The organism is Pseudomonas sp. GM55, assembly GCF_000282395.1.
GTDB classification, from domain to species: domain Bacteria; phylum Pseudomonadota; class Gammaproteobacteria; order Pseudomonadales; family Pseudomonadaceae; genus Aquipseudomonas; species Aquipseudomonas fluorescens_CC.
In genome coordinates this window covers 1-42834 of record NZ_AKJJ01000033.1, presented here as the reverse complement: position 1 = coordinate 42834, position 42834 = coordinate 1, and the positions used below count along the sequence as shown (strand labels likewise).

The 42834-nt window shown below is 61.6% G+C and carries 33 protein-coding genes; 15 read left to right on the top strand and 18 right to left on the bottom strand.

The annotated features are described in order from the left end of the window. Window positions 1–87 precede the first annotated feature (87 nt). Window positions 88–1548 (bottom strand): membrane-bound lytic murein transglycosylase MltF, encoded by a 1461-nt coding sequence (gene mltF / locus PMI31_RS05570; RefSeq protein WP_081500281.1) that lies wholly within the window; start codon window positions 1546–1548, stop codon window positions 88–90. A 285-nt stretch (window positions 1549–1833) separates the two neighbouring features. Here mltF and purL point away from each other — a divergent pair, with 285 nt between their 5' ends. Next, window positions 1834–5730 carry a phosphoribosylformylglycinamidine synthase gene (gene purL / locus PMI31_RS05565; protein WP_008016757.1) on the top strand — a complete coding sequence of 1299 codons (3897 nt, stop codon included), beginning with the start codon at window positions 1834–1836 and terminating at the stop codon, window positions 5728–5730. Between the two features lie 5 nt (window positions 5731–5735). Next, entirely contained in the window at window positions 5736–6047 is a 312-nt protein-coding gene (locus PMI31_RS05560; RefSeq protein WP_008016756.1) for a Nif3-like dinuclear metal center hexameric protein, read from the top strand. A 203-nt stretch (window positions 6048–6250) separates the two neighbouring features. Here PMI31_RS05560 and nagE read toward each other — a convergent pair whose 3' ends face one another. The 7 genes from nagE to PMI31_RS05525 form a co-directional block, all read right to left on the bottom strand. After that, window positions 6251–7966 (bottom strand): N-acetylglucosamine-specific PTS transporter subunit IIBC, encoded by a 1716-nt coding sequence (nagE, locus tag PMI31_RS05555; protein WP_008016755.1) that lies wholly within the window; start codon window positions 7964–7966, stop codon window positions 6251–6253. A 30-nt stretch (window positions 7967–7996) separates the two neighbouring features. Further along, entirely contained in the window at window positions 7997–10513 is a 2517-nt protein-coding gene (ptsP, locus tag PMI31_RS05550; RefSeq protein WP_008016754.1) for a phosphoenolpyruvate--protein phosphotransferase, read from the bottom strand. A gap of 142 nt (window positions 10514–10655) precedes the next feature. Next, entirely contained in the window at window positions 10656–11678 is a 1023-nt protein-coding gene (locus tag PMI31_RS05545; RefSeq protein WP_008016753.1) for an SIS domain-containing protein, read from the bottom strand. Beyond that, window positions 11659–12765, bottom strand: a complete 1107-nt coding sequence (nagA, locus tag PMI31_RS05540) for an N-acetylglucosamine-6-phosphate deacetylase (RefSeq protein WP_008016752.1) — start codon at window positions 12763–12765, stop codon at window positions 11659–11661. Before nagA ends, PMI31_RS05545 begins: the two co-directional genes overlap by 20 nt. A 39-nt stretch (window positions 12766–12804) precedes the next feature. Next, the gene (locus PMI31_RS05535; RefSeq protein WP_008016751.1) at window positions 12805–13536 is read right to left on the bottom strand and encodes a GntR family transcriptional regulator; all 732 of its coding nucleotides are present in this window, start codon (window positions 13534–13536) and stop codon (window positions 12805–12807) included. 295 nt (window positions 13537–13831) lie between these two features. Beyond that, the gene (locus tag PMI31_RS05530) at window positions 13832–14335 is read right to left on the bottom strand and encodes a L,D-transpeptidase family protein (protein ID WP_008016749.1); all 504 of its coding nucleotides are present in this window, start codon (window positions 14333–14335) and stop codon (window positions 13832–13834) included. A 107-nt stretch (window positions 14336–14442) separates the two neighbouring features. Then, complete coding sequence (locus PMI31_RS05525) at window positions 14443–14994, bottom strand: NUDIX hydrolase (RefSeq protein ID WP_008016748.1); 552 nt, start codon at window positions 14992–14994, stop codon at window positions 14443–14445. Window positions 14995–15141: 147 nt separating this feature from the next. Here PMI31_RS05525 and PMI31_RS05520 point away from each other — a divergent pair, with 147 nt between their 5' ends. The 10 genes from PMI31_RS05520 (at window position 15142) to tadA (ending at window position 24596) form a co-directional block, all read left to right on the top strand. Continuing rightward, window positions 15142–15741, top strand: coding sequence for a CoA pyrophosphatase (locus PMI31_RS05520; RefSeq protein ID WP_008016747.1), 600 nt, complete (start codon window positions 15142–15144; stop codon window positions 15739–15741). 71 nt (window positions 15742–15812) lie between these two features. Next, entirely contained in the window at window positions 15813–16337 is a 525-nt protein-coding gene (locus PMI31_RS05515; protein WP_008016746.1) for a gamma carbonic anhydrase family protein, read from the top strand. Beyond that, window positions 16334–16549 carry a DUF1289 domain-containing protein gene (locus tag PMI31_RS05510; RefSeq protein WP_008016745.1) on the top strand — a complete coding sequence of 72 codons (216 nt, stop codon included), beginning with the start codon at window positions 16334–16336 and terminating at the stop codon, window positions 16547–16549. Before PMI31_RS05515 ends, PMI31_RS05510 begins: the two co-directional genes overlap by 4 nt. A 153-nt stretch (window positions 16550–16702) precedes the next feature. Next, window positions 16703–17170: a VUT family protein gene (locus tag PMI31_RS05505; protein WP_008016744.1), complete on the top strand. Its 468-nt coding sequence runs from the start codon at window positions 16703–16705 to the stop codon at window positions 17168–17170. Between the two features lie 86 nt (window positions 17171–17256). Continuing rightward, entirely contained in the window at window positions 17257–18438 is a 1182-nt protein-coding gene (purT, locus tag PMI31_RS05500; RefSeq protein WP_008016742.1) for a formate-dependent phosphoribosylglycinamide formyltransferase, read from the top strand. A gap of 181 nt (window positions 18439–18619) precedes the next feature. Continuing rightward, a complete protein-coding gene (locus PMI31_RS05495; protein WP_008016741.1) occupies window positions 18620–19168 on the top strand; it encodes a hypothetical protein in 549 nt (182 codons plus the stop codon). Window positions 19169–19375: 207 nt separating this feature from the next. Continuing rightward, window positions 19376–20845 carry an IMP dehydrogenase gene (gene guaB / locus PMI31_RS05490; protein WP_008016740.1) on the top strand — a complete coding sequence of 490 codons (1470 nt, stop codon included), beginning with the start codon at window positions 19376–19378 and terminating at the stop codon, window positions 20843–20845. 99 nt (window positions 20846–20944) lie between these two features. Beyond that, the gene (guaA, locus tag PMI31_RS05485; RefSeq protein ID WP_008016739.1) at window positions 20945–22522 is read left to right on the top strand and encodes a glutamine-hydrolyzing GMP synthase; all 1578 of its coding nucleotides are present in this window, start codon (window positions 20945–20947) and stop codon (window positions 22520–22522) included. A gap of 200 nt (window positions 22523–22722) precedes the next feature. Continuing rightward, a complete protein-coding gene (locus tag PMI31_RS05480; protein WP_043302227.1) occupies window positions 22723–24099 on the top strand; it encodes a multicopper oxidase family protein in 1377 nt (458 codons plus the stop codon). Continuing rightward, on the top strand, window positions 24099–24596 hold the full coding sequence (tadA, locus tag PMI31_RS05475) for a tRNA adenosine(34) deaminase TadA (RefSeq protein WP_008016737.1): 498 nt from the start codon (window positions 24099–24101) through the stop codon (window positions 24594–24596). The genes PMI31_RS05480 and tadA overlap by 1 nt, the downstream gene beginning before the upstream one ends. Window positions 24597–24701: 105 nt before the next feature. Here tadA and cmoB read toward each other — a convergent pair whose 3' ends face one another. From cmoB to PMI31_RS05440, 7 genes are all read right to left on the bottom strand, one after another. After that, complete coding sequence (gene cmoB, locus PMI31_RS05470) at window positions 24702–25658, bottom strand: tRNA 5-methoxyuridine(34)/uridine 5-oxyacetic acid(34) synthase CmoB (RefSeq protein WP_008016735.1); 957 nt, start codon at window positions 25656–25658, stop codon at window positions 24702–24704. After that, entirely contained in the window at window positions 25655–26434 is a 780-nt protein-coding gene (gene cmoA, locus PMI31_RS05465; RefSeq protein ID WP_008016734.1) for a carboxy-S-adenosyl-L-methionine synthase CmoA, read from the bottom strand. Before cmoA ends, cmoB begins: the two co-directional genes overlap by 4 nt. Window positions 26435–26586: 152 nt before the next feature. Then, window positions 26587–27222, bottom strand: a complete 636-nt coding sequence (locus PMI31_RS05460) for a lysoplasmalogenase (protein WP_008016733.1) — start codon at window positions 27220–27222, stop codon at window positions 26587–26589. A gap of 2 nt (window positions 27223–27224) precedes the next feature. Then, window positions 27225–27617: a protease inhibitor I42 family protein gene (locus PMI31_RS05455; RefSeq protein ID WP_008016732.1), complete on the bottom strand. Its 393-nt coding sequence runs from the start codon at window positions 27615–27617 to the stop codon at window positions 27225–27227. A gap of 217 nt (window positions 27618–27834) precedes the next feature. Beyond that, on the bottom strand, window positions 27835–30252 hold the full coding sequence (gene lon / locus PMI31_RS05450) for an endopeptidase La (protein ID WP_008016731.1): 2418 nt from the start codon (window positions 30250–30252) through the stop codon (window positions 27835–27837). A gap of 316 nt (window positions 30253–30568) precedes the next feature. Further along, window positions 30569–32980: a glucose/quinate/shikimate family membrane-bound PQQ-dependent dehydrogenase gene (locus tag PMI31_RS05445; RefSeq protein ID WP_008016729.1), complete on the bottom strand. Its 2412-nt coding sequence runs from the start codon at window positions 32978–32980 to the stop codon at window positions 30569–30571. 212 nt (window positions 32981–33192) lie between these two features. Further along, window positions 33193–34575, bottom strand: coding sequence for a carbohydrate porin (locus PMI31_RS05440; protein WP_043302224.1), 1383 nt, complete (start codon window positions 34573–34575; stop codon window positions 33193–33195). A gap of 381 nt (window positions 34576–34956) precedes the next feature. On the opposite strand from PMI31_RS05440, the gene PMI31_RS05435 reads away from it, so the two are divergent. After that, on the top strand, window positions 34957–35187 hold the full coding sequence (locus PMI31_RS05435; RefSeq protein ID WP_008016727.1) for a VF530 family DNA-binding protein: 231 nt from the start codon (window positions 34957–34959) through the stop codon (window positions 35185–35187). A 1-nt stretch (window position 35188) separates the two neighbouring features. Continuing rightward, complete coding sequence (locus PMI31_RS05430) at window positions 35189–35836, top strand: Pr6Pr family membrane protein (RefSeq protein WP_008016726.1); 648 nt, start codon at window positions 35189–35191, stop codon at window positions 35834–35836. 19 nt (window positions 35837–35855) lie between these two features. On the opposite strand, the gene PMI31_RS05425 is transcribed toward PMI31_RS05430, so the two are convergent. The 3 genes from PMI31_RS05425 to PMI31_RS05415 form a co-directional block, all read right to left on the bottom strand. Continuing rightward, window positions 35856–36641 carry a siderophore-interacting protein gene (locus PMI31_RS05425; RefSeq protein WP_008016725.1) on the bottom strand — a complete coding sequence of 262 codons (786 nt, stop codon included), beginning with the start codon at window positions 36639–36641 and terminating at the stop codon, window positions 35856–35858. Next, window positions 36638–37213 carry a PadR family transcriptional regulator gene (locus PMI31_RS05420; protein WP_008016724.1) on the bottom strand — a complete coding sequence of 192 codons (576 nt, stop codon included), beginning with the start codon at window positions 37211–37213 and terminating at the stop codon, window positions 36638–36640. Before PMI31_RS05420 ends, PMI31_RS05425 begins: the two co-directional genes overlap by 4 nt. 483 nt (window positions 37214–37696) lie before the next feature. Next, entirely contained in the window at window positions 37697–40810 is a 3114-nt protein-coding gene (locus tag PMI31_RS05415; RefSeq protein WP_008016722.1) for a transglycosylase domain-containing protein, read from the bottom strand. 470 nt (window positions 40811–41280) lie between these two features. On the opposite strand from PMI31_RS05415, the gene PMI31_RS05410 reads away from it, so the two are divergent. Next, entirely contained in the window at window positions 41281–42702 is a 1422-nt protein-coding gene (locus PMI31_RS05410) for an amino acid permease (protein WP_008016720.1), read from the top strand. The last annotated feature ends 132 nt before the right edge of the window (window positions 42703–42834 follow it).

The following is a 42834-nucleotide window of genomic DNA, read 5'->3' as shown; positions in this document are numbered from 1 at the left end:
CGAGCTTGCTCGCGAAAAACCTGAGGGCGCCGCGGGGCATCAGGTTTTTCGCGTTATCGTTGACGACCATCGCGAGCAAGCTCGCTCCTACAACGGCGCCGGTTCCTGCGCCGGTTTGGTCTTGTCGATCCCCGGAACCAGCAGTTTGCCCTCGGCGACCTGGTCGCCTTCAAGCTGCGGCTGCGTGACCCAGGTCAGGATGTCGTAGTAGCGACGGATGTTCGCCACGAAATGCACCGGTTCGCCGCCACGGGCGTAGCCGTAACGGGTCTTGCTGTACCACTTCTTTTCCGACAGGCGCGGCAGGATCTTCTTCACGTCCAGCCATTTGTCCGGGTTCAACCCTTCCTTGGCCGCCAGTTTGCGGGCGTCATCCAGGTGACCGCTGCCGACGTTGTAGGCCGCCAGGGCAAACCAGGTACGGTCCGGCTCCTGGATCGACTCGTCGAGCTGGTCTTTCATGTAGGCCAGGTACTTGGCGCCGCCCATGATGCTTTGTTTCGGATCGAGGCGGTTGGACACGCCCATGGCCTGCGCGGTGTTCTGGGTCAGCATCATCAGGCCGCGCACGCCGGTCTTGGAGGTGACGGCCGATTGCCACAACGACTCCTGGTACCCGATGGCCGCCAGCAGGCGCCAGTCGACTTTCTCTTTCTTGGCGTACGACTTGAAGTGCTGTTCGTACTTGGGCAAGCGTTGCTGCAAGTGTTGGGCAAACGTGGTGGCGCCCATGTAGCCGAGAACGTCGACATGCCCGTAGTAGCGGTCCTTGAGGCGTTGCAGGGTGCCGTTTTTCTTGACCTTGTCGAGGTACTCGTTGACTTCGTTGAGCAGGCTGTTGTCGTCGCCCGGTGCGACGGCCCAGCTCTGGTTGCTGGCATCACCGAGGTCGAAGGCGACCCGGATGTTGGTGAAGTACACCTGGTTCATCGCGACTTCGTTGGAGTCGACCAGCGTCAGGTCGATCTGGCCTTCGTCGACCATGCGCAGGAGATCGACGACCTCGACCGCGTCAGACTCTTCGTATTCGATGCCGGGAAACTTCTGTTTCAACTGCGCCAATTGTTCGGCGTGGGTGCTGCCCTTGAGCACCATGATCTTCTTGCCCACCAGATCCTTCGCGTCGGTCGGTCGTGACTGGCCGTTGCGGTAGATGATCTGCGGGGTGACTTCCAGGTAGGAGTGCGAGAAGCGCACCTGCTTCTTGCGCTCTTCGCTGCTGACCAGGCCGGCAGCCGCCAGCACCGGACCGTTGGGCTTGCCTACCTGATTGAACAGGTCGTCGAGGTTGTCGGCGGTCTCGATCTTGAGCTCGACCCCCAGATCGTCGGCGAAGCGCTTCACCAGCTCGTATTCGAAGCCGGTTTCACCGTTGCGATCCTGAAAGTAGGTGGCGGGACTGTTTCGGGTAACCACCCGCAGCACACCATCCTCCTTTACGCGCTCGAGCGTGTTGGGTTTATCAACACAGCCACCGAGCATCAGGAAGAGTCCGGTTGCGATCAGCCATTTGGCGTACCGCGGACGTAAAGCCGTTGGGGAAAACATCTGCGCAGTATACGCAAAGGACCACGGGCGCCATATCTCGACAGCGAAGGGCTTGTCTGCTAGCGATCACAAAACCGGCCGAAACCCCGCAGGAATGGGCCTGGTCTGCATTTTGTTACAGTAAAAATAAGCTGTCGTCACACGCCGCGTTAACCTGACTTTCGAGGCAGAAACACAAATCGACGCCCGGGTGCAACCGTGTGTAGCGTTTCGGGTGATGTCGCGGGCTGTTTAGGCTAGAATGCACGGCCTCAAAGCACACCCCTTCCCGAGGCTGTCCCGAAGATGTTGATCCTGCGCGGCGCTCCTGCCCTTTCTGCCTTTCGCCACAGCAAGCTCCTTGAGCAACTGAGCCAGAAGGTTCCGGCTGTCAGTGGCCTGTATGCTGAATTCGCTCACTTCGCCGAAGTTACCGGCGTCCTGACCGGCGACGAACAGCAGGTGCTTGCGCGCCTTCTGAAGTACGGTCCAAGCGTTCCGGTACAAGAACCGACCGGTCGTCTGTTCCTGGTGTTGCCGCGTTTTGGCACCATCTCGCCTTGGTCGAGCAAGGCCAGTGACATCGCCCGCAATTGTGGCCTGGCGAAAATCCAGCGCCTGGAGCGCGGCATTGCGTTCTACGTGGCCGGCCAGTTCAGCGACGCTGAAGCTCAGCTGATCGCTGACGGTCTGCACGATCGCATGACCCAGATCGTCCTGGGCAACCTCGAACAGGCCGCCGGCCTGTTCAGCCACGCCGAACCGAAACCCCTGACCGCGATCGACGTGCTGGGTGGCGGCCGTGCCGCGCTGGAAAAAGCCAACACCGAGCTGGGCCTGGCCCTGGCCGAAGACGAGATCGACTACCTGGTCAACGCCTTCGTCGGCTTGAAGCGCAACCCGCATGACATCGAACTGATGATGTTCGCCCAGGCGAACTCCGAGCACTGCCGTCACAAGATCTTCAACGCCAGTTGGGACATCGACGGCCAGAGCCAGGAAAAAAGCCTGTTCGGCATGATCAAGAACACCTATCAGATGCACAACGAAGGTGTCCTGTCGGCTTACAAGGACAACGCCTCGGTGATCGTCGGCTCCGTGGCCGGTCGCTTCTTCCCGGACCCTGAAACCCGCCAGTACGGCGCGGTGCAGGAGCCGGTGCACATCCTGATGAAGGTTGAAACCCACAACCACCCGACCGCGATTGCTCCGTTCCCGGGCGCGTCCACCGGTTCCGGTGGCGAAATCCGCGACGAAGGCGCTACCGGCCGTGGTGCCAAGCCGAAAGCCGGCCTGACCGGTTTCACCGTGTCCAACCTGCAGATCCCGGGCTTCGAACAGCCGTGGGAAGTGCCGTACGGCAAGCCCGAGCGCATCGTCACCGCGCTGGACATCATGATCGAAGGCCCATTGGGCGGCGCTGCATTCAACAACGAATTCGGCCGTCCGGCGCTGACCGGTTACTTCCGTACCTTCGAACAATCGATCACCACCCCGCACGGTGACGAAGTTCGTGGCTACCACAAGCCGATCATGCTGGCTGGCGGCATGGGCAACATCCGTGAAGAACACGTCAAGAAAGGCGAGATCGTCGTCGGCTCCAAGCTGATCGTGCTCGGCGGCCCGGCGATGCTGATCGGCCTGGGCGGCGGTGCAGCTTCCTCCATGGCCACCGGCACCAGCTCGGCAGACCTGGACTTCGCTTCGGTACAGCGTGAAAACCCGGAGATGGAACGTCGCTGCCAGGAAGTCATCGACCGTTGCTGGCAACTGGGCGACAAGAACCCGATCAGCTTCATCCACGACGTGGGTGCGGGCGGTCTGTCCAACGCCTTCCCGGAACTGGTCAACGACGGCGACCGCGGTGGCCGTTTCGAACTGCGCAACATTCCAAACGACGAGCCGGGCATGGCCCCGCACGAAATCTGGTCCAACGAATCCCAGGAACGTTATGTTCTGGCCGTCGGCCCGGCGGATTTCGAGCGCTTCAAGGCGATCTGCGAACGCGAGCGCTGCCCGTTTGCCGTTGTTGGCGAAGCCACTGCCGAACCACAGCTGACCGTCACCGACAGCCATTTCGGCAACAGCCCGGTGGACATGCCACTGGAAGTATTGCTGGGCAAGGCCCCGCGCATGCACCGTTCGGTGGTGCGTGAAGCCGAACTGGGCGATGACTTCGATCCGTCGACCCTGAACATTGCCGACTGCGTGGAGCGCGTTCTGCATCACCCGGCCGTGGCCAGCAAGAGCTTCCTGATCACCATCGGCGACCGCACCATCACCGGCCTCGTGGCCCGTGACCAGATGGTCGGCCCGTGGCAGGTGCCGGTGGCCGACGTTGCCGTCACCGCCACCAGCTTCGACGTCTACACCGGTGAAGCCATGGCCATGGGCGAGCGTACTCCGCTGGCACTGCTGGACGCTCCGGCATCGGGCCGCATGGCCATCGGCGAAACCCTGACCAACATCGCCGCTTCGCGCATCGGCAAGATCTCCGACATCAAACTGTCGGCGAACTGGATGTCCGCTGCCGGTCACCCGGGTGAAGATGCACGCCTGTACGACACCGTGAAAGCGGTCGGCATGGAACTGTGCCCTGAGCTGGGCATCACCATTCCGGTGGGCAAGGACTCGATGTCCATGGCCACCCGCTGGAGCGATGAAGGCGTGGACAAGGCTGTCACGTCGCCAATGTCCCTGATCGTGACCGGTTTCGCGCCAGTGACTGACATCCGTCAGACCCTGACCCCGCAACTGCGCATGGACAAGGGCACCACCGACCTGATCCTGATCGACCTGGGCCGCGGCCAGAACCGCATGGGCGCCTCGATCCTGGCACAGGTTCACGGCAAGCTCGGCAAGCAGGCTCCGGACGTCGACGACGCCGAAGACCTGAAAGCCTTCTTCGCCGTGATCCAGGGCCTCAACGCCGACGGTCACCTGTTGGCTTACCACGACCGTTCCGACGGCGGTCTGTTGACCAGCGTGGTGGAAATGGCGTTCGCCGGTCACTGCGGCCTGAGCCTGAACCTCGACAGCCTGGCGGACTCTTCCAGCGACATCGCCGCGATCCTGTTCAACGAAGAACTGGGTGCCGTGATTCAGGTTCGCCAGGACGCCACCCCGGACATTCTTGCGCAGTTCAGCGCAGCCGGCCTGGGCGATTGCGTGTCGGTGATCGGTCAGCCAATCAACAATGGCGAGATCAGCATCACCTTCAACGGTGACACCGTGTTCGAAGGCCAGCGCCGTCTGCTGCAACGCCAGTGGGCCGAGACCAGCTACCAGATCCAGCGTCTGCGTGACAACGCCGACTGCGCCGAACAAGAGTTCGACGTGCTGCTGGAAGAAGACAACCCGGGCCTGAGCGTCAAGCTGAGCTACGACATCAACCAGGACATCGCCGCGCCTTACATCAAGAAGGGCATCCGCCCACAGGTTGCCGTACTGCGTGAGCAGGGCGTCAACGGTCAGGTGGAAATGGCGGCTGCGTTCGACCGCGCCGGTTTCAACGCGATCGACGTGCACATGAGCGACATTCTGGCCGGCCGTGTCGACCTGAACGAGTTCAAGGGCATGGTCGCTTGCGGCGGTTTCTCTTACGGCGACGTATTGGGTGCCGGTGAAGGCTGGGCCAAGTCGGCGCTGTTCAACAGCCGTGCCCGCGATGCGTTCCAGGGCTTCTTCGAACGCAGCGACAGCTTCACCCTCGGCGTGTGCAACGGTTGCCAGATGATGTCCAACCTGCACGAGCTGATCCCGGGCAGCGAGTTCTGGCCGCACTTTGTGCGTAACCGTTCCGAGCAGTTCGAAGCCCGTGTGGCCATGGTGCAGATCCAGGAGTCGAACTCGATCTTCCTGCAGGGCATGGCCGGTTCGCGTATGCCGATCGCCATCGCCCACGGTGAAGGCCATGCCGAGTTCGCCAGCGAAGAAGCACTGCTGGAAGCCGATCTGTCGGGTTGCGTGGCGATGCGTTTTGTCGACAACCACGGCAAGGTCACCGAAAGCTACCCGGCCAACCCGAACGGTTCGCCGCGCGGGATCACCGGCCTGACCAGTCGCGACGGTCGCGTCACCATCATGATGCCGCACCCGGAGCGTGTATTCCGCGCCGTGCAGAACTCGTGGCGTTCGGATGACTGGAACGAAGATGCACCGCTGATGCGCATGTTCCGTAATGCTCGCGTCTGGGTGAACTAAACACCGTGTACAAGCTCAGCTTTTTTGTTCCAGCCAGTCACGTCGAAGACGTGAAGAGCGCCGTATTCGCCGCCGGTGGCGGACGGATCGGCGCTTACGATCACTGCGCGTGGCAAGTGTTGGGCCTGGGCCAGTTTCGTCCGTTGGACGGCAGTCAGCCGTTCATTGGCGAAGCGGGGCAGGTCGAGCAGGTCGAGGAATGGAAGGTTGAGCTGGTGGTGGCCGATGAGTTGATTCGCTCGGTGGTGACGGCTTTGAAACAGAGCCATCCCTATGAGACGCCGGCTTATGAGGTGTGGCGGTTGGAGGATTTTTGATCCTGCGCCGCTAAAGTGAAAAACCCGCTGAAAGTGATTTCAGCGGGTTTTTTGTTGCCCGGGATTTTGTGGTGATAATCAGGGCCTCATCGCTGGCAAGCCAGCTCCCACAGTGTTTTATGTCGTACGCGAATGCTGTGTACATCCGAGAACCTTGTGGGAGCTGGCTTGCCAGCGATGGCGGCCTGCCAGACAACTCAGAACTAAACCTTGGCACTCACCTCACTGCGATTGACCAACCCCTCCAGCGCATCATTCAAACTCGCCGCCTTGTCACCCACCAACAGATGCCAGATCCCGCCTTCAAGCTGACTCACACCCTGACAACCCAGTGCCTTCAAATCGCACTCCGAGATGGCCTTGCCATCCGCCAATTGCAGACGAATCCGGGTCATGGCCACGCAGTCCAGTTGCAACACATTGTCGCCGCCGCCGAGTGCGCTCAGCCATTGTTGGGCCTCAGTTTTTGCCACAGTGACGGCTGGCGGCAGGTCGACGATGACGGGAGGAGTGGAGATCAATGCGCGTCCCAATGCCGGCATCGCCAGGCGAATTTCATCGGCAATCGCGTCGGCCATCGGCCCCACCACCACTTGCAAACTCCCGCCCTTGCCCGGACGCACCACCGCCATGGCACCTAGTGCTTTCAAGTCCGCATCCGAGGCTTTGTTGCGATCCACCATGTCCAGTCGCAACCGAGTGGTGCAGGCGCCGACGGTGATCAGGTTTTCGGCGCCGCCCAAGGCCTTGATGTAGGCCCCGGCACGGTCGCTGTCCGCCACGGCGGTTTTTTCAGTGGCAGCAGTGTCTTCCCGTCCCGGCGTCTTGAGATTGAAACGACGGATACAGAAGTCGAACACCAGGTAATAGATCAGCGCATAGACCAGGCCGACCGGGACCACGCGCCAGCCATTGGTGGATTTTCCCCAGCCGAGGATCATGTCGATGAAGCCGCCGGAAAAGGTAAAACCGAGGTGGATGTTCAACAGGTTGGTGACCGCCATGGACAGGCCGGTCAGCAGCGCATGCAGCAAGAACAGCAGCGGCGCGAGGAACATGAAGGCGAATTCGATGGGTTCGGTGACGCCGGTCAGGAATGAAGTCAGGGCCATCGACAGGAATATCCCGCCCATGATTTTGCGCCGTTCCGGCAGGGCGTTGCGGTACATCGCCAGGCAGGCGGCGGGCAGGCCGAAGAGCATCACCGGGAACATGCCGGTCATGAATTGGCCGCCTTTCGGGTCGCCGGCAAAGTAGCGCGATATGTCGCCGGTTACCAAGGCACCTGTGGTCGGGTCGGTGAAGTTGCCGAACACGAACCAGGCCATGTTGTTGATGATGTGGTGCAGGCCGGTGACGATCAGCAGGCGGTTGAACACACCGAAAATGAATGCCCCGACACTGCCGCTCTCCAGCAGCAACGCGCCGAAGCTGTTGATGCCGTGCTGGACCGGCGGCCAGATCAGTCCGAACGCCACGCCCAGGCCGACCGCGCTGAAACCGGTCGCGATCGGCACAAAGCGCCGGCCGCCAAAGAACGCCAGGTACTCCGGCAGCTTGATGTCCTTGAAACGGTTGTACAGCGCGCCGGCCATCAAGCCGCTGATGATCCCGGCGAGCATGCCCATGTTGATGCTCGCATCCAGCACCTTGAGCGTGGACACCATCACCAGATAACCGATGGCCCCGGCCAGACCGGCCGTGCCGTTGTTGTCCCTGGCGAACCCGACCGCGATGCCGATGGCGAAAATCAGCGCCAGATTGGCGAAAATCACCTGGCCGGCGTCGTGGATGATCGCGATGTTCAAAAGGTCCGTGTCGCCCAGGCGCAGCAGCAGGCCGGCAATCGGCAGGATCGCGATCGGCAGCATCAGCGCGCGGCCGAGGCGCTGCAGGCCTTCGATAAAATATTGGTACATGGCGGTACTCCCTGGATTTTTTGTTGTTCTTTAGCTCAGAGGCCAATGCTGGTGACAGGCGTGACGCACCGCACCGGCGCTGCTCAGCTTGAGCAGGTCCAGGCTGATGCGACGGCATTGGCTGGCATCGAGATGGCGCACGCGATCCTTGATTTCACCGATCTGCACCGGGCTCACGGACAGTTCGCTCACGCCCAGCCCGATCAGCACCGGAGTGGCCAGCGGATCGGAGGCCAGCGCCCCACAAACCCCGACCCAACGTTTGTGCTGTGCGGCACCGGCGCAGGTCTGGGCGATCAAGCGCAGCAGCGCCGGGTGCAGGGCATCGACCCGCGAGGCGAGACCGGCGTGGTCGCGATCCATGGCCAGGGTGTATTGCGACAGGTCGTTGGTGCCGATGGACAGGAAGTCCGCGTGTTCCGCCAGCTGTTCAGCCAGCAGTGCGGCGGCCGGAACTTCAATCATCACCCCCAGCTCCGGGCGCTCGCTCAGGCCCAGTTCGGTGCACAAGGCGTCGAGGCGCTGGCGGATGTGCAGCAACTCCTCGACCTCGGTGACCATCGGCAACAGGATCCGGCAACGGGACAACGGCGTGACGTGCAGCAGGGCGCGCAGTTGCTGGTCGAGCAATTCCGGGCGGGCCTGGGCCAGACGAATGCCGCGCAGGCCGAGCACCGGATTGGCCTCGGCGGGCAGTGGCAGGTAGTCGAGTTGCTTGTCACCGCCAACGTCGATGGTGCGAATGATCACCGACTTGTCGCCCATGGCATCGAGCACGGCTTGATAGGCGTGGTGTTGTTCCTGTTCGTCCGGCGCGGTATGGCGGTCGACGAAGAGAAATTCGGTGCGCAGCAAGCCGACGCCGTCGGCGCCATTGGCCAATGCGTCTGCCGCTTCCGTACTGGACGCCACATTGGCGGCGACTTCGATGCGCAGACCGTCGGTGGTCAGCGCGGGTGTATGCGCCTGGAGCTGTTGTTCGGCCCGGCGTTGTTGCTGTTGCTGTTGCATCTGGCGCACGTCCGCCAGGCGCTCGGCATTGGGTGTCAGTTCGAGGCGACCGCCGTCGGCGTCCAGCACTACCGGTTGCCCCTGTTGCTGATCGAGCAACGTCGAGCCCAGAGCCACCACGCACGGCAGGCCTTTGCCCCGGGCCAGAATCGCCACGTGGGAGGTCGCACCGCCTTCGGCCATGCACAGTCCGGCGACGCCTTGCTGGCTCAGTTGCAGCAAATCGGATGGCGTCAGTTCATGCGCCGCGACGATGGCGCCGGCCGGCACGTCGTAATGCCAGGTCTCGCCGAGCAGGGCGCGCAGCACCCGTTGCTTGAGGTCGCGCAGGTCGTTGGCGCGTTCGGCCAGCAGCGTGCTGCCCAGCTGCTGGAGCACGTCGCACTGCACGTCGATCGATTGGCTCCAGGCGTGGGTCGCCGCGGTGCCGAGGTCGATGGACCGGCGGGCCGCATCCAGCAATGCCGGGTCTTCCAGCAGCGCGAGATGGGCGGCGAAGATGGCTTCTTCGTCAGTGTTCCTGTGTTTTCTGGCCTGGTCCAGGGTGCCGGCGATTTCGCTGCGGACCTGGGTCAACGCAGTATCGAGGGTTTGCCGTTGCTGCACCGGATCATTGTGCCCGGCATCCGCAGGCAGGCTGATCGCGTTCAAGCGCAATAGCGGCCCGCCGACCAGCCCCGGAGCGGCGCAGACACCGTGCAACACACCGGCTTCGGCCACTCGGTTGCGCTGGATCATCGGTGCCGGGGCGGCGGCGTGATGCTCTTCGGCCAGTGCCGTGGACAGCGCAGTCAGCAAGGCTTGCAGTTCGGCTTCGGCATCCGGCCCCTGGCAACTGACCTGCACTTCGTCATGCTCGCCGATGGCCAGACCCATCAGCCCGATCAGGCTGTCGCAGGTCGCCGATTTACCGGCGAAATGCAGCCGGGATTTGCTTTTGAAACCCAGGGCGGTCTGACGGATCAACGCGGCTGGCCGGGCATGCAGACCGCCACGATGGGCGATGCGGATGTGGCCGAGCACTTCTTCGCCGGCAAGCTCCACGTCCGCCTGCGCGACCACGCCCTGGCGGCGAATGATGTGCAGCAACGGCTCGCCGACTTTCACCGATTTGAGGGTGATGGGCCGTGCCTGAAAGTCCTGGCTGTTGGTGAGGATCAGCAGGCTGACCAGGCTTTTGCATTGTTGCGCGACCCGGTCCAGGTCATAGCGCAGCAGGGGTTGGCCATTGGCAACCCGTGCACCTTCTTGCACCAGCATCGAAAAGCCCTGGCCTTGCAGTTCGACGGTGTCGAGGCCCAGGTGCAACAGCAGTTCCGCACCGTTGTCGGCACGCAGGGTCACCGCATGACCGGTGCGGGCGACATGCACCACCACGCCCGCGCACGGCGCATGAAGGGTATCGTTCAACGGGTCGATGGCGATCCCGTCGCCCATGGCGCCGCTGGCAAACACCGCATCCGGGACTTTGGCGAGCGTGAGCACCGGGCCGCTGAGCGGGGCGCTTAAAGTCAGCTCTTTATTGTTGTTATGCATGGCTCGGTCTCATTCAAAACATCGGTTCGGATCAACGCGCCTATCTCTGTAGGAGCTGGCTTGCCAGCGAAGACGGTCTCACTGACGGTGCATGGCTCGAGGGCACCTTCGCTGGCAAGCCAGCTCCTACAGGGGGGGGGCTTTAGTGCGTACGGGTGACTTTGCTCAAATGCCGCGGCTGGTCCGGGTCCATGCCGCGTGCAACCGCCAGTCCGGCAGCCATCACGTAGAAACTCTGGATCGCCAGGATCGGGTCGAGGGCCGGGTGTTCGGCGCGGGTCAGGGTCAGGTCGCGTTCGAGCACGTCATCCGGGGCGGCCAGCAGGACACGGGCGCCGCGCTGGCGCATGTCGGCGGCCAGGCTCAGCAGGCCGGCCTGTTCGGCACCGCGCGGGGCGAAGATCAGCAACGGGTAGTTTTCGTCGATGAGCGCCATCGGGCCATGACGGACTTCGGCGCTGCTGAAGGCTTCGGCCTGGATCGCCGAGGTTTCCTTGAATTTGAGCGCCGCTTCCTGGGCGATGGCAAAACCGGCGCCACGGCCGATCACCATCAAGCGTTGGCAATCGCGCAGGGCGTCGATGGCCAGGCTCCAGTCCTGTTGCGCGGCGTCGCGCAGGCCATCGGGCAAGGCGAGGCCGGCTTCGAGCAGTTCGGTGTCTTCTTTCCAGTGGCCAATCAGCCGGGCGCTGGCGCTGAGGGTGGCGATGAAGCTCTTGGTCGCGGCAACGCTGCTTTCGGTGCCGGCACACAGCGGCAGGCTGAATTCGCAGGCGGCTTCCAGGGGCGAGTCTTCGGCATTGACCAGTGAAATGCTCAGGGCGCCGCGCTTGCGCAACAGGCGCAGGCTGTTGACCAGATCCGGGCTCTGCCCCGATTGCGAAAAGGCGAATGCCACCTGACCGCTGACCTTCAACGGTGCCTGTTGCATGGTCACCACCGACATTGGCATTGACGCCACCGGGATGCCCAGCAGCTGCATGGTCAGGTAGGCGAAGTAGCTGGCGGCGTGGTCGGAGCTGCCGCGTGCCACGGTCATGACCACTTGCGGCGGCTGACGGCGCAGGCGTCCGGCGATCTCGATCATCTGCGGGTCGAGTTTTTGCAACTGGACTTGCACGGCCTCGAACGAGGACAGCGCCTCTTCAAGCATTTTTGAAGTCAATGTCTTCTCCTTCGACCATTACAGCGGTCAGCTTCAATGAGCGATCCAGCCGCACGCAGTCGGCCCAGGCCCCCGGTTGCAGGCGCCCGCGTTCGGTGATGCCGAGGTAGTCGGCGGGGAATTGCGACAGGCGCTGCGAGGCTTCGGCGATGGGCAGGCCGATCTTCACCAGGTTGCGCAGGGCCTGATCCATGGTCAGCGTGCTGCCGGCCAGGGTGCCGTCAGGCAGGCGCACGCCGCCCAGGCATTTGGTCACGGTGTGGCTGCCGAGCTTGTATTCGCCGTCGGGCATGCCGGCGGCCGCGGTCGAGTCGGTGACACAGTACAGGCATGGAATCGAGCGCAGGGCCACGCGGATGGCGCCGGGGTGCACGTGCAGCAAGTCCGGAATCAGTTCGGCGTATTGGGCGTGGGCCAACGCGGCACCGACGATCCCCGGCTCACGGTGATGCAGCGGGCTCATGGCGTTGTAGAGGTGGGTGAAACTGCTGGCGCCGGCCTCCAGCGCAGCCACGCCTTCCTCATAGCTGCCCAGGGTGTGGCCGATCTGCATGCGGATGCCGCGGCTGCTGAGGTCACGGATCAAGGCATCGTGACCGGCGATTTCCGGAGCAATGGTGATCACCCGGATCGGTGCGAGCGCCAGGTACGCTTCGACTTCGGCCATCAGCGCCGTGTGGGCGAAGTTGGGTTGCGCGCCGAGCTTGCCGGGGTTGATGTACGGGCCTTCGAGGTGCACGCCGAGTACCCGGGCGCAGCCTTGGGGCCGCAGTTCGCAGAATTCGCCGACGGCTTTGAGCACGCTGGAAATCTCGTCGCTCGGCGCGGTCATGGTGGTGGCCAGCAGCGACGTGGTGCCGAAGCGCAGGTGGGTTCGGGTGATGGTTTCAAAGGCCGGCGCGCCTTCCATGATGTCTTTGCCGCCGCCGCCGTGAACGTGCAGGTCGATGAAACCCGGGAGCAGGTACGGCAGGTCGTTGTCTGCCGGATCGCTGGGCTGGCCTTCGATCGACACGACTTTGCCGTGAGCGTGGACCAGTCGGCCGCGAACCCAGCCGTGAGCGGTGAGGATGTTGTCTTCGGACATGATCGGTTCTCTGGTTTGAAGGCTTCGCGGTGCAGCGTCCTAGCGGCGAAGCTCTGCCACAAAGTCGTAGTAGTCGTTACGGCAATAGGTGTCGGTGACTTCGATTGGCGTGTTGTCTTCCAGGTAGCCGACCCGGGTCATCAGCAGCATCGCAGTGCCGGGGGCGATGCCGACCAGCGCGGCGAACTCGTCCGAGGCGTTGATCGCCTGGATATGCTGCAGGGCGCGGACAACCGGTTTGCCGATGCCGTCGAGGAATTCGTAGAGGGAGTCGCCGACCAATTGCGGGTTGGCAATGATCGAGGCGGGCAGGGTGCTCATCTCGATGGCCATCACGGTGTCGTCGGCCTTGCGCAGGCGTTTGAGCCGCGCGACCTTGTCGTTGGGCGACAGGCCGAGGCGGATCAGCTCTTCGTGGGTCGGCAGGGTGATTTCCCGCTCCAGCCATTGCGAGCCGGGCACGAAACCCTTGAGGCGGAGCATTTCACTGAAGCCGGAAAGGCGCGACAACGGTTGTTCGAGGCGCGGCGTGATGAAGGTGCCGGAGCCCTGGTTACGGCGGATCAGGCCTTGTTCGAACAACACTTCCAGCGCCTTGCGGGCGGTGACGCGGGAGATGCCCAGCGTCTCGCTCAGATTGCGCTCCGACGGCATGGCCTGTTCGGCTTTCCACTGGCCGGCATGGATCGCCGCTTCCAGGTTGCGTGCCAGTTGCAGGTACAGCGGCGTGGGTTGGGTGTCGTCGGGGCGCAGGGCGCGTAGGTCATTCATGTAGGCATTGTCCGATGCGGTTGCAGGATGGTTGTCGCCCGGTTGTGAGGCGAAACCTAATACCACTTGCATACCATGTCAACGCCGCCACCGGGCATTTGGCGTGGGAAATCCTGCCGTTTTGGCCGATTGTTCAGAGGGTGGTTCTAAGTGGTATTAGAGCGAGGGGATACAGCAGCAAAGATCGCAGCCTGCGGCAGCGTCTACAGGTCAGAGTGGTATCACTGCTGTAGGAGCTGCCGCAGGCTGAGATTTTTTGAATTTATTTTTCGAGGGCGACCAATGGTCGGGGGAGTTACGGGCGGATTTCGATCATCGTGCCGTCCGGCACCAGGTTCCAGACTTCGCGCATGTCCATATTGCGCATGGCGATGCAGCCGTCGGTCCAGTCCAGAGTGTGAAACAGGTCTTCCGGGGTGTCCTCGGTGTCCGGAGTGCCGTGGATCATGATCATGCCCCCGGGCTCGACGCCTTCACGACGGGCGCGGGCGGAGTCGCTGATGTTCGGGTAGGAAATGTGCATTGCCAGGTTGAAGCGGTCGCTGACCTTGCGCCAGTCAACCCAGTAGAAGCCTTCCGGGGTGCGTTTGTCGCCTTCCATCAGCTTTGGCCCCGTGGGCCGTTTGCCCAGGGAAATGCGATAGGTCTTGAGCGGCTTGCCGTCATTGATCAATTGCAATTGATGGGAAGACTTGAGAATCAGGATTTTCTCGATGACCTTGCCGTCCAGGGTTTCCACGGCAGAAGCCTGGGACACCGTGACGAACGACAAACAGAACAGGGCAAGCAACCAGCGCATTGAAACGATTCCCCAGGAGGTGTCGCGACTATTTATTTATAGATGTTTTTGCAGGAGCTGCCGCAGGCTGCGATTTTTCAGCGGCTACGAATGATACCAATATGGCATCAAATAATGGCAGGCTGAGCAAGCGGCGGGATCGATTCGGACCGTACGGGATAGACCTCGGTCCGCCGGTCAGCGAAGAAGCATTCTAAGGTACGACCTACCGTGCGGAAAGCCAGCTCATCCCAAGGAATGTCCGCTTCGTCGAATAGTTGCACTTCCAGGCTCTCGGGGCCGGCAGAAAAATCCAGGTCCGCCAGCTCGGCACGGAAGAACACATGCACCTGGCTGATGTGTGGCACGTCGATCAGGGTATAGATGCTCAGGTTGCGCACCCGGGCGCAGGCTTCCTCGGCGGTTTCGCGAATGGCGGCCTGTTCGATGGTCTCACCGTTTTCCATGAAGCCGGCGGGCAGGGTCCAGTAACCGCGTCTTGGCTCGATGGCACGCCGGCACAGCAGCACCTTGGTGCCCCAGGTCGCCACGCAGCCGGCGACGATGTTGGGGTTCTGGTAGTGGATGGCCTGACAGCTGTCGCAGACAAAACGCAGGCGCGAATCGCCTTCGGGAATGCGCTGGGTCACCGGGTTACCGCACTGGCTGCAAAATTTCATGCTGGGGTTCCTGAATGCTGCGCCTATCTTGGCGTGCGGCAGTGTCTGTCGGCAAGTTGTCGTTTCGCGACATGGGGCTGTTGCGGGGGTTGGGCGGCCGCAGCGATTGGTGCATGATGCCGGGTAAGGCACAGATCGAGAACACTCATGCTGGACGAGCTACTGCATCGGGTTAGTAACCACACACCACGCACATTGGAGACCGACCGTCGTTTTCCCGAAGCGGCGGTGCTGGTGCCCATCACCCGCAGTGACGAGCCTGAACTGGTGTTGACCCTGCGTGCCAGCGGCCTGTCGACCCATGGCGGCGAAGTCGCCTTTCCCGGCGGGCGTCGTGACCCCGAAGACCCCGACCTGACATTCACCGCCCTGCGAGAAGCCGAAGAAGAGATCGGCCTACCACCGGGGTTGGTCGAGGTGATCGGCCCGCTCAGCCCGCTGATCAGCCTGCATGGCATCATGGTCACGCCCTATGTCGGGATAATCCCGGATTTTGTCGAATACCGGGCCAACGATGCCGAGATCGCCGCGGTGTTCAGCGTGCCCCTGGAATTTTTCCGCAAAGACCCTCGCGAACATACCCATCGCATCGACTATCAGGGCCGCAGCTGGTACGTGCCGAGCTATCGCTATGGCGAGTACAAGATCTGGGGGCTGACGGCGATCATGATCGTCGAGTTGATCAACCTGCTGTATGACGCCAAAATCAGCCTGCATCAGCCTCCCAAAAGCTTCATCAATATCTGAAGCCATCGTTCGCATGACCTGAATCTTGATCTGGCTGAAAAAAGCCTGCCTGAGCCTTGAGGAAAACAACAATGAAATACCGCCTGGGCGACGCCCGCGTCGAAACCCATCCACAGAGCTGGGTCGCCCCCAATGCCGTGCTGGTGGGCAAGGTCAAGCTGGAAGAGGGCGCCAACGTCTGGTTCAACGCCGTGCTGCGCGGCGATAACGAGTTGATCCTGATCGGCAAGAACAGCAACGTCCAGGACGGCACCGTGATGCACACCGACATGGGCTACCCGCTGACCATCGGCACCGGCGTGACCATCGGCCACAACGCCATGCTCCACGGCTGCACCGTCGGCGACTATAGCCTGATCGGCATCAACGCGGTGATCCTCAACGGGGCAAGGATTGGCAAGAACTGCATCATCGGCGCCAACTCGCTGATCGGCGAGGGCAAGGAAATTCCGGATGGGTCGCTGGTCATGGGCTCGCCCGGCAAAGTGGTTCGAGAATTGACCGAGCCGCAAATCAAAATGCTGGAAGCCAGCGCGGCTCACTACGTGCACAATTCGCAGCGTTATGCCCGCGATCTGGCCGAGCAGGAACAATGAGCACGACTGAACGCCCGGTGCCGTCGCCCTGCGTGAACATTTGTGCGCTGGATGACGATGATATCTGCACCGGTTGCCAACGCACGGTTGAGGAGATTACCCGCTGGAGCCGCATGACCAACGACGAGCGGCGCCAGGTGCTGGGGTTGTGTCATGAGCGGGCCAAGGCCAGTGGGTTGGTGTGGATGCTTCCTGGGAAATCTGGCGCCTGACAGGCCGCCGCTGTTGTAGGAGCGAGCTTGCTCGCGATGGACCCAAGAACACCGCGGGGAACCTGACTCTCCGCCTTATCGTTAACGACCATCGCGAGCAGGCTCGCTCCTACAGTATCCTGTGCGCCAAATTCACAGGTACTTCCCCCGCCCATGCTCTTCCTGATCGCCTACATTTGCAGCGTCGTGCTGATCAACTACGCCTTTTCCACCGCGCCGCACCTGGACATCATCTGGTCGGCCTGGGGCGGGCTGGTGTTTGTGTTGCGCGACATGGTGCAAACCCGGTTCGGGCATGGCGCCCTCGTGGCGATGCTGGTGGCGCTGGTACTGTCCTATGTCACCTCCGATCCGTCCATCGCCCTGGCCAGCGCCACGGCGTTCGCGGTTTCCGAGTGCATCGACTGGCTGGTGTTCAGCATCACCAGGCGCCCGCTGCATGATCGCCTGTGGATAAGTTCGGCCCTGAGCATTCCCCTCGATACCTTTATCTTTTTCGGCATGATCGACGCCCTGACGCCGGGGGTGATCCTCACCGCCCTGGGCTCGAAATTCGCCGGGGTCACCGCCGTGTGGCTGATCATGGCCTGGCGCCTGCGCAAACAGGCTGTCGTCGGCTGAAGTTCATGTAAAATGCCGCGCTTTCTCCCCATGGATCGCGCCTATTGCGCCGTATCCTCGATGATCCGCTTCTTGAGGACCTTCAGATGAGCCGTATCGGAACTCCATTGTCGCCTACCGCGACCCGCGTATTGATGTGTGGCTGTGGCGAGTTGGGCAAGGAAGTGGTGATCGAGCTGCAACGTCTGGGCGTTGAAGTGATTGCCGTGGACCGCTACGCCAACGCGCCGGCCATGCAGGTGGCGCACCGCAGCCACGTGATCAACATGCTCGACGGCGCTGCCCTGCGTGCCGTGATCGAAGCCGAGAAACCGCACTTCATCGTGCCGGAAATCGAAGCCATCGCCACCGCGACCCTGGTGGAGCTGGAGGCCGAAGGTTTCAACGTGATCCCGACCGCCCGCGCCGCGCAATTGACCATGAATCGCGAAGGTATCCGTCGCCTGGCGGCTGAAGAGCTGGACCTGCCAACCTCGCCGTACCATTTCGCCGACACTTTCGAGGACTACAGCAAGGCCGTCGAAGACCTCGGTTTCCCCTGTGTGGTCAAGCCGGTCATGAGCTCGTCGGGCAAGGGCCAGAGCCTGTTGCGCAGCGTCGATGACGTGCAGAAAGCCTGGGACTACGCCCAGGAAGGTGGCCGTGCCGGTAAAGGTCGGGTGATCATCGAGGGCTTCATCGACTTCGACTACGAAATCACCTTGCTGACCGTACGCCACGTCGGCGGTACTACCTTCTGCGCGCCGGTTGGCCACCGTCAGGAGAAGGGCGATTATCAGGAATCCTGGCAGCCGCAAGCCATGAGCCCGATTGCCCTGGCCGAATCCGAACGCGTCGCCAAAGCCGTGACCGAAGCCCTGGGTGGCCGTGGTCTGTTCGGGGTCGAATTGTTCATCAAGGGTGATCAGGTGTGGTTCAGCGAAGTTTCGCCACGCCCGCACGACACCGGCCTGGTGACCCTGATCTCCCAGGACCTGTCGCAGTTCGCCTTGCATGCACGGGCCATTCTCGGCCTGCCGATCCCGTTGATCCGTCAGTTCGGGCCATCGGCCTCGGCGGTGATCCTGGTGGAAGGGCAGTCGACCCAGACCGCATTCGCCAATCTGGGCACAGCCTTGAGCGAACCTGACACCGCGCTGCGCCTGTTCGGCAAGCCTGAAGTAAACGGCCAGCGCCGCATGGGCGTTGCCCTGGCTCGCGACGAGTCGATCGAAGCCGCCCGCGCCAAGGCGACTCGTGCATCGCAGGCGGTTGTTGTCGAGCTGTAAAAACAGCTGCGGCGGGCCTATACCTTCTAAAGGCTCGCCGACTCAACCTTGTAGGAGCGAGCCTGCTCGCGATGGACTTGAGGGCAACGCGTTTAATCAGGGATTACGCGTTTTCGTTAACGACCATCGCGAGCAGGCTCGCTCCTACAGGTCATCTATCAATGCTTCAGGCCTGTACCCCATGAATTCGCAAAGCATCATCGTCCCGAAAATCTCCACCCTGCCGGTACACGAACCCCGGGCCCGGGCGATCGTGCGTTGGCTGGTGCGCAAGAACATCGTCCAGGAAGAGCTGACCACGTGCGGCCGCACCGGCAATCGCATGGGCCACGCCATCGCTGAGGGTGCCCGTGAGGTGGTCCTGCACCCGGACGCGCTGCCGTTCGGCGAGCCGGTCAACGGTCTGGAGATCATCACCAAGCGCTGCATCTATACGCCAGCCAAGGGATTTCTTGGCGAAGCGGGCTGCGCCGAGTGCCGCAAGGAAGTGGGTGAAGCCCTGTTCGAAAGCCTGGAAGACTGGATGCCGGGGCGTACCGACAACTTCACCTGTCCGGAATGCGGGCATGAAGACGACATCAACGGCTTCCTGTTCCTGCAGGAATGCGGTTTCTCCAACCTCGGTTTCATCTTCAACAACTGGGCCGAAGCCGGGTTCAAACAGAGCTTTCTCGATGAATTCGCCGATTGGCTCGATCAGCCGGTCAGCTGGGTGAAAGTCGAGTTGTAGTACGGTTGGATGACCGCGTTATCGTTCTTCGCTGGCAAGCCAGCTCCTACAGATTCGCAGAAAATTTGTAGGAGCTGGCTTGCCAGCGAAGCTGTTCAAAACCTCCGTCGATCACCGCATCAATAATAGACAGAGTTTTACATTGAACCCGAAGGGGTGTCTGACTATAATGGCGCGCTTCCATTTTCCCGCTCGGGAGCCCCCGCGATGCTGCGTATCAGCCAAGAAGCTCTGACATTCGACGACATTCTCCTAGTGCCTGGTTATTCCGAGGTGCTTCCTAACGAAGTCAGTCTCAAGACCCGCCTTACCCGTGGCATCGAGCTGAATATTCCACTGGTCTCCGCCGCCATGGACACCGTCACTGAAGCCCGTCTGGCAATCGCCATGGCTCAGGAAGGTGGTATCGGCATCATCCACAAGAACATGACCATCGAGCAGCAAGCTGCCGAAGTGCGCAAGGTCAAGAAGTTCGAAGCCGGTGTGGTCAAGGACCCGATCACCATCGAGGCTGACGCCACGGTGCGTGACCTGTTCGAACTGACCCGCCTGCACAACATCTCCGGCGTTCCGGTACTGCACGATGGCGACCTGGTCGGCATCGTCACTTCCCGTGACGTGCGCTTCGAAAACCGTCTGGACGTCAGTGTCCGTGAAGTGATGACGCCCAAAGAGCGTCTGGTCACGGTCAAGGAAGGCGCCAACAAGAACGATGTGCGTGAGTTGCTGCACAAGCACCGCATCGAGCGCGTGCTGATCGTCGACGACAAATTCGCCCTCAAAGGCATGATGACCGTCAACGACATCGAAAAAGCCAAGGCCTACCCGCTGGCCAGCAAGGACGATCAAGGTCGTCTGCGCGTTGGCGCCGCTGTCGGTACCGGTAAAGACACCGGTGACCGCGTCGCGGCCCTGGTCAATGCCGGCGTTGACGTGGTGGTGGTCGACACCGCTCACGGTCACTCCAAAGGCGTGATCGACCGCGTTCGCTGGGTTAAAGAGAATTTCCCTGAAGTACAAGTGATCGGCGGCAACATCGCCACCGGCGCCGCCGCCAAGGCCCTGGCCGAAGCCGGCGCTGACGCAGTCAAGGTCGGTATCGGCCCGGGCTCGATCTGCACCACCCGTATCGTCGCCGGTGTCGGCGTGCCGCAAATCAGTGCCATCGCCAACGTTGCCGCTGCCCTTGAAGGCACTGGCGTGCCGTTGATCGCCGACGGCGGTATCCGCTTCTCCGGTGACCTGTCCAAGGCCATCGTTGCCGGTGCTTCCTGCGTGATGATGGGCTCGATGTTCGCCGGTACTGAAGAAGCACCAGGCGAGATCGAACTGTTCCAGGGTCGTTCGTACAAGGCCTACCGTGGCATGGGTTCGCTGGGCGCCATGTCCCAGGCTCAAGGTTCCTCCGACCGTTACTTCCAGGACTCCTCCGCGGGTGCCGAGAAGCTGGTTCCGGAAGGTATCGAAGGGCGTGTGCCGTACAAGGGCACCCTGAGCGCCATCATCCATCAGCTGATGGGCGGCCTGCGTTCCTCGATGGGTTACACCGGCAGTGCCGACATCGAAGAAATGCGCACCAAGCCTGAGTTCGTGCGGATCACCGGCGCTGGCATGGCCGAGTCCCACGTTCACGACGTACAGATCACCAAAGAAGCGCCAAACTACCGCGTAGGTTGAGGCTTCAAGCAAATCGTTAAGCAACCGGGGCTGTTCTATTCAGCCCCGAGTTGTTTCTGAATCACGACTGTTTCTGAATTACTTAGACGAGACTGAATCATGGCCCTCGACATTCACGCTCACCGCATCCTGATCCTCGACTTCGGTTCCCAGTACACCCAGCTGATCGCCCGCCGCGTGCGTGAAATCGGCGTGTACTGCGAACTGCACCCGTTCGACATGGACGAAGATGCGATCCGCGAGTTCGCGCCAAAAGGCGTCATTCTCGCTGGCGGCCCGGAGTCCGTGCACGAAGCCAACAGCCCTCGCTGCCCGCAGGCAGTCTTTGACTTGGGCGTACCGGTCTTCGGTATCTGCTACGGCATGCAGACCATGGCCGAGCAACTGGGCGGCAAGGTTGAAGGTTCCGAGCTGCGTGAGTTCGGTTACGCCCGCGTCGACGTGGTCGGCAAGAGCCGCCTGCTCGACGGCATCGAAGACCACATCGACGCCGACGGCCTGTTCGGCCTCGACGTGTGGATGAGCCACGGTGACAAAGTCACCAAGATGCCGTCCGACTTCCACATCCTGGCCAGCACCCCGAGCTGCCCGATTGCCGGCATGTTCAGCGACGAGCGTCGTTACTACGGCGTGCAGTTCCACCCGGAAGTGACCCACACCAAGCAGGGCGGTCGCATCCTGTCGCGCTTCATCCTCGACATCTGCGAGTGCGAAGCACTGTGGACCCCGTCGAAGATCGCTGAAGACGCCATCGCCCAGGTTCGTGCCCAGGTCGGTACCGACAACGTGCTGCTCGGCCTGTCTGGCGGCGTGGACTCCTCGGTCGTTGCCGCGCTGCTGCACAAAGCCATCGGCGACCAACTGACTTGCGTGTTCGTCGACAACGGCCTGCTGCGTCTGCACGAAGGCGAGCAAGTGATGGCCATGTTCGCCGAGAACATGGGCGTCAAGGTGATCCGCGCCAACGCCGAGGACCAGTTCCTCAACAACCTGGCCGGCGAAGCTGACCCTGAGAAGAAGCGCAAGATCATCGGCCGTACCTTCATCGACGTGTTCGATGCCGAATCCTGCAAGCTGGACAACATCAAGTACCTGGCCCAGGGCACCATCTACCCGGACGTGATCGAGTCGGCTGGCGCGAAAAGCGGCAAGGCCCACGTGATCAAGTCGCACCACAACGTGGGCGGCCTGCCGGAAGAAATGAACCTGAAACTGGTCGAGCCACTGCGCGAACTGTTCAAGGACGAAGTCCGTCGTCTGGGTCTGGAACTGGGCCTGCCGTACGACATGGTCTACCGTCACCCGTTCCCGGGCCCGGGCCTGGGCGTGCGTATCCTCGGTGAAGTGAAGAAGGAATACGCCGACCTGCTGCGTCGTGCCGACCACATCTTCATCGAAGAACTGCGCAAGGCCGACTGGTACCACAAGGTCAGCCAGGCATTCGTGGTGTTCCAGCCGGTTAAATCGGTTGGCGTGGTCGGTGATGGCCGTCGTTACGCCTGGGTCGTGGCCCTGCGTGCCGTGGAAACCATCGACTTCATGACCGCGCGTTGGGCACACCTGCCTTACGAACTGCTGGAAACCGTATCCGGCCGCATCATCAATGAAATCGAAGGCATCTCCCGCGTCACCTACGACGTGTCGAGCAAGCCGCCTGCGACCATTGAGTGGGAATGATCCCGCGCCAGCCCTGAGGGTTTGATCGCTGGATGAAAAGCCGTGTGAACGTGAGTTCACACGGCTTTTTTCATTGCTGCGGGTCCATCCTGTGGCCTGCCGTCGCGCCCGCTTTGCTGTTTCTTTCACAACTGCGGGTGTATCGTATTCGCCTTTTGCGGGCCGTGGGCCTGTTGCTGATTCGTGAGGTAGTTGAGTTCATGTCGTTTACCCGTCGCCAAATCCTCGGTGGCCTGGCCGGTCTTGTTGTCGTTGGCGTGGGCGCCGGTGGTGCGTCGCGCTACTGGCTGGGCAAGATGGCCGACGCAGATGCCGGTCACGACTATGAACTGATTGCCGCACCGCTGGACGTCGAGCTGGTGCCGGGGCATAAGACTGAAGCCTGGGCCTTCGGCCCGTCGGCTCCGGGCACCGAGTTGCGCGTGCGTCAGGGCGAATGGCTGCGGGTGCGCTTCATCAACCATCTCCCGGTCGCCACCACCATCCACTGGCACGGCATCCGTCTGCCGCTGGAAATGGACGGCGTGCCTTACGTCTCGCAATTGCCGGTGCTGCCGGGTGAATATTTCGACTACAAATTCCGCGTGCTCGACGCCGGCAGCTACTGGTATCACCCTCACGTGAACAGCAGCGAAGAGCTTGGCCGTGGGTTGGTCGGGCCGCTGATCATTGAAGAGCGTGAGCCGACCGGATTCAAATACGAAAAAACCTTGAGCCTCAAGAGCTGGCATGTCGACGAGGTGGGCAATTTCGTCGAGTTCAGCATTCCTCGCGAAGCGGCCCGTGGCGGCACGGCGGGGCGTCTGTCGACCATCAATGGCGTCTCGCAGCCGGTGATCGATTTGCCCGCCGGGCAGGTCACCCGAGTGCGTCTGCTCAACCTCGATAACACCCTGACTTATCGCCTGAACATTCCCGGCGTCGAAGCGCAGATCTACGCGCTGGACGGCAACCCCATCGAGCCGCGCCCGCTGGGCAAGGAATACTGGCTCGGCCCCGGCATGCGTATTTGCCTGGCAATCAAGGCGCCTCCGGCTGGTGAAGAACTGTCCCTGCGCAACGGCCCGGTGCGCCTGGGCACTTTGCGCTCGGTGGCCAATAGCGACGCGCCAACCGACTGGCCGCCGGCACTGCCGGCCAACCCGATCGCCGAGCCGGACCTGGCCAATGCCGAGAAACTCAACTTCAATTTCGAATGGGTGGGCTCGGTGTCGGTCAATGTCGACAATGGCAAGCCGCCAAGCCTGTGGCAGATCAACGGCAAGGCCTGGGACATCACCGACAAGACCTGCGCCGACCGCCCGATTGCCAAGCTCGAAAAGGGCAAGAGCTACATCTTCGAATTGAAAAACATGACTCAGTATCAGCACCCGATCCACCTGCACGGTATGAGCTTCAAGGTCATTGCCTCGAACCGGCACAAAATCATTCCATACTTCACCGACACCTACCTGCTGGGCAAGAACGAGCGCGCCCAAGTGGCGTTGGTGGCGGATAACCCTGGCGTGTGGATGTTCCATTGCCACGTGATCGACCACATGGAAACCGGCCTGATGGCCGCGATCGAGGTGGCGTGATGCGTCAGATTCGCCCCGCCGCCATTATCGACCGCAGCCGTGATCGGGATTTCATGCGTGAAGCCCTGGCCTTGGCCGCGCAAGGTGCAGCACTCGGCGAAGTACCGGTAGGCGCGGTGCTGGTGCAGGACGGTGAAATCATCGGTCGCGGCTTCAATTGCCCGATCAGTGGCAGCGACCCGAGCGCCCACGCCGAGATGGTTGCCATCCGCGCCGCTGCCCAGGCCGTTAGCAACTATCGCCTGCCAGGCAGCACGCTGTACGTGACCCTGGAGCCGTGCAGCATGTGCGCGGGCCTGATCGTGCACTCGCGGATTGCTCGGGTGGTGTACGGCGCGCTGGAGCCGAAAGCCGGGATTGTGCAGAGCCAGGGGCAGTTCTTTACCCAGGGCTTCTTGAATCACCGGGTGCTGTATGAAGGCGGGGTGTTGGCGGAGGAGTGCGGGGCGGTGCTGAGCGAGTTCTTCAAGGCCCGGCGCGGCAAACCCTCAGACTAAACACCGAACCTCTGTAGGAGCGAGCATGCTCGCGATGGAGTGTCAGGTTGATCGGTGTCGACTGACACACCATCGCGAGCATGCTCGCTCCTACAGGCTCTTGCGTTACTTTCTGGCGACAATGACGGCGCGCATCGGCGCCGGCAAACCTTCAACGGTCTTGCTGTGATCCTCGGGATCGAGGAAGTCACTGAGCGACTGATACTTCATCCACTCCGTCCCGCGCTGTTCCTCGACGGTGGTAGTACTCACATCCACGCATTTCACATCCGTGAACCCGGCGCGACGCAGCCACAATTCCAGCGCCGGCACCGATGGCAGGAACCACACGTTGCGCATCTGCGCGTAACGGTCTTCCGGCACCAGTACCTGGTGTTTATCGCCTTCGACCACCAGGGTTTCCAGCACCAGCTCACCGCCCTTGACCAGGCAATCCTTCAACGCCAGCAAATGCTCGATGGGCGAGCGACGGTGGTAGAACACGCCCATGGAAAATACCGTGTCGAAACCTTCGAGGTTCGGCGGCAGGTCTTCGAAGGGGAAGGGCAGGTGCCAGGCGTTCGGTTCGGACAGGTAACGTTGCACGGCTTGGAACTGGCAGAAGAACAGCCAGTTCGGGTCGACGCCGATCACGCTGTCCGCGCCGGCGCCAAGCATGCGCCACATGTAATAGCCGTTGCCGCAGCCGACATCGAGGATGCGCTTGCCTTTCAGATCCAGATGCGGGGCGACCCGTGACCATTTCCAGTCCGAACGCCATTCGGTGTCGACGTGCACGCCGAACAGATCGAACGGCCCCTTGCGCCATGGCGACAGGCCCATCAACGCGGTACGCATTTGCGCACGGGTCGCGTCGTCGCAATCGGTGTCCAGCTTCAAGCCGTTGAGCAAATCGACTTCACTTGGCTGGATCTGCGGCAGGGCGTCCAGCGCGCTTTGCCAGCGCTCCAGGTCGCCATGACCTTTTTCCATTTTCCTGTCGAGTTGCGCTTGCAGGGTGTTGGCCCATTCGGCCAGCGGAGTACCAGCCAGACGGCGGGCGAGGGGGGACAGATCAATCATGGCAAGGCAATCAACGAGGCAAAGTTAAGACACTGGAACCACGGCACGACTTTCGAGAACCCGGCGGCCAGCAGGCGTTCGCGGTGTTCTTCGAGGCTGTCGGGCTTCATGACGTTTTCGATGGCGCTGCGCTTCTGGGCGATTTCCAGCTCGCTGTAGCCGTTGGCGCGCTTGAACGCCACGTGCAGGTCGGTCAGCAACGCGTGTTCTTCGGCATCGTTGAAGCGCAGCTTTTCCGAGAGGATCAGCGCGCCACCGGGCAGCAGCGATTGGCGGATACGCGTCAGCAGCGCGGTACGCTGGTCCGGGGCGATGAATTGCAGGGTGAAGTTCAGTGCCACCACCGAAGCGGGCTGAAATGGCAGGGCGAGGATGTCGCCTTCGATCACCTCGACCGGCAGCAGCTCCTGGAACATCGAATCCTGCCCGTTGAGGTACTCGCGGCAGCGTTCGACCATCGCCGCCGAGTTGTCCACAGCGATCACCCGGCAGCCGTCGGTGCGCACGTGCCGGCGCAGGGCTTGGGTCACGGCACCCAGCGACGAGCCCAGGTCGTAAAGCACACTGTTGGGCTGGGCGAACTGCGCGGCGAGCACGCCGAGGTTTTCGACAATGGTCGGATAGCCCGGCACCGAGCGCTTGATCATGTCCGGGAACACCCGCACCACGTCCTCGTTAAAGGCGAAGTCAGGCACCTGGGCCAGAGGCTGGGCGAAAAGGCGATCGGGTTCTTTGCTCACGGCGGTTCCAGCGGTGTAGGTGGAAAAGGCCGGCATTTTAGCCAAGTTGGCGCGCTGATGCGCGGGTTGTCTGATAAACCGGCGGGCAGGTCCGGATTCTTCGTTGGCAGTGAGATTGCTTTCGCGAGCAGGCTCGCTCCCACAAGGATTGCGCTGTACCTGTGGGAGCGAGCCTGCTCGCGAAGAACTCAGCGCGGTTTTGTGCCAAACGCCGACGCGGTGATCCCCCATTGCCCCAGCCAATAGCTGAGGATGATCACGTAAGGCGCCGCATCGAACGGCACCACGAAACGGCTGATGCCAATCACACTGTCGGAAAACACAAACGCCACCGCACCGGCGGCCGCCAGCAGTGCCGAACGCTTGGGCGCGTCGGTGCCGAGCCGCGCGAGGGCGCGCCACAGCATGGCGCTGATCGCCAGGCCGTAGACGATCACCGGGATCAGCAACGGGCCCAGCCCGTGGGCAATCAGAATCCCCAGCAATAGCGCGCCGACACCGAGGGCAATGACCAGCGGCAGCAACGCCGGACGCCGGCAATCGCTGAGGTAGGCTTTCAGATAGGCCAGGTGGGCGACCAGAAATGCGCCGAGGCCGAACACGAACAAGTCCCCCGGCCACGCCAGCAATACGTCGCCGAACAGAGAGAAGATCAAGCCCAGGCTGATCCAGCGCCGATATTCGCCGGGCGGTGCGTCATGCAACCACCCGAGCAGGGCCAGCACCGGCAGTGGCTTGACCAGCAGGCACAGAAGAGAGGCATGCACGCTCAGGCCATAAAGAAAGGTCACCGCGCCCATCAGCGACAGAATCAGCCAGCCCACGGTCAGTTAACCGAGATCGCGCAGTCGAAGGATTCCACCGGCAGCACTTCCGGCGCCCATGGCTGTTGCGAGGTCAGACGCAAACGCCCGGTGCCGGTCGCAAACGCCTGAAAGCGCCAGGTCGAGACCCCGGCCGCACCGACGATGCCGGCATCCTCCGGGTTTCGATAAACCTCCGGCCCCAGGGCGTGCAAGACGCCGCCGGCCGAATCCTGGATCGCCCAGCGATAGCCCGTGGTCGGATTGCTCGGCAGGGTCAGGATCAGGTTTTGTCCGTTGGTGAGTTTCACCGGACATTCGCTTTGTTTTTCCACGGTCACGTTTTGTTTCGGTTGCGTGGCACACGCGGCCAGCAAGGCGAGGGCTAGGGGGACAAGCAGGCGAATGGGGGACATGAGGTCAGTGGCTCCGGCGTTCACGACGAACGGCGAGCATAACCGAGATGAGACAATGTGCGACAGCCAGCCAAGGGCTGCAGTGCCAGGACTGACGCTTTCGCTGGCAAGCCAGCTCCTACAGGGTTTTGCAGTGAACACAGATTTTGTGAACACTGCCGACCACTGTAGGAGCTGGCTTGCCAGCGAAAGCGGTGGTACTGGCGCTACATGACTGTCAGAACAACACCTTCGCCACATCCGCAAAGCGCTTGGCGAAGTGTACGGTAATGCCTTCCTTCAGATATTCGGGCAATTCCTCAAAGTTGCCGCGGTTGGCCTCCGGCAGAATCAGCTCGAAAATCTTCTGCCGCCGCGCTGCAATCACTTTTTCCCGCACCCCGCCAATCGGCAATACATGCCCGGTCAGCGTCAGTTCGCCGGTCATGGCCACGCCTTTTTTCGGCAGTTGGTTGCGCGCCAGCGATAGCAGGGCGCTGGCCATGGTCACGCCGGCGCTCGGGCCGTCCTTCGGCGTGGCGCCTTCCGGCACGTGCAGGTGGACGAAGGCTTCGTCGAAGAACTTCGGATCGCCACCGAACAACTTCAGATGGGAACTGACGTAGCTGTAGGCGATTTCCGCGGACTCTTTCATCACGTCACCCAGTTGTCCGGTGAGCTTGAAGCCACGATTGAGCGTATGAATCCGCGTGGCTTCGATTGGCAGGGTCGCGCCGCCCATGCTGGTCCAGGCCAGTCCGGTGATCACGCCGACACCCGCCAGCACCTGCTCGTTGCGGAACACCGGTTTGCCGAGGGAGGCCTCCAGGTCTTTCGGCCCGAGCTTGATCACGGCCTGCGGCTCGTCGAGCAGTTTCATCACCGCCTTGCGCACCAGTTTGCCGAGGTTTTTTTCCAGCTGGCGCACGCCAGATTCACGGGCATAACCATCGATCAACGCCTTGAGCGCGCTGTCGCTGATGCTCAGGCTGCTCTTGGATACACCGGCTTTCTCAAGCTGCTTGGGCCACAGGTGACGTTTGGCGATGGCAACTTTTTCCTGGGTGATGTAACCCGACAGGCGGATCACTTCCATTCGGTCCAGCAGCGGGCCGGGGATCGAATCGAGGGTGTTGGCGGTGCACACGAACAACACTTTCGACAGGTCCAGACGCAGGTCCAGATAGTGGTCGAGGAATTCGACGTTCTGCTCCGGATCGAGGGTTTCCAGCAGCGCCGAGGCCGGGTCGCCCTGGTAGCTCTGGCCCATCTTGTCGATCTCGTCGAGCATGATCACCGGGTTCATCACTTCGACGTCTTTCAACGCCTGGACCAGTTTGCCCGGCTGCGCGCCGATGTAGGTGCGGCGGTGGCCCTTGATCTCGGCTTCGTCGCGCATGCCGCCAAGGCTGAAACGATAGAACGGCCGGCCCAGGGATTCGGCGATGGATTTGCCGACGCTGGTCTTGCCCACGCCCGGCGGACCGACCAGCAATACGATGGAACCGCTGATCTCGCCTTTGTAGGCCCCGACCGCGAGGAATTCGAGGATACGGTCCTTGATGTCGTCGAGGCCGGCGTGATGTTTGTCCAGCACCTTGCGCGCATGCCTGAGGTCGAGTTTGTCCTCGCCGTAGACGCCCCACGGCACGGAGGTCGCCCAGTCGAGGTAATTGCGGGTGACTGCGTACTCGGGCGAGCCGGTTTCCAGCACCGACAGCTTGGTCATCTCTTCTTCGATGCGCTTTTGCGCTTGTGACGACAGCACCTTGCCGGTCAGCCGTTGCTCGAACTGTTCAAGGTCGGCGCTGCGGTCGTCCTTGGTCAGGCCCAGCTCCTGCTGGATGACCTTGAGTTGTTCCTTGAGGAAGAACTCGCGCTGATGTTCACCGATCTTGCGGTTAACTTCGGCGGAAATCTCTTTTTGCAGGCGCGCGACCTCGACTTCCTTGCGCAGCATCGGCAGGACTTTTTCCATGCGCTTGAGCATCGGCACGCAGTCGAGCACTTCCTGCAGTTCGCTACCGGTGGCCGAGGTTAGCGCGGCGGCGAAATCGGTCAGCGGCGACGGGTCGTTGGGGCTGAAGCGATTGAGGTAGTTCTTCAGCTCTTCGCTGTACAGCGGGTTGAGCGGCAGCAGTTCCTTGATCGCATTGATCAGCGCCATGCCGTAGGCCTTGACCTCGTCGGTCGGCTCGGTGGGCTGGTGCGGGTATTCGACTTCCACCAGGTACGGCGGGCGGTGATGCTTGAGCCAGGTCTTCAGACGCACACGGGTCAGGCCCTGGGCGACGAACTGCAGCTTGCCGTTTTCGCGGCTGGCGTGGTGCACCTTGACCAGGGTGCCGTAGAGCGGCAGGGCCGAGGTGTCGAAGTGGCGCGGGTCTTCCTGGGGCGAGTCCATGTAGAACAGCGCCAGGGAGTGGTGCCCGGACTTGGCCACCAGGTCGAGCGTCTCGGCCCACGGCTCTTCGTTGACGATGACTGGCAGCACCTGGGCCGGGAAAAACGGTCGGTTGTGGATCGGGATGATGTAGACCTTGTCCGGCAGGTTCTGGCCGGGCAGGGCCAGGCCTTTGCCAGCGGTGTGGTGCGGTGCGTTTTCCGGGTCTGCGTATTCGCTCGGGTTTTCGGGGAATTCCTGCTGGTCGCTCATGGGGGCACCTGCGCAATGGGTATGGGTCTTAGATGGGGCAGGTTGGCGGTGGTTTCAACGGTCATTTTCTGCGAAGCGGTGTTTCGAAGACGTGTTCAGCGCAGAGACAGGTTAGCTGGATTTCGCGGCGACACTATCCCCTGTGGGAGCGGGCTTGCCCGCGATAGCGGTGTGCCAGACAACATTTGCATCGACTGACACACTGCATTCGCGGGCAAGCCCGCTCCCACAGGGATTGTGGTGTTGCAAAGTTTACGTCTACAAAAAAGGCGACTCCTGTGAGGAAGTCGCCTTTGATTTTTACTGCCGTTGAAACTTATTCAGACAGTTTGTACGCAATCACATAGTCACCCATCTTGGTGCCCAGTGAGCCGTGGCCACCGACGACCAGCAGCACGTACTGCTTGCCGTCCTTGCCGGTGTAGGTCATCGGCGTAGCCTGGCCGCCAGCCGGCAGGCGAGCTTTCCACAGCTCTTTGCCGTTGTTGACGTCGTAGGCGCGCAGGTACTGGTCCAGGGTGCCGCTGAGGAAGCCGACGCCGCCGGCGGTGACGATCGAGCCGCCCATGCTTGGCACGCCGAGGTTCATGCCGACAGGAATTGGCGAGCTGTCGCGGCTGGTGCCGTTCTTGCGTTTCCACACGACTTTGCCGGTGGTCAGGTCGATGCCGGCCACGTAGCCCCAGGCCGGAGCCTGGCACGGTACGCCGAACGGCGACATGAACGGGTGCATGATCACCGCGTAAGGTGCGCCCGTGTTCGGTTGCACGCCCGCGGTTTCGCTCTCGCGCTTGCTGCCGGCCGCGACTTCGGCGCGAGGCACCATTTTCGAGACGAAGGCCATGTAGTTCGGGCTGGTGAACAGCATCTGGCGAACCGGGTCGACCGAAACGCCGCCCCAGTTGAAGACGCCGACGTTACCCGGATAGATCAGGCTGCCCTGTTCCGACGGCGGGGTGTACTGACCTTCGTAACGCAGCTCCTTGAACTGGATGCGGCACAGCATCTGGTCAAACGGGCTGGCGCCCCACATGGCTTTTTCGGTCAGTTCCGGGGCCAGCAGGTTCAGGTCCGAACGGGCCTGGGTCGGGGCAGTGTGGTCGCCTTTCACGGCGCCTTGCGGAACCGGGATTTCCTTGATCGGGATGATCGGCGTGCCGTCACGACGGTCGAGGACATACAGGCTGCCCTGTTTGGTCGGGGCGATCAGCGCAGGTTTCACACCGTCGGCGGTTTTCATGTCGAGCAGGGTTGGCTGGCTGCCAACGTCCATGTCCCACAGGTCGTGGTGGGTGAACTGGTAGTTCCAGCGTACCTTGCCGGTAGCGAGGTCCAGGGCGACCAGGCCGGCGCTGAATTTCTCGGCGCCTGGAGTGCGGTCAGCACCCCACTGGTCTGGGGTCTGGTTGCCCAGTGGCAGGTAGACCATGCCAAGTTTTTCGTCGACGCTGGCCAGCGACCACATGTTCGCCGAGTTGCGGCTGTAGGTCTGACCCGGGGCCAACGGTTCGGTGGCGTCCGGGTTGTTACTGTCCCAGTTCCATACCAGATGACCGTCGCGCACGTCGTAGGCGCGGATCACGCCGGACGGCTCGTTGGTCGATTCGTTGTCGGTGACGTGGCCGCCCATGATCACCAGATCGCGGGTGATTGCGGCTGGCGAGGTGGAGTAGTAGCCGCCGGCGGTGAACGGGCCGATGCCTTGAGTCAGGTCAACCACACCGTTGGTGCCGAAGCCTTCGCAGACCTTGCCGGTGTCAGCATTGAGGGCGATCAGGCGTGCATCAGCGGTTGGCAGGTACAGACGACGCGGGCAAGCCTGGGCAACGGCTTTGCCGGCCTCGGAGATGACGGCGGTCGCAGCGGTTTCAGATTTGGCGTAAGCGGCTTCGTCGTAGTACGACACGCCACGGCAGGTCATGTGGGCGAAGCCCTTGAAGCCCACCGGGCTCTTGATCTGCGGGTCGAAACGCCACAGTTCCTTGCCGGTGTCCGGGTCCAGCGCCAGCACCTTGCTATGGGCGGTGCAGGCATAGAGCATGCCGTTGGCCTTGAGCGGGGTGTTTTCGTTGGTCAGTTCCACCGGGTCATCGGCGGTTGGCAGATCGCCGGTCTGGATACGCCAGGCTTCTTGCAGCTTGCCGACGTTAATCGGGGTGATCTGCTTGAGTGGCGAGTAGCGGTCACCGAACTCGCTGCGGCCATAGGCCTGCCAGTCTCCGTCAGGCATTTGTGGCGCTGCGCTGGTCATGTCAGCCGAGTCACGGCCCAACTCGCCGAAGGTCTCGCCCGGATGGGTGAACTGGCTGGCCACGGCAGTGACACCGGCCAGGACCACGGCCACGCTCAAGGCGCCAGTGCCCATGGGGGCAGGGCCGTTGATCAGCAATGGGCGACGGAACCACGGCAGCAGCATCACCACGCCGAGGGCGAACCACAACGCCAGGCGCGGCACCAGTTGCCACCAGTCCAGGCCCACTTCCCACAGCGCCCAAACGGTACTGGCGAACAGCACCAGGGCGTACAGGCCCAGCGCGGCGCGGCGGGCGGCGATCAGCAGGACGCCGCTCAGCGCGATGCCGATACCGGCCAGCAGGTAATACAGCGAGCCGCCGAGCATGCTCAGCTTGATCCCCCCGGCCAGCATGGCCAGGCCCATTAGCAGAAGCAGTATGCCGAGCAGGGTCGGCAGCAGCCGGCCTCGGCCCAAGGCACCATCAGTGCTCATAGTGTGATTCTCCGTGACGTTTCAAGTAGTCCCGCGCAAGTTCACTGTAGATGACGATCCTGAGCGGGCATGGTTCATGTAAAAACTGTTGGGGCGCTGCATTCCCTTGTAGGAGCTGGCTTGCCAGCGAAAACGGTGTGTCAGGCGACATCTGTACTGACTGACACATCGCTTCGCTGGCAAGCCAGCTCCTACAGGTTTTTTGGTGTGGCTCAGAACGACGACTGGATCTTGATCCCGCCAATCAGCGCGTCATCGACCTGGTCAACGCCACCGGGATGGCGGATGTATTGCAGGTTCGGGCGCACGGTCAGCCAATTCGTAACGTGCACGCCGTAATAGAGTTCGGCGCTGTATTCGGTGTCCTGCGGGGGCAGGAAGGCTGGGTCGTCGAAGTCGAAGACGGCACGGGCCTGGTTGGTCGCCTCGGCGTTTTTGCGGAAGGCCGGGTTGACGTGCACGCGGGCCATGGCGAAACCGATGTCGTCCTTGGCGCGGGCATCGAACGGGCCTTTGTAGACAAGGCCGGCCTGGACGTAGTTGTCGATGGCGTTGGTTTTCTTGTCGTGCATCGTGCCATTGGCGAACAGGCTCAAGCCGCGGGAGTGGTCGCTGGCGAGGCTGGTGACTTGCTGTTGAAGGCCCAGCCACACGCCGTGTTTGCTCGAGGCGCTGCGGTAGGCCTCGCCGCTCAGGGCGGCGGGCTGGCCATTGCTGTCCTTGAAGACGTCGGTGGCGTTGGCGCTGCTGTAGTAGTAACCGGCGCGGTATTCGCCCGGCAGGCCGTTGAGCTTCGGTGTCCACACCAGCTCCACCGGCAGGACCGCGCCCTGGGTGCCGCTGCCGCTGAGCTTGAAGCCATTGCCGCGATCCAGGTTCGACGGGTTTTGCTCATACGCGCCAATCTGCGCGTACAACTCGGGTGTCAGGTGATATTTGACCCGCATCGCCCACTGGCTGACCGGCCAGTTGTACCAGATGTCGCCCGCCCAGTTGCCGACCTGGGAACCGCAGAACGCCAGGTTCTGGAAGTCGCAGGGAAAGCTGTTGAAATCTTCGCCTTCGCCGAAACGGCCGACCTTGATGTCGAGGCTCTGATCGAAGAACTTCTGCTGATACCACATCTGCGTCAGGCGCCAGGTCTGGCCACGTCCCCAGACTTCCTGGGCCGAGGTGAAGCCACCGACGCGTGGATCGTTGATGCGGTCGTTGCTGATGTTGTTGCCGCTGCGTTCGGTGATGGTCAGCTGAAATTCGGCATCGTCCCAGCCGAGGATCTTCTGCAAGTCCAGATGGGTGCCAAGACCGAACTGGTCGCTGTAGCGGGCCGTGCGGTCGTGGTCGTAGCCGCCGTGCAGATTGCTGCCCATCTCGCCGGTGTAATCGACTTTGAAGTCGTAGCCTTTTTCCGCAAGTTCAGTGCGAGTGCCGTTCCAGTCGCCGAGCATCCACGGGGAGTCGCTATCGAATGCCGGAGCGGCCTGGACACAGCTGGCGAGGCCGAATGCGGTGAATCCACCGATCAGGTTGAGGATGTTGTGGCAAGAGACAGTCATGAAGACAGCGCTGTCTTTCGAAGTTCGCAAATCAGGCATAGAGAAGAAATTCTTGATCTTTTTCTGGGGGATGAGCGGAAGAAGTGACTGGCAGAAGCGTTTCAGCTAAAGCGTGCGCAAGGATAATGTTCCGTTACAAATAGAGAAAGGGCTTTTGCTGACATGCAGCCTTTCAATTTTGGTAACAGTGTTCCCCCTGTAGGAGCGAGCTCGCTCGCGATGGTCGTGAACGATAACGCGTCAAACCAGATACCCAGCGGTGTCGTTGCGTTTTTCGCGAGCAAGCTCGCTCCTACAGAATCCCAGAATCCCAGAATCCCGGAATCCCGGGATCACCTACATTTAACAGACCGCTTCCCCCCAACGAAGCCCTCGGCTAAGGTGCGCGGCTTCCTACCCCTACATCGCTGAAGGCCCGGCATGACCGAACAGAACCACGACCCGCTGCACGGCGTAACCCTGGAGCAAATCCTCAACGCCCTGGTTGAACACTACGAGTGGTCGGGGCTGGCCGAGCGCATCGATATCCGCTGCTTCAAGAGTGACCCGAGCATCAAGTCGAGCCTGACGTTCCTGCGTAAGACCCCGTGGGCGCGGGAGAAAGTCGAGCGCCTCTACGTGAAACTGATGCGCACCAAGCGTCCGCTCTGACATGTTCATCCCGTCAGTCGCGCGGCGTCGTTTCGTCGCCATCGCTGCCTTCCTTGGCTGGGCAGGATTGAGTATTCAGCTGTACCTGATTTTCTACTCGCGCTGGACGCTGGCAGCCAGTTTGACAGGCGGGCTGGTGAGCTTCTTCAGCTATTTCACCGTGCTCAGCAATACGCTGGTGGCAACCGTGCTGACCTGTGAAACGACGTCCCGCGAATCGGCCGCGCGCCGCTGGTTTTTACAACCGTCGGTCAGCAGTGGAGTGGCGGTGAGCATCGCCGTGGTCGGCTTGGCCTACAGCCTGTTGCTGCGCCATTTATGGCATCCCGAGGGATGGCAGTGGCTGGCCGATGAGCTGATGCACGACGTCATGCCGACGCTGTTTCTGATCTACTGGTGGTGCTGTGTGCCCAAGGGCCGTTTGCGCTTGGGGCACATCGCGTTGTGGGCGATTTATCCGCTGCTGTACTTCGCGTATGCGTTGTTGCGCGGGCATTTGCTGGCGACCTATCCGTATCCGTTCATCGATGTGGAAAAGCTGGGTTATCCACAGGTGTTCATCAATGCCGGGGGATTGTTGGTAGGGTTTTTACTGATTGCCCTGTTGGTGATCGGACTGGATCGCTGGCGCGCCGCAAGAGCTTTGTAGCAACGGGTGTCGGCCTCGGTCATTCATCGTCGCTGTCATCCAGCCGCCAGTACCCCACCGCCTTGACGAACTGCTCGTCCAGCCCATGCTCATCGAGCAGCACGCGGCGAATCTGCCGCGACACCTTGCTCTCGGTCGCGACCCAGGCATACAAGCTGCCTGCAGGAACCTGGATCTGACGCACAGTGCTCAGCAAATGGTCCTTGCCACCTTCGCGCAGCACCCAGATCACATTGACTTCGGCAGCGCTCTGCAGCGCTTGCTGCTCCTTGCCGTTCTCCACTTCGACAATCACCAACGCCCGGCGATTGGCCGCCAGCCCTTCGAGACGGCGGGCGATGGCGGGCAGGGCGGTCTCATCGCCGATCAGCAGGTAGCTGTCGAAGATGTCCTGCACGATCATCGAGCCACGGGGCCCGGCGATGTGCAGAAACTGGCCAGGTCTGGCCTGTTCTGCCCAGGTCGAGGCCGGGCCGTCGCCGTGCAGCACGAAATCGATGTCCAGTTCCAGCGTGTTCAGGTCGTAGCGGCGTGGCGTGTAGTCACGCATGGCCGGCATCGGCCCGTTGTCCTTGCCGGCGCCCAGCACCAGGGTTTCCAGTGCTGCGGCTTGCTCGGCGTTCTGCGGGAACAGCAGTTTGACGTGATCGTCCGTGCCAAGGCTGACGAAACCCGCAAGCTCCGGGCCGCCCAGGGTAATGCGGCGCATCCGTGGCGTCAGGTCAACCACCCGCAACACTTCCAGTCGACGGCGTTTGATTTCGTGCATGACACGGTGAATGGTTTGCGCGATCACTTCGGTCATTCGGCTTTCTCCTGGACGGATGTATTGGCGGGGCCGTCGACGATGGCCTTGGCGGTGTTGTTGAGCAGGGTCGCGACTCGGCGGATCTCTTCAGGGCTCCAGCGGCCATGGTGCAGTTGCAGGGCATGGCGCAGGTTATGCACAGCCTCGTGAATTTCAGGTGGACGATCGTGGCCACGCAACGAGCGCTTGCTGACATCGATGCGCACCCGCACACCTTCAAGGGCAACGGCTTGCTCGATCAGGGACTGGCGCCCGGCCGCCGTCACGCTGTAGCACTTTTTGCCGCCTTCGGCATCCCCCTGGATCATTTCGCTTTCTTCCAGGAACGTCAGGGTCGGGTAGATCACACCGGGACTGGGGCTGTAGGCGCCGTCGAACATCCCTTCGATCTGGCGGATCATGTCGTAGCCGTGGCAGGGCTGCTCGGCGATCAATGCCAGCAGCAGCAATTTCAGGTCGCCCGGGGCGAAAACACGGGGGCCGCGACCGCCGCGTTCGCGGCCGGGACGTTTCTCGAAACCGTCACGGTCGTTGCCGTGCTCGCGGTGGGGGGAATGAGGGTCTCTCATTTTCTCTTCTCTCTGTCGTATTTAGATATAGCTTAAGATATATCTTAATAGCTCTACAAGAGAAGGTGACCAGCGGAGAGTCTGCGACGCTTCCAAATCATGAAAGACGCAATACTTAATTTATTAAGACTTGTTACTTATTGCTGCGTGTATTTCTTACAGGTTGGCCGCTTGGGATTCTGCATTTTGAAATCGCCAGGGAACACGTCGAACCGATATTGGGCGAAGGGGGGGGCAAAGGCCATGATCTCCGGAATTGGCAAATCGTTCATCAAATCCTTGAGCCTGCTTCCAAGGTCGGTGCGTTGAGCCTCCGTCAGTTGAGTCGGGTTGGTCCACTGGGTCCATCGCCATAGCGAACGGTTTTGTCGGGTTTATTGGGAAGGTCGAAATGTCGCTGCATCTGTTCACGGTGAAGCAAACCGGATTCAACGAGTGAAACATGCATAGTTGGCAGCAATCATTTCCACCGTTGACCCTCGCTCAACGAACAGCGGTCCTCGCGTTTGGCTCGCACATTGTGTGGGTGCCCGGTTGCAGGTACGGCGTCAGAATCGGTGCCATGCCCTTGAGTACCTGCACCGGCAACGCTGAGGTGAAGGTGAAGCTCTCCGCCGAGCGGCCCGGCACGAACGCCGTCAGCGTGCCGAAATGGTTATCGCCGATGTAGAACACGAATGTAGCCGTGCGGTTGAGTGATTTGGAACTCAGGATCCGCCCACCGGAACCGATGGCCTCGATACGGTTGTCACCGGTACCGGTTTTGCCGCCCATGGCCAGCGGCCTGCCGTCGGGTAGCTTGAAGCTGCCGGCCACGCGTTTGGCCGTACCGGCATCCACCACTTGTGAAAGGGCTTCGCGCATGGCCGTGGCGACCTCGGATGGCATCACCCGCTTGCCAACGTCCGGGTCATTGATCAGTTGGGTTTCATAGGGCGTGTTCGCGGCGAAATGCAGGCTGTCGATGCGCAGGGTCGGCATGCGCACGCCGTCGTTGAGGATGGTGCCGATCAACTCCGCCAGCGCTGCCGGGCGGTCGCCGGAGCTGCCAATGGCGGTCGCCAGCGACGGCACCAGGTGGTCGAACGGGTAGCCGACTTTCTGCCAGCGCTGGTGGATGTCGAGGAACGCCTCGATCTCCAGCATGGTGCGGATGCGACTGTCGCGGGCGCCCTTGTGTCTGCTTTTGAACAACCAGCTGTAGACCTCCTGGCGTTCGAACTGGCTGGCTTTGACGATTTCACCCCACTTGGCGTCGGGGTTATTGAGCAAATAGCCCATCAGCCACAGGTCCAGCGGGTGAACCTTGGCGATGAAGCCCTGGTCCGGCAGGTCGTAGGTGCCCGGTCCGTAGGCTTCATAGAGTCGCTGAAGGCGATCGTCAGTGAGTTTTTCCGTGAGCTTGGCGCCGGTGAGGTGCGAGCGCACGAAGGCGTTGAAGCTTTCCTGACTGGCCTGCGGCAGCAGGTAGCGGTGTACGGCGGCCATGCGGATCGGGGTCGGGCGCATGCTGTCGAGGAAGGTTTCGAGCCGGTCCTGGGTGTCCTTGTTCCTGTACTTCTTCCAGAACTTGAGCAGGAACGAAGTGCCTTCGCGGTCGGCGAACGAGGCCAGGTATTCCTGACGCCGCGGGTCGCGGTCGTCCTTGAACAGTTCGACACTGCTGTTCGGGCCGGAGTAGGTGGTATAGCGAACCAGGTCACGCATCAGGCGAATGAACGGCAGGTTGATCGACTCGCGAATGGCATCGCGCAAGGTAGGCATGCGGCCGTTGTCTTCCTTGCGGAAGTTATGGAAGGTGTGCAGCCCGCCGCCGGTGAAGAAGGCTTCGCCGGGGCTGGCCGAGTACTTGCGGTCCAGCGCCGCGCCGAGCAAGGTCGAGAGGTTGCGGTCCTTGTTCTGGATCAGATAGTCGACGACCCAGCGGCTCAGGCGGTCCTGCTCCGGTATCTCGACTTTTTTCAGTTCCGGCACGCTCATGCCGGCATATTTGTCGTACAGCTCGGCGATGATTTGCAGGTAGGTGGTGAGCACGCGCATTTTTGCCGTGGAGCCCAGTTCCAGCTTGCTGCCTTCGTTGATGTCGAACGGCTGGTCGGTGCTGTCGGTCTGCACCCGCACTCGCGACCCGTCGGGGGTCAGCTCGAACAGGGTGAAGCTGTAGCGCACCTGAGTGGTGCTGGTGGGCGTCAGCAGGCGCTCACCCATCAAGCCGATCTCCGTGGCGAACACTGGATCGGCCAGGCGCTTGAGGTACTCGGTCGCCTTGCTTTGCAGTTCGCCCTGCAGGGTACTGGTGGCCGAGAGGTCGAGGCGGTCGAGGTCATACAGCGGGCGATTGAGCATGCCGGCCAGACGGCTGCGCGCCACACTGATGCCCTTGTTGGTTTCAATTGGTTGAATGGTCGGCTGGGTGGCCCAGTCGCGGTAGGTCACTTTGCTGGCCAGGGCGGCGGCGGCGAATTGAGCGTCGATCACATTGTTTTGCGCCAGCAGGCGAATATGGCTGTCGGTGAGTTCGGCCAGTTCATCATGGCCTTTGGTCAAGTAATGCGACGGGCGGCGCTGAGCAATCATCAACGACAGCATTTCACGCAGGGCCAGGCCTTTTTCCGCCATGGTTTTTGGATCCGTCGCAGTGCTGGTCAGGGCTTCGTTGGCCTGCTTGAAGTCGGTGCCATACCACACGCGCAACCCTTCAGCCATGCCATGCACTTCGCCGTGGCCCGGTACGGCTGATAACGGCACGCTGTTGAGGTAGTCGCGAACCACGTTCTGCCGGGCTTCGAGGGTTTGTGGTCCGGCCTGATAGGCGCGTACGGTGGCGGAAATCATCTGGCGGATCTTTTCCGCGCCATTGACCGTCAAACCATCGGGGGAATGCCGGTACTTCTCCAGTTGCGTGGCCAGGGTACTGCCACCGGCGGACTGGCCGGGCACGTGCAACATTTTGGCCACCTGGGACCATGCCGCCATGCCGAACCGCGGCCAGTCCACCGCCGGGTTGGCCAGCGGTTGCTTGGGGTCCAGCAGGAAGCGGTTCTCGATGAACAACAGGCTGTTGACCACCACGGGCGGGATCGAGGCAAAGGTTGAATAAAGCTGCTGCGGATAGTTGTACCGGTAGAGGGGCGCTGCGCGGCAATCGGTGATCGACAGCCCGGCCTGGATTTTCTCGGTATAAGGCACGAACAGGCCCTTATCGCTGTACTTCAACAGCGCCGGAGAAAAGCGGGTTTGCGCCTCAATGACGAAATCGCGCTTGATCAGGCGCGGCAGGAATTCATCCAGCGAGCTGTAGCCCAGACGCCGATCGAACGGACCGTCGCCAGGATAGCGAATGGCATCGCTGGGGCCGGGTTTGAGCTCGTAGCTCAAGGACGCAGCGTATTTACTGACTTCCCGGGCCTGGAACCTCGAGGTACGCATTTCCCTCGCAGCCGCCAGCCCCACGACAATCGCGATTATCAACAGCAATAGCCAGAACGCTCCCCATCCGTGCCTGGAACGACGGGGTTTTTCAGGTATAGGCGCTTCATCCTCACGTTCAGTCGGAACCACGGTTTTACTCGAATCGGTTTGCCACAAAGCGCCCATAGTCGACTGATCCATTCACGCAGATTGATCGGACTTGACTCAAGCTTAGACGGTGGTTGGCGAAGGTGAAAAAAATGTGAAGGGCAAAATGATGCACGGACACCCCGTTAATTGGGCTGATTGAAACGGTTGTGGCGAGGGGGCTTGCCCCCGTTCGACTGCTTCGCCCGATCGCGGACCGGCCGAACGGGGGCGAGCTCCCTCGCCGCAGGTGTCGTATGGTCCGAGAGGGATGGTGGTCTGTAATGCCCGAAGTAGAGCGTTAGCAGAGGGGGGTACGACTTTGGCAGGGGCATGACGATGCACCATTGTTGTGCAATACTCGGCGCCGCTTTTCCCACTGATCTTGCGAATTTTTCCTGCAAGACGACTCTGCCCACGAAGCAGAACCGGTTCGGGAAGTGATGGCTAACCGGTCAGCGCTTCGCCACTCGGTGGTCATATCCAATAACAAGACGAGGATGTCCCCCATGCCTGTAGGCAATCACCTGCCCCAAGGCGAGGCCGCTCAGGGCGGTCCGCTCAAACGTGAACTCGGCGAGCGGCATATTCGCCTGATGGCGCTCGGTGCCTGTATCGGCGTCGGTCTGTTTCTCGGTTCGGCCAAGGCCATTGAAATGGCCGGTCCGGCCATCATGCTGTCCTACATCATCGGCGGTCTGGCGATTCTGGTGATCATGCGCGCCCTCGGCGAAATGGCCGTGCACAACCCGGTTGCCGGCTCGTTCAGCCGTTACGCCCAAGACTACCTCGGCCCGTTGGCGGGCTTCCTGACCGGCTGGAACTACTGGTTCCTGTGGCTGGTGACCTGTGTCGCGGAAATCACTGCCGTCGCGGTGTACATGGGGGTCTGGTTCCCCGACGTGCCGCGCTGGATCTGGGCGCTGGCGGCGCTGGTCAGCATGGGCTCGATCAACCTGATCGCGGTCAAGGCCTTCGGTGAGTTCGAGTTCTGGTTTGCCCTGATCAAGATTGTCACCATCATCGCGATGGTGTTCGGCGGCATCGGCATCATCGCCTTCGGTTTCGGTAACGATGGCGTTGCCTTGGGCATCTCCAATCTCTGGACCCATGGCGGCTTCATGCCCAACGGCGTGCAAGGCGTGTTGATGTCCCTGCAGATGGTGATGTTCGCCTACCTGGGCGTGGAGATGATCGGTCTGACCGCCGGTGAAGCGAAGAACCCGCAGAAGACCATTCCGAACGCGATCGGCTCGGTGTTCTGGCGCATCCTGCTGTTCTACGTCGGCGCGTTGTTCGTGATCCTGTCGATCTACCCGTGGAATGAAATCGGCACCCAGGGCAGTCCGTTCGTGATGACCTTCGAGCGCCTGGGCATCAAGACTGCCGCTGGCATCATCAACTTCGTGGTGATCACCGCTGCGTTGTCGTCCTGCAACGGCGGCATCTTCAGTACCGGGCGCATGCTCTACAGCCTGGCACAGAACGGCCAGGCCCCCACCGGCTTTGCCAAGACCTCGAACAACGGCGTGCCGCGTCGTGCATTGCTGCTGTCGATTGGCGCATTGTTGCTGGGCGTGCTGCTCAACTACCTGGTGCCTGAGAAAGTGTTTGTCTGGGTGACGGCGATTGCCACCTTCGGTGCGATCTGGACCTGGGTGATGATCCTGCTGGCCCAGCTCAAGTTCCGCAAAGGCCTGAGCGCCAGCGAGCGAGCGGGCTTGAAGTACCGCATGTGGCTGTACCCGGTCAGCTCATACCTGGCGCTGGCATTCCTGGTGCTGGTGGTCGGCCTGATGGCGTACTTCCCGGACACCCGTGTGGCGCTGTATGTGGGCCCGGCGTTCCTGGTGCTGCTGACGGTGTTGTTCTACGTGTTCAAGCTGCAACCGACGAATGTTGCGCAAGGCGCGGTGCGTTCGGCTTCGTAAACCTGTAGGAGCGAGCTTGCTCGCGATGGTCGTTAACGATAACGCGTGTTTTCTGGCTGAACGCGGCGCTCTTGAATCCATCGCGAGCTCGCTCCTACAAAAAACGCTGACCCATTGTAGGAGCGAGCTTGC

Excerpts from the sequence above, each read along its gene's own strand:
- PMI31_RS05495 (WP_008016741.1), top strand. The coding sequence starts at position 18,620 with ATGAATTCGCAAAGCATCATCGTCCCGAAAATCTCCACCCTGCCGGTA.
- PMI31_RS05525 (WP_008016748.1), bottom strand. The coding sequence starts at position 14,994 with ATGAAATTTTGCAGCCAGTGCGGTAACCCGGTGACCCAGCGCATTCCC.
- tadA (WP_008016737.1), top strand. The coding sequence starts at position 24,099 with ATGCGTCAGATTCGCCCCGCCGCCATTATCGACCGCAGCCGTGATCGG.
- PMI31_RS05510 (WP_008016745.1), top strand. The coding sequence starts at position 16,334 with ATGAGCACGACTGAACGCCCGGTGCCGTCGCCCTGCGTGAACATTTGT.
- PMI31_RS05425 (WP_008016725.1), bottom strand. The coding sequence starts at position 36,641 with ATGACCGAAGTGATCGCGCAAACCATTCACCGTGTCATGCACGAAATC.
- PMI31_RS05430 (WP_008016726.1), top strand. The coding sequence starts at position 35,189 with ATGTTCATCCCGTCAGTCGCGCGGCGTCGTTTCGTCGCCATCGCTGCC.
- PMI31_RS05515 (WP_008016746.1), top strand. The coding sequence starts at position 15,813 with ATGAAATACCGCCTGGGCGACGCCCGCGTCGAAACCCATCCACAGAGC.
- PMI31_RS05480 (WP_043302227.1), top strand. The coding sequence starts at position 22,723 with ATGTCGTTTACCCGTCGCCAAATCCTCGGTGGCCTGGCCGGTCTTGTT.
- PMI31_RS05535 (WP_008016751.1), bottom strand. The coding sequence starts at position 13,536 with ATGAATGACCTACGCGCCCTGCGCCCCGACGACACCCAACCCACGCCG.
- ptsP (WP_008016754.1), bottom strand. The coding sequence starts at position 10,513 with ATGCATAACAACAATAAAGAGCTGACTTTAAGCGCCCCGCTCAGCGGC.
- PMI31_RS05420 (WP_008016724.1), bottom strand. The coding sequence starts at position 37,213 with ATGAGAGACCCTCATTCCCCCCACCGCGAGCACGGCAACGACCGTGAC.
- PMI31_RS05520 (WP_008016747.1), top strand. The coding sequence starts at position 15,142 with ATGCTGGACGAGCTACTGCATCGGGTTAGTAACCACACACCACGCACA.
- cmoA (WP_008016734.1), bottom strand. The coding sequence starts at position 26,434 with ATGCCGGCCTTTTCCACCTACACCGCTGGAACCGCCGTGAGCAAAGAA.
- mltF (WP_081500281.1), bottom strand. The coding sequence starts at position 1,548 with ATGTTTTCCCCAACGGCTTTACGTCCGCGGTACGCCAAATGGCTGATC.
- nagA (WP_008016752.1), bottom strand. The coding sequence starts at position 12,765 with ATGTCCGAAGACAACATCCTCACCGCTCACGGCTGGGTTCGCGGCCGA.
- PMI31_RS05530 (WP_008016749.1), bottom strand. The coding sequence starts at position 14,335 with ATGCGCTGGTTGCTTGCCCTGTTCTGTTTGTCGTTCGTCACGGTGTCC.
- cmoB (WP_008016735.1), bottom strand. The coding sequence starts at position 25,658 with ATGATTGATCTGTCCCCCCTCGCCCGCCGTCTGGCTGGTACTCCGCTG.
- purT (WP_008016742.1), top strand. The coding sequence starts at position 17,257 with ATGAGCCGTATCGGAACTCCATTGTCGCCTACCGCGACCCGCGTATTG.
- PMI31_RS05445 (WP_008016729.1), bottom strand. The coding sequence starts at position 32,980 with ATGAGCACTGATGGTGCCTTGGGCCGAGGCCGGCTGCTGCCGACCCTG.
- PMI31_RS05440 (WP_043302224.1), bottom strand. The coding sequence starts at position 34,575 with ATGCCTGATTTGCGAACTTCGAAAGACAGCGCTGTCTTCATGACTGTC.
- PMI31_RS05435 (WP_008016727.1), top strand. The coding sequence starts at position 34,957 with ATGACCGAACAGAACCACGACCCGCTGCACGGCGTAACCCTGGAGCAA.
- lon (WP_008016731.1), bottom strand. The coding sequence starts at position 30,252 with ATGAGCGACCAGCAGGAATTCCCCGAAAACCCGAGCGAATACGCAGAC.
- purL (WP_008016757.1), top strand. The coding sequence starts at position 1,834 with ATGTTGATCCTGCGCGGCGCTCCTGCCCTTTCTGCCTTTCGCCACAGC.
- PMI31_RS05455 (WP_008016732.1), bottom strand. The coding sequence starts at position 27,617 with ATGTCCCCCATTCGCCTGCTTGTCCCCCTAGCCCTCGCCTTGCTGGCC.
- PMI31_RS05410 (WP_008016720.1), top strand. The coding sequence starts at position 41,281 with ATGCCTGTAGGCAATCACCTGCCCCAAGGCGAGGCCGCTCAGGGCGGT.
- guaA (WP_008016739.1), top strand. The coding sequence starts at position 20,945 with ATGGCCCTCGACATTCACGCTCACCGCATCCTGATCCTCGACTTCGGT.
- guaB (WP_008016740.1), top strand. The coding sequence starts at position 19,376 with ATGCTGCGTATCAGCCAAGAAGCTCTGACATTCGACGACATTCTCCTA.
- nagE (WP_008016755.1), bottom strand. The coding sequence starts at position 7,966 with ATGTACCAATATTTTATCGAAGGCCTGCAGCGCCTCGGCCGCGCGCTG.
- PMI31_RS05505 (WP_008016744.1), top strand. The coding sequence starts at position 16,703 with ATGCTCTTCCTGATCGCCTACATTTGCAGCGTCGTGCTGATCAACTAC.
- PMI31_RS05415 (WP_008016722.1), bottom strand. The coding sequence starts at position 40,810 with ATGGGCGCTTTGTGGCAAACCGATTCGAGTAAAACCGTGGTTCCGACT.